Genomic DNA, 57671 nt, shown 5'->3' on the forward strand with positions numbered 1-57671 from the left:
AGCGGTAGCGGTTGTAAGAAAGGAAAAGAATATTAGCGAATCGACTAGGTTTGCACAAGTTGTATTACATGAACCAGTAAAAGAAGTTGCTCTAAATTTTAAAGAGGGAGATCCTTTTGAAAGAGAAGTATCTATTATTCTATTAGAGCCAAATACGAATGAAACATATGAAGCAGTCGTATCTCTTACAAAAAATCAGGTTGTTTCATGGGGGTTTATTCCAGATGTTCGACCGGGATTTATACTTGATGAATTTGAGGCAGTTGAAGAATTAGTTAAAAATGACCCAGACTATCAAGCAGCTCTTTTAAAACGCGGAATTACAGATCCGAGTTTAGTCATGATAGACCCTTGGTCATCGGGTTACTTTAATATCGAAGAAGATGAAGGCAAAAGACTTATTCGTGCATTAGGTTGGGTAAGACCAGATCATGGAGAGAATGGATATGCTTATCCAATTACAGGTCTAATTTCAGTAGTGGATGTAAATAAAATGGAAATCTTGAGAATTGAAGACTATGGTGTAAAACCACTACCACCAACAGATGGTGCTTATATACCTGAAGAAGCGAAAAGTTATCCAATCGAAACAAGACAAGATTTAAAACCATTGGACATTATTCAACCAGAAGGTCCAAGCTTTGAAATCGATGGACATTCAATTAAATGGCAAAAATGGAATATTCGATTTGGTTTTACTCCAAGAGAAGGGCTTGTTATTCATACAGTGGGATACGAGGATAAAGGAAAAGTACGTCCGATTCTATATCGTGCTGCTTTATCTGAGATGGTTGTTCCATACAGTGATACAAATCCTGCTCATAACTGGCAAAATGCTTTTGATGCTGGGGAATATGGGATCGGCCAGCTTGCGAACTCATTGGAGTTAGGTTGTGACTGTGTTGGACATATTCAATACTTTGATGCTGTGATGTCAAATAGTAAAGGTGAACCATTTATGGTGAAAAATGCAGTATGTCTTCATGAAGAGGATTACGGAGTGGCATGGAAACATACAGATTGGAGAACGAACCGAGTGGAAGTACGTCGCTCACGTCGTCTCGTCATCTCATTCTTTGCAACAGTAGCAAACTATGATTATGGATTCTTCTGGTCTTTCTATCCAGATGGAACCATTGAATGTGAAGTGAAATTAACAGGTATCTTAAATGTTGGTGCCCTAGATGAAGGAGAAAAACCTAAGTATGGAACTGAGGTTGCACCACAGGTGAATGCTCCATACCATCAACATTTCTTTAATTTCCGTATCGATCCAATGCTTGATGGGGTGAAAAACTCAGTAGTTGAAACACATACTGTCCCAGAAAAGCCAGGACCAGAAAACCCAAATAATAATGCTTTCTATACAGTATCAAATACGTTTAAAACAGAAAGTGAATCAGTACGTAATATTGATTTAGCTACACAAAGAACATGGAAAATTGTAAATTCTAATTCTAAAAACTTTGTTGATCAACCAGTAGGTTACAAAATTGTCACTGGAGAAAACTGTCTACCATTTGCAAGTGATGATGCAACAGTAATTCAACGTGCAGGATTTATTAAAAATCATCTCCATGTAACGAAATTTGATCGTGATCAAATGTATGCTTCAGGTAAATATCCTAACCAATCTAAAGGCGGAGATAGCTTAGAGCATTATGTAAAAGCAGACCGTCCGATAGAGAATGAAGATATTGTTGTTTGGTATACAATGGGTCATCATCATATTACTCGTCCAGAAGATTGGCCAATAATGCCAACTGCGTATCAAAGTTTCCAATTAAAGCCCGTAGGATTCTTTGATCGTAACCCGGCATTAGATCTTCCACGCCCGCAGGATAAAAACTCTGCTTGCAACATGACTAAAGGCGATTCCTGCCATTAATAAAGGATGAGGGAGTTGGTTTCATTGACCAACTCCCCTATTACAAATTTGGAGGTACAATGATGCTACTATTTATTAGTTCAATATTGATCGTTGCCTACACAATTTACTTTTGTATCCATACTGCGGCAAAAAAACAGTGCATAAGTTCAACAACTGGTATGTGTATTTCGATGTCATTAGGAATGGTAAGTAGTACAATGATTGGTCTCCTTCTTGCCCTTTTATTACCAGGTGAATTGGCTTATTCAACGGTATTATCGATTGGAGTCAGCTGTGTGGTCGCGTATTTTATAGGTGAAATTTTTGGATTATCAGGAATCATTGAGGCCATGGCTACAAGTTTGATGGGAGCCATGATGGGGGCAATGCTTGGAGAAATGATGCCAGAAAACCGTAAAGTTTTTATGATCATTGCAATGGATATCATTTATTTATTTTCTGTTATGTCTTTAATGCTCATGGTGAATAAAGAGGCAGTAAAAGAAAATCGAATGAAAGGAACTAAAGTAGCTCTACTTTTACTTTCATTGGTTTTATCCCTATCAGTTATCGGAATAGTGGCAACGGTAGAAAGTAGTGCTCAGGACGTCAACGAAAGTTCTCAAATAAATCATGAGCACCATCATTAGTATGGAGAAAATAAACCATATATATGGAGGAATCTTTTTCTTCGAAAAAAAGGGAGCTTCTTGCTCACATTACTTGCCTTTTTCTACATTATTCCGATTAGTACTTTAGCTGCTAAAACTACTCCGTCTATTGATTCACAGGAGATAGTAATAGTCTGAATTGAATATTTTTATTATTCTTCAATTTACTTTATTTTTGCATGAGTTTTTTTGCACAACAGTAACATGTGCTATGTGGCAGCCTGAAGGTAAAAACTGCAAAATTGAATGATTTATGCTAGGGCGCTTTATTAAAGTTTTTACTCCCTTTTGATCATAAAGATAATTGGGAACGATATTTAGAAACGGCCTTTACAACACCGTCCATTCTCAAAAATTTTAAAGATATGAAATGGAAACGAGTTGAAATGATTACCCTCTAATTGTGGATAATATTGGCTATGTGTGCACTCATCCATATCACAGCCCTTCTCAGCTTAAGCGTATGTACTCCACATTTTGCTAGAAGGGCTAAATATTTTAACTAGCGGAAACACTGAAAACTGTTCACCGTTACATTCGTTGTATTTCATTCATTTTTTCGTAAGGGGATTTTCCCCGTGCGTTCCAGAATAAAAGCTATGCTATACTGATTTTCACATCATTCATCTACATTCCGCTATTTTTTTATCTTTAATATACAGATATTAGCAACTTGTCGGATAATGACAAAAAAGTCCAGTCAAATGCCTGGATTTTTTTATTTGACTTAATATCCTCTAAAGGTTCGCTTAGGGGATATTCTTATTTTGTGTATTAAAATCAGTATAAATGGCATTGTTGTGAAAGTTTTCACTTAAACTAACGGATGCAGGTTAGTGATTATCTTATTTTCCTCTAAAGATAAATTTTACAACTTTTTTGAAAGAGTTGAAAATATCGATTTTTTCTCTTCTACCTGGCTGATAGAATAAAAGGGAAGGGGGAGAGACAATTGCTGCAGGAACATGTTTTTTTTGAAGACACAGAGAATGAAATAACCATCAGCAGTACCCGGATCGTGGATGGCATCCTCATAACCCGTGAAATGTCCGTGGCCTTTGCATCTGAACCGGTTCTTGCTACGATGCCCTTTAAAACACACTCGAAAGCTGCGTGCTTGTCCCTGCCTACGTTTCTAGTAAGCAACCAATGAATGCATTCCCTTACCGCTAGTGAGGTTGTCGGACTAGTGACGGCATTAATTAACCTTGCGGTAAATCTGCTTAACCTGTAATGGGTTAGGCTTTTTTACGTTGCGGACAAGCATTATATCAAAGCATTTAATAAAAAGTTGGCTATCTTTTGATAGCCAACTTGTCAGGGAGTGGAACTCTACAACAGAATAGGGGAAATACTCCATAACCACAATTACCCCTGTTTCAGTAAAGTTAAACCTAAAAATGCCGTCAGTAAGACAGCTGAATTGAAATTCCCGCGTTATTGTTGCTTTTTTGTCCGAAAACGTTAAGTTGCACGGCATATAAAGTAGAGTGCGCGACAACGCCAGGTCGTTCGTTTTATTTAGTGAGGGCGTCCGAAAACGGTTTGTCTCGCGTCATAGTTATTGTGTGGCTAAACTTTAGGGGGAGGTTTTTTTATGGAATTGGATTTATTGCAAATGTTCTTAGTTATTATTAGTTTTATGGTGGTAACGTCAACAAAGGTAATTGGCAACCTAGCTTTTTACGGGGTAATGATATATCTGCTAATTAGACGGGAAAAAATAAAAAGCCCTTTTTAGGGGCTTGGCTATAATAATCAGCACTTGTCCCATTCAGCTTTATTGGTGGGTGCATATGTTATTATTACCATATCAGCATTCATAAAAATTTACCTCCGAAGAGGCGTTTGCATTTGCATGCAGACGCTTTTTAACTGTAGGGAATTTTGGTAGCATCTCTCCCTTGTTTGGCAAGTAAAAAAGGGATTATCAATTTAGATGATCCCTTTCTTTATCAAAGGACTTGTATTTTTGAATAAGATTGAAATTTTTGTTGTTCACTTCCCCTATAAAACACATCCGGCGATAACATATAAGCCCCAGATTTTTTCTTGAGAAATCCTTTTTCAGCTAACGCTTTGAATATCTCGTTCACCGTTTTAGTACTAACTCCACACGCAGCTGCAATCTCCCTTTGAGTTCCAATTACCAAGTTTTCACCTAAGTTTATATTTCTTATTATGTAACTGACCACTGTTGCTTGCTGCTTACCTTCGATCAACTCTATCAAATTGGCCATGCTTGTCTTATACATCTTCACAAAATTTTGTCCCATTATTGTCCATTTTGAGTATTTAAATTTAGTTTCAAACTAATAACTTTCACTACGTTGTCAATTTTGAATCTAAAAAATTACTGCTAGCGCAGCAAGATATGCATAAAAGCATACCCGGCATAAGCATATCACCGCAAGCGGTGTTCCCTTTTTTGAATAAGAATGAAAGGGAGTAGAATATCATGAAAAAAATGTATACGAATATCATCAGAAATTATCCGAGTTAGAGAAATTAATTGATTCAATCAAATACAGCATGGAATATGTAGACGCGGCATTTACCCATCTTACAGAAGAACACAGCGATATTATTTCAATGGCACTTTCCTTGGCACAAGGAGATTTGAGAAAATCGCTGGAAAAATTCCAACATAGCCATGATACAATCGTTCAAAAATTATCGAATATTTATCCGTAAACTCAATTTGGTTAGGGGGTGTGTCCGCCCCTCCCGTTTTGATTCATCATTTCTTTCCGCGCTAGCGGTCACAAAATTATTACCAGCTAGCGCTGGCGGTAATAGTACATAAAAAGACTGTCCTCATTGGGCAGTTTTTTAAATTTTATAAAGGAGGAATAATTATGGGCATATTTCACAATGGCATTAAGTTTGCAAGCACCTTAGAGAAAAGTTGTTTAGTTTCAAGAATTCATCCGAAAGGAGTGGAACAACCAAAAGATTACTTTAAACTATTGATATAAACAAAGCAGATTCGATCCAAGCAGACGAGGAATTGATGCAACTACTTGGGAAAGATTCACCTACAGAAGAAGACTGGAGAACAGAGCTAGAGCAATCGAAAAAAGGAAAAATTTACAGCAATGCCTTCAATACCATAACAATTTTACAGTACGATGAACGGTTGAAAGGGAAGTTTGCTTTTAATCTTTTAGAACAAGGCCCGAAATCGTGGGAGAAGTACCTTGGCAAAGGTTTGATACTTCCAAAGCGATTACAGACCATGATGATTCCTGCTTACGAAACCATTTATCCATTCATTACGGCATTAAAGCAAAGGATATTATCCATGATGCCTTAAATCAAGTCGTATCAGAAAAGCAATACCATCCAGTGCGGGAATATTTGAATAGCGTTCGTGATAAATGGGACAAGAAACCACGATTGGCCACATTACTAATTGACTTTTTCGGTGCCGATGACACCGAGTTAACCCGACAGCAAACCCGATTGACATTAGTAGGAGCGGTTAAACGTGCCTTTGAGCCAGGCTGTAAATTTGACTATGTATTGAGCTTAAAAGGAGAGCAAGGCGTAGGAAAATCATCATTAATTCAAAAGCTGGCAGTTAAACCAGAATGGTTTTCCGATTCTCTTGATGATATGAGGGGCAAAAATGCCAAGGAACAACTGCTAGGAAATTGGTTTGTTGAACTCGGAGAAATGGCGGCAGTCAGCAAAGGGGATCAGAAGAGAACAAAACAACTTCTCACTTCAACCCACGATGAATATAGACTAGCATACGGAAGAAGATCGGTTAGCCAGCCAAGGCAATGTATTTTCATCGCGACCACAAATGATGAAGAGCCTTTGAAAGACGATACTGGTGGCAGGCTTTGGTGGATCGTTGATGTTAAAGACAAATGGTTCGAAAAAGAGTTCCCGCTTGAATTGGACCAAATATATGCGGAAGCGGTCTATCGATATGATTGCATGAAGAAAGATAATATCCCATTAAAACTACCTGCATGGCTGGAAGACGAAGCGAGAAAGATTCAGACTGAAAATACGGATAGAGGACTTTATGCGGGGGAAATCGAGGATGTGCTTCAAAGGGGATACATCGAAGAAAAAGATTATTCAACAGGAGCCATTACAAGGACACCATTTAATGAAACGTGCGCTTTCCATGTATGGGAAAAAGTATTGGGTCGTCACAGGAACGATATAAACAAAGCACTAGCCAGGGAAAATCAACGCTACATTGAAAAGTCTCGAAGGTTGGGAACTCGTACCTGGAGGAAGAAAAACATTCCATCCATACGGGAAAGCAACCGTCTATAGACGAAGGGACAGTTAAGGGGACATATGTCCTCTTTTATATGTCCGAAAGGGTTGAACCACAGAGCCACAAGGGATTCAATGGTTTTTACTCATAAACAAAGGACATATGATTTTTATATGTCCACAGGGGTTCATCCATAGAGCCACAAGGGGTTCAGCTATAAGAGGACATATAGGACATATGTTTTTCTATAAAACTAGAAATAGGGAGTAAGCAGCAATATATGAACCCATATTTAAGTCTAACTGTTTTTTATATGTCCATATGTCCGCAAAGTGGTTCATCCGTAGAGCCACAAGGGATTGAGCGAGGACATATAACGAGGATATATATATGTCCTCATATAAAGGAGAGAAGAAAAATGACTAACAATACTCTGAATGGGTTATTTGATGAAGTTGAAAATCCAGCAATAAGAGCAGCTTATGAAAGTTTATTGCCTAAATTATTAAACGCTCCATCCCACGAGATACCGAAATATTGGCGTTTACTTAGAAGTTTAGGTGAATGGGAAACAAGTGAAGTTGAACAATTAAAAATTGCACTTGAGCAAAATTGGACAAGAAGCAAAAGGGGGATCACCAATGACCAATGAACGACAGTACCGCATCCAGATGGAACGATGCTTAGTAATATTGACGGCAAAGGAAATCAACACTTTGCTTCAAAAGGATACGGAAATCTTTGCGACAGCTTTAAAGCGTGGGAAGTACCTTTTAAGGGGTCAGAAGCAAATGGAACGGGAACAGACGAAGTTTCAGAAGGAACAGGAATGATTGTGAGAGGGATTGCAATGGCAGCCCTTTTTTAATTCCGGCTACCGCAACAAAAATGGGGGAATTGATTAGTGAAAACTTTTGATAGTCTAACCGACAAGCAGAAAAAATTCGTAGAAATCTATATTGAGATAAGCAATGGCCATAAGGCGGCGGTTATCGCTGGGTACGCGGAAATCGGCGCGTCTCAAGAGGCTTACCGACTGCTTAGAAATCCCCGTGTGAAGGAATACATTGACGAATTGGAAAAGGAACGCCGTGAACGCATACAGAACCGTCTGGCAGCGATGGTAGAGCAAGCGGTTAAAAAGATGTTTGAGCTTGCGACTACTGCTGAATCCGAGTCTGTTCGTTTAGCTGCCATAAAGGATATTCTTGATCGGGCCGGCTACAAAGCGACGAACAAAGTGGAACAGAAGAATGAGCATATCGGGAAAATTACCTTCGGATTTTGTGACCCTGGCGAAGAGTAATTGCGGGCACACTCGCCAGAAGAGTCATCATTAAGGATGGGGCGGCCTGCCCTTTCCTTTCAACTAGAAAAAATCATTGATACTAAAGAGCTTAGCGATAGCAGGATTTTGTAATTGTGGGAGAAGTGGCACAATAAAAGAACAGCTGCCTTTGATGGCAGCACGTTCTTACCCGTATGATCCTGATTATACTGTTTAAATCATTTGCTTAATTAGAATCTGCGTCTTCTTCTTCTTTCTCTTTCGAATTCAAAGGGGAAAAAAGGGAAAAATGGGAAAAAAGGGAAAAATCCTCTTCTTCTAAAGTCATCACGAAAAAATCGATCTCTTCTAAAATCATCACGAAAAAAACCCATGTGTAATCATCTCCTTTCATTTCAGAAGCCTATATGACAAAGGACAGATTAACTTAACCCGCCCTTTGTTCCGTACAATTTAGTAGCCACTCATAAAAGAAGTTCCGACAATGATCAGCAATATGAAGAGTACAACGATTAACGCAAAAGCACTTCCCATTCCATCACCCATGTATAACGCCTCCAACTTTTCTTATTTAAATTTACTTTGCTCAAAAAAATTCCAACTATTTTGTTTATTTAACATTAGCAGACACTGGAAAGTACGATGATTAACAGAATGAACAATACAACGACTAATACAAAAGTACTGCCGCCGCCATAGCCACCGCCGCCATAACCGTAACCGTCGTATCCATAACCGCCGCCACATAAGCCCCACATACAAATCACCACCAATCGGACAAACGTTATTCTCCTTATGTATATTTTCTTAAGACAAGGGTTGATTGGACAAACATCATCGTGTTAGGAAGAAATCAGCGATTTGCTTAAACAATTTCTAAAAATGAAAAGAAGCGTCTGCAATAAATGCAAACGCCTCTTCGGAGGTATTGATGTATGCCTGGTGGCCTTGGATAGTAATAACATATGCACTCAGAATAAAGCTGAATGGGACAAGTGCTGAATAAAAGTAAATAAAATTGACCCTAAATAAATGAACAAATTTGGGTGTTGGAAAACGATGGCGTATAACGGGAATATGAACGCCTGAGGATGATGCTATCAGACTAGAACCCAATTATTCTGAGTTTACCAGTTTTGGACTTCACTAAAGTGGTAAACCAGCATAAATTAGATTATTAACCTGTAAAGGATGTTCTTATATGTCAGCAATCCCTTTTCAAATAATTATTGATGTTGTGAACGGTGGGGTTGTCAATTTTGGCGGTGCTTTGTATGTTAATCCTAAAAACGCTGTGAAGAGTAATCACGGTGCAGGCACTAACAATACAGGTATTCACATCGTAACGATTAATGGAGTTAGTTCCACTAATTCGTTAGATGCTGATGCAGTGGATCAGCCAATCGTTGATGATTAAAAGTAAATTAAGAAGTTTGGCAAATTCGAGGCATGACGGGCCCTGCTATTCCCTTACCTGGAACCGATAGGAAACTTAGTCTCTAGGGCTAGTTTTACCACTATTTCAGGATGCATTCTTGCCTCTGGCTCATCTAATAAAATAATATATTTTTCTTTAGTGGGTGTAAGTAGAGATTTTATTTGAATGTGGATGGGATAATACACCCGATTCTTCAGCTATGTATAAGTTAGAGTGTAGCCAGACCTCCATATCCTTACGCCACATACACCTTAATAAAATGTAGTTTCAAACACAAAAAAAGCCCTTGTAGGCTTTTTTTTGTGTTTTTAAAATATGCGTAATTGTTTTTATTAAAAGCAGATCACTGCCCTAACGATGATTAACAAGATAAACACTTTGAATATCGGAAATGAGTAATTGAAAGTGTACAAGAAAAGTTTAAAAGTGTCAAAGACCTAGGAGATAAGACGATAAGTCAATTATCAGAAGACGATATTCACTGGACTTTAAATGAAGGATCACATAGTGTTGCAGTAATCGTAAAACATTTAAGTGGAAATATGGTATCTAGATGGTCTGATTTTTTATCGTCGGATGGAGAAAAGCCTTATAGAAATCGCGAACAAGAATTCCAAGATAATATACTATCAAAGCAAGAATTGATTGCAATTTGGGAAAAAGGTTGGAATATACTTTTTAACACATTAAGTGATTTAGGAGAACAGGATTTATTAAAGAATATTTTTATTTGTAGTGAAAGCCATACGGTAGTTGATGCGATAGAAAGACAGATGGCTCATTACTCGTATCATATAGGGCAAATTGTTTATATTGGAAAGCAATTAAAAGATAAGGATTGGAAAAGCCTTAGTATCCCAGAAGGAAAATCAGAAGAATACTTAAAATATATGCAGAAAAAACGGAAAAATAAGCTTATTACGTAATTGGGCACTTTTCTTGAATTAGAAAAGCGCCTTTTTAAAGGAAATATTAAAAATAAATGGTAGGTAATCAGTGATGTAGAGTGATATTTTTTTCTGAAGGAGTGAATTTTTAATGAATTTTCGAATAGCTAATGAAGAAGATTTACAAGCAATTGTTCGATTACTTGCCGATGATGAATTAGGGTCTCAACGTGAACATTAGAAGAGCCATTGCCGGCTGATTATTATGAAGCATTTGCGGCAATTGAAGCACAAATTGGAAATCAGATTATTTTAGCTATTGAAGGTCAAACAGTGATTGGCTGCATTCAATTAACAATCATTTCTGGTTTAGCAAGACAAGGGATGAAACGAGCACAAATTGAAGGGGTACGGGTCGATCAGCAGTATCGAGGAAAAGGGTAGGAGAAGCTCTGTTAATAGGAGCGATCGCAATCGCGAAGTCTAAGGAATGTGGTCTTGTGCAATTGACAACCGACAAGCAACGTGACGATGCCCATCGTTTTTATAATCGGCTAGGATTTTTGGTGAGTCATGAAGGTAAGAAGCTAATCTTGTAAATTGAAAACTTTAATAATGGTTACTCCATTAAAGGGCGCTTTTCTTTAATAAGATTGGATCTTCAATAATCGTGCGCGATCATCTAATAAAGAATGTAAGTGTAACGTAAAAAATTGTTAGTATTCAATTATGTTTTTGTTGACGAACGTACGTTCTTAGATATAAAGTATATTTATGGGTAATAATGGTTGGTGGATACTGCCACTTGGAAATTACTTAAGCATTGTAAAAAAAATTAGAACTAAGGAGCTATTGAATGATGTCAATTAGTTTGAACCCGTATTTGTTTTTTGACGGTAACACGAGAGAAGCGGTCCATTTTTACGAGAAAGCGCTTGGCGGGAAAGTGATGGGTATCATGACGTACGGAGATATGCCGGCGGACCCGAATCATCCGTTGACGGATGACATGAAGGATCGCGTTATGCATGCACACTTGAAAGTCGGCGACGCGGATCTCATGTTCAGCGATACGTTCGCAGGCATGCCTTATCAGCCAGGCGATACGATTCAGATTGCCATCCATCCCAAAGAAGAGGCTAGAGCTAGAGAAATCTTCGCCGCTTTGGAAGACGGCGGACAAGTCATTATGCCCCTTCAGAAGACGGATTGGAGCCCCTTGTACGGGCAAGTAAAGGACAAGTTCGGCGTTACTTTCAACGTGAATGTCCCAGGAGAGCAACCGCAGTAATAGCAAACAGACTTCCGCTCCACCAACAAACAAAGCCTCCTGTTCGCGAATGGACAGGAGGCTTACTCAGTTGCAAATACAATGGTTGTGTGGCTAATGAGTAAATCATACGAGGCCAAGCTTCTTCAATAATCGGGCGCATTTCTTGAATAAGGATAGCGCTCTTTTACTTTTAAGGGCAAGATTGTTGAGTAAAGGAAGAAATTATTAGAAGAGGCAATAGATAAGCAGCTTGGAGAACTCCAAGCTGCTTATAAGTGAAATATTTTTTCTTTTTCTTATTTATACGGAGATGAAAACTCTTCTTTTAATATAGAGTACATCTTTAAATCTTGGTGTTTTCCTTTTACGAACATTCCTTTTCTAATTGTACCTTCAAAAGACATTCCTACCTTTTCCATTACTCGTTGTGAACCAATGTTTTCTACAAAGCATCTCGTCTAAATACGAATTAAATCCATTTTTTCAAACCCAAATTTTATGATTTCATTTGCGGCTTCAGTCGTTATACCCTTTCCCCAATATTCTTGAGAAATGACATATCCGATTTCGGCACTTTTATGAATTAGTTGCCACCAAACAAAATCAATAGTCCCGATAAATTTTCCATTTTTTTTATATTCTATCCCCCATGGAGCCACTTTCTTTTTTTCATATTGGCTTAATACAAATTCGACAAACTCTTTTGTGTCTGATAATGTTCGGTGAGTATTCCAAGTTACATATTTTGATACTTCTTGATTCGAACCATATGAATACATATCTTCTACGTCTTCTAAAGTTATTTTTCTAAGAACAAGACGTTCTGTTTCTAAAACAGGTAACTTACCGTATATTTTTTCAATCTCCATAAAACCACCTCTATTTTGGTAATTATTCCTATTATATATGATTTTCAAAATATAAAGAGAAAGTAGCATTCATTTTGGAAATGAACACTACCTTTAAAAAAATTGCTATTTTATTTGTTGTTTAATAGGCGAAGTGACAGGGGTGATAAAATGACCTTAGAAAAGACGTGTGAATTGGCACACTTCTTTTTCTTTATTTTCTAAGGTTTTTCATCATTTTGATTGGTTATTGACATAACAATTTGCCTCATTTTTTTTTAGGACAACATTTGTTGAACTCTTAAAAAAGAATGACAAATTGACTGCCAAATAAAAATCAAGCAATAAATGGTATAATAGATATTCATAAAGGCAGAGGAGGAATTTATTTTGAATCTACTAGAAACCATCCTTATTTCGGTGATTGGAATTATGGCAGCGATTGGAATTAGAGCAAATTTGGAATAAACAGCAAAAGATCTCAGAGTTGCTGTCTTTTGATTGGATAGACAAAGTACGGCAATAGGGAACTTTTATAGGAGTAAATCCTTTTCCTAATTGAGCTAACGGGGCAGTATTGTTGAAAAAGGAAATAGCTAAAAATTTGATGACAGACATGAGTTAAATAAGGTGATAAAAGGTTTCGGAGGAATATTTTGGAGAACTAAGAATCTTGAAGTTATAAAAAAATGGTACAGTGAAGTGTTGAAGATTGAAATAGAAAATTGGAATGGGACTGTGATAAAACCCCAATTAGGAAATGAAACTATCTTTTCTTTCTTTACCGAGAATGACAGTTATTTTCCAACAGAACAACAAGTGATGTTAAATTTCCAAGTACATAATCTAAACGAGACTATTAAGCATCTTGAACATATTGGTGTACCTCTTTGTAAAGAAAAAAGAGATTAGTGAATTTGGAAAGTTTATTTGGATTGAAGATCCAGAAGGTCGACTGGTCGAGCTTTGGGAGAAATAGCGAGTTGTAATTCATTTGTTATTGAGCTACCTTGTGCTTGAGTTTAATAAAGGAGCTGCGGCGGCAGCTGCATAATAAATGGTTTGCCGGCTACTTTTCTTACCATCAACCCAAATATGCACTAGTTACGGTTAATTAGGATGTGACTGGCAACGAAAAAGGGGCTTATCAGTTGTTTTCCGAAAGGGTTAAAATGCTTTATGAAAGGTATCAGTAAATAGATATAAGGTACCAAAATGTGGAATATTGTGATAAAATACTTCAAGTTTTTCACCACACGTGGTAGAATGGTGACATTCTCGGTTTTGGGAGAGTGGTTATTTTGAATAATTTTAAAGGCAATTCACGTGCAACGTCCAGAGCAAAAAGAAAAAAAACCAATTTCATTTTAAACGGATCAATTGTAATCGTACTTATACTTATTGCATTTGTTTCGTATTCGATTTTTTCGTCGGGAGATAACAAGGCAGCATCCCAAAAAAGTGTTCAAGCCTCATCCGAAAAACAATCGGATCACAACATAAAGAAGGATAAGCCAGCTGCGAAAAAGAGTTCAACAAGCAATCAAACAAATGACGACTCATCGTCCCAAGATCAAACTCAAAATGATCAAACGAATAGTGATACAGCATCAGCAGGCAATTCATCCTCATCTTCTTTGGGTAGCTCGCAGTCAAGTTCAACAACATCACCAGCACCGGAAACACCGGCACAAACGGGTCAGCAGCATATTACAAGCTATGATTCAAGTTCTCAAGATTGGCAGGAGATGCTGCAGACAATCTCTTCTGCTGCTGGAATAGATCAAAGCAATATGATTGTATGGTTTTTAGGGAGCGACAAAAGCAACCCAGGCGGCTCAGTCGGGACTGTATCAGCAAAAGCAAAAGGCTCGCAAAAATATCGTGTGTATCTCCAATGGGATGGCTCAGGCTATAAAGCAACAAAAGTTGAACCAGCTTCATAAAAAGGGAAATAGGATGTACCTAAGGGACATCCTCAGGCTGTCGAGAAACACTCGACAGCCTTTTATTTCACTTATTTTCTTTAATAATTTACCGCGTTAATTTGTTATAATATATATATATCAAATGCGGTCCAAAAATAAAGTAAAAGTAGTGACACGTCATGTTTGGGAAGAGCACAAGGAAAAAGTAAGATTAAACCGGTTTTCTAAATCAGGAAGGATGCATAATAAATTCAGAAAAGAAAAAATTGAGCGAAGCTTTGCAGATTCAAAAGTTCTGCATGGGCTTCGCTATTGCCGATTACGGGGATTAAAGAATGCAAGTGCGCAGGACCTTCTAGCTGCCGCTTCTCAGAACATGAAAATGATTGCCACACACCTAGCAAAGCTAGGTTAAGTGTAGGCAATCTTTATTAATACACATTCACAACACAGGATTTTAAGAGAGGATGCAGTACATACTGCACCTTGATTCGGGACGGAGTTGTGTGGAAGAGTCCCATTTGATCTTTGTTCAGCATTCGGCGCTTTAATGGAGTAACGAAAAGGAGCCCAATTTCTCTATTATAATATAGAGGAATTGGGCTTATTAATATTCGATTTTCCTTAACGTTGTAAATCCGCATTTTCCTGACACTACCCCTGGAAGTAAAAATGGAGTAAGTAGATACTTGTCAAAACACAAAAGGGGAGCACATCTTCACGCATATGGTTCATTAAAAACAACAATATGCTTTTGAATATTGTTACAACGAAAGACGATTAGCCTTACTTCTGTAGGAAGTAAGGCTAATCGTCTTTGATTTTAGGTTAATTGAAACCTGTCTTTTTTACAGTGGTTGTACATATAATGCAATAAAAAATGATTAAAGGTGGTTTTATGTGGGGACTAATTTAGGAATAATTATGAGTGCATTATGTACTGCGGTTGGAGCGGTGCCTGCTTTGTTATTAAACAATGTATCGCACCGCGTTAAGGATAATTTATTGGCATATAGTGCAGGGATTATGGTTGCAGCGTCTACCTATGCATTAATTCCTTCTACCTTAAAGCTTTCAAACATGTTCGTATTAACTTTAGGGATTTTACTCGGGACAGCTATGCTTACCATATTAGAAATTATCTTACCACATGAAGAAGTTGACCATTCAACCCATGGTTCTGGACAAGCAAGGCCACTTCTATTAATAGCTGCTATGGCTATACATAATATACCAGAGGGACTGTCAGTAGGAGTCAGCTATGCTAGTAAATATGAGGGTTTAGGATCCCTTGTTTCCTTTTCAATTGGACTTCAAAATATACCGGAAGGATTTCTTGTATGCTTATTTTTAGTTTCTAATCGTATTCCTAAAGTACAAGCTTTTTTATATACTGCTTTTACAGGAGCTATTGAGTTTGTATCAGCTTTTCTTGGAATCAATTTAACTGACCAATTCCTTAATATCGTACCATATGGACTAGCATTTGCAGCCGGAGCCATGCTTTTTGTTGTGTATAAAGAGTTAATTCCTGAAAGCCATGGAGATGGAAACGAACGATCGGCAACCTTTTCTTTTGTCATGGGACTATTAACGATGATTTTTATTATTGAGTTGTCAATCTAAATTTGGGACGGGTCGCCAAACCTTTAGTTGTCTCATTCAATCCTTTTTTATAGTGTTCTAACTTCATATGTGCCTCAGCTTTTCCTGTTAAAAGAGGGTGCTTCGCTATGCACTCAAATTCATCAAATATCTCTAAATGATGATCTAAGGTTTCTTTTATCTTCACTTGTTTATTTGCAAATCTGAATGGTACAGAATACCGTTTCCCTTTGTAAGAGACGAATGAATCTCTGCTAACTTCTCGTATTTCCCAATGTGAAATTGGAAAAGAGGGCTTCATGTTTGAGTTGCCTAAGTATTTCTGTTCTATCTCAAATCTCTTCAATGGTGACTCATTTGTTGTACCGTTTAGTTTTTTATTTGCAGTCTTATCTAGCCATAATCTAACATTCTCATTCAATGAGTGTAGTGTGGGTTGATGTTTGCGTTTCATAAAATTTTTCCTTAAATAACCAACAACGTTCTCAACTTTTCCTTTTGTTTGAGGTCTACTTGGTTTACATGCCTTCGGCACTATTCCATAGTAGGCAAGGAAATCCTCAAACTTTCTATTAAATCGTATCTCAACAGGGGTATGTTTGATTACTGCTGTTTTCATATTGTCATAGAGTATTTGCTCAGGTACTCCATTAAAATATGAGAATGCATTCATATGACATTTCATTAGAGTTTCTAAATCCATACTGATAGTAAACTCGATGTATTTCATCCTTGAATAACCTAGAACCATAACAAAGGCATAAACTTCTTTTATCTCTCCATCAACATCATATTTTCCTACATGAGCCCAATCCATCTGAGCCTGTTTTCCTGGAGGCGTCTCAAACCGTAAGGTTGCTTGTTTCTTTGGACTTTCTCTAAAAGGTCTTACAAAATCCCTTAAAATAGTTAACTTCCCTGTGTAACCAAGAGCTTCAATCTCATCTAGTAAAACCTCACAGTTAGTAGTTCCTTCTTTTACCCTTTGCAAAATATATGGCTTATAAGGATCTAATTTACTGCCTTTCGTGTCCACCTTCTTTTTAGCGGGTTGATTCAGTCGTAGCTTGTGGCCTAGGTGTTTTAGAAGATGAATACATAGGATTATTTGATATTGTAACGCATGAAAAATATAGGAACAAAGGTTATGGAGCCAAATTAATTAGATATTTGATATATTTGATACAGTGGGGTAAAGAAAATGGGGCTAAGAATGCCTATCTTCAAGTTGAATTAAATAATATTCCTGCATTAAACCTTTATTATAAATTGGGATTTAAAGAACAATACAGATATTGGTATAGAGTTAAAAAATAAAGGTGTGATCTTCCGCAATCGGGCGCATTTCTGTAGCAAGAAATGCGCCTTCTTTATGAATTGGGCCAGATTGTTGAATAAAAGAAGTAAATATTAAAAAGCAAAAGAAACTTCTGTCATAATTGGTATGCTCATTTTACTGTTATAACAAGTTCTTGTATGAATTGCGGACAGAACGGGAAGCCTTGTCGCAGATAAACCGCGTTTATCATGAGCGATTAAATAAATGGCTAAAAACCACTTAGTTAAGTCCGTTCTTGTTTTTTCCATCACGGTTCCAACGGTAACAGTGGCTTGATAACGGCATTTTTTGCATTCATAAAGCCTTTTCTTACGCGTTTTCGTCTCAAAATAAGCATCATGACTGCATTTCTCACAACAATAGCCGTTCGACCATTTCAATGAAAATAGATGGTCATGACAAGCCTCCTGAGTTGAAAACTGTTTTTGGAAAGAAATCAAACTCATTTGTTGGTATTTGGTCATTTTAAACACCCTTTCAAGAAACGTTTGTTTTTATCCATTATAAAGATGGAATAGAAATAATATTTCTTCACAATTTAAGATTTTTGTTGGAAAGGTCATAAACCTACTATAAAGTCATGGTTCAAAAGGGAATATTATGTTCTTTGTAAATGACTCTTTTTTCGTTCCCCCCTTTTTTGCCAAAAAATAATTGAAACAATTACAACAACAAAAATCCCTAATGCAAACATATACATACTATATTTGGATACGTACTCGTGAACAATTTTCCATTGTGGACCAAGAAAATTTCCTAGCGTAATAAAAGTAATACACCATAATGCCGCACCTGTAAAAGCAAATAAAGAGAACCTTTTGATTGAATAGCCATTTATGCCAGCAAGATAGGCAGTAATATGACGCACGCCAGGAATAAAGTATCCAATAATAAGCAAATACGGTCCTAACTTAGAATATAATTTTTTTGTTTTAACTATTCTAGGTTCCGTTATATGGATTTTTGGACCGAACTTGCGTAAAAAAGGCAGACCTAATTTCATTCCTAAAAAGTAACTAAGGGAGATTCCTACACACGTTCCTATTAATGCAAACAAAATTGAGGGTAGAAAAGACATTCTACCTTGATAGATATTATAACCGACAAATGTAAGAAGAACTTCGTCCGGTAAAGGCAATCCAATAATCCCGCCAACTAACGCGATAAAGATGCCGAAATATCCGAAATGCTCGATAAGATAATTAAAATGCTGCATGATGATTCCTCTTCTTTCAATGATTACAGGATGTTTTATAAGCCGTTTAATTAACAGACTTCCTCAAGTTGGCTTAGTTTTGTCCCTACTTCTAAAGTTATTCTCACATTAGCCTTTCAAAACACATTTTAATTGTGGTAGCGTCTTCATTGTAGGGAGTAAAGAAAAATGGGAATAATAATAAAGCTATTCCATATTCGTATGAATGGGAGGCTTAAGATGCACGAGATAGAGTTTATTAAACAATTTATCAAGCATCCAAGAACAGTTGGTGCTGTTATACCTAGCTCTAAACAACTTGCTAAACAAATGATTGCACCTATCCAATTTGCTAATGCTAAAAGTATTGTCGAATATGGGCCAGGTACTGGGATTTTTACTGAACAGCTCATTGAACATAAAGAGGATAAGACTGTATTGTTAGTAATTGAATCCAACGAAGGATTTTATGATACATTGAAGGATAGATACTGCGGTTTCCGAAATGTACACATTATCCATGACTCCGCTGAAAGAATAGATCGTTATATCCAAGAATATCAAGTTTCAAAGGTGAATTACATTGTCTCAGGATTGCCTTTTACGAGCTTACCTATCAGTGTTTCTAAAAATATTTTAATGAAAACTAAGGATATATTGGAAAATAAAGGAGAGTTCATTACTTTCCAGTATAGCCAATTTAAGAAAGAGTTCTTCGAATCCTTCTTCACTCATATTGAGGTGAAAAAGGTACATTGGAATGTTCCTCCTGCATATGTATTTATTTGTCGGGCATAACATTGAAAGCCACCAAAATGAGAATTAAGTCGTTAGGTACCTTTATAACTGTTGTTTGAGTAACTTTTTTCAAATTCTTCGATTCCAAGTAACAATATGTTCATTTTCTTTAGCACTTGCGGTTTTATTGAGTCAGCATAAAAGTAGGATTTGGTTTGGTTTAAGTCATCTCAAGTATTCAATCCAGTTATTTTCAATTTGCAGTGTAACTCCAAAAAAAGAGCAAACCATTTGATCTGCTCTTTTCTTTTCACTGATTTATTACAGTAGGATTTACCTTGTTTGGAATCATTTTTTGTTTCATTGCTTTTCTCATTGTCAAATAACGAGCAGCGAAATAAGAACCCAATACATAGATAACTGCTAGTGCTTGGAAAGATAGTGTCTTTACGGTAGGGAATATACAGAACCAGACTCCCGCCCAATTAGGAATATTAATATTGATGGAAGCGGTACTTATCCAACCAGCAAGAAGCAGTTTAATAAGAGTTCCATTTAAAAAGGAACCGCGATAGGCGATTCCTAAGATTATTATTTATTTGCTGCGTTTATGGTACTAAGTGAATTGTTAAGTGCTGTTTTACACTTGTTTACATCAGGATTCGATGAACGAACTGCTGCTAATACAACATCAATTGTTCCATCAATTTTCGTCCATGAAGCGCCATCGATTTTTCGAAGCTTAGGTTCCTGTGTGTCCCATTGATGTTCTAATTCATCTGCCCCTTTTTTTGCTGAAGCAAAGTCATTTTTGTTTACAGCGTTTAGTATATCATTTTCGATTTTTACAAAATCGTTTAACTGTCCAGATAATGTAGTTTGTGAGGCACCAGATTTTGATGTTGATTTATTTGCACCTTTTAAGACACTAAGTGAATTAGTAAGTGCTGTTTTGCTTTGTTTAACATCAGGTTTTGAAGAACGAACTGCTGCTAGCACAGAGTCAATTGTTCCATCAATTTTTGTCCATGTAGTGCTATCAATTTTTCGAAGCTTAGGTTCTTGTGTATCCCACTGATGTTCCAAATTATCAGCGCCTTTTTTTGCTGAAGAAAAGTCGTTTTTATTTACAGCGTTTAGCATATCATTTTCAATTTTAACAAAATCGTTTAATTGACCTGCTAATGTAGCTTGCTCTTCAGCACCTTGTGATGCAATATTATTACTGCGCCAGTTATAACCACCTATACCAACAACTAAGAAAATTACGAGTACAACAATCGTTTGTGTTAGCACATGTTTCTTATTTGCATTTCTTTGGTTTGTTTCCGCTATATCACTTTTAGCATTTGTATCAATTTTTGAAACGGCAAGGAAAACGATGATCGCTAAAATAGCGATAAGAAAAATCACACTCGTAACGGTTGTCCCGAGTCCTAATCCGCCATTTACTTTTGATTGAGATAGGTAATCTCCAATTGACGCTCCAAGCGGACGAGTTAAAATATACGCAATCCAGAAAGCTAATACTCCGTCAAGTTTCAAAAATTTATAAGCTAAGAACACAAGAGCAATAATAATAACAACGCCTATTCCTGTGTTAAGATAACCAAAACCAAGTTGTTCGGAATATAAATCGCCGACCGCTGTTCCAAGTGCAAAGGTGAAAAGGATCGTAAGCCAGTAGAAAACCTCTCTTTTTCTAGTAAAAATCGAGTGGATCGATAGTGTTTTTTCACTAAGATACCATAATAGAAAAGTCAGTCCTAGTAGCACCGAGAAAACAGCTGTGCTAACCTCAAGTGGTACGCCCATATTATCTGTCAAGTTATCCGTTACCAATGTTCCAAATACGCTTATAAGAACAACTGTTACCCAGTAAATCGCTGGTACATATTTGCTTGCTTTAAATTGAAAAAACAATGCAATAAAAAATGCAGCTCCCATAATAATGGTAGTAAGAGTTAAACCAAGTCCAATGTTGAAATTGATGAAATCAGCAAATGTTTCACCAACAGTTGTACACAAAATTTTGATGATCCAAAAGAAAATCGTCACTTGTGGCACTTTGTTAAGTAAAATTTTCATTTTATTTTGGTTTTCTTGCATATATAATCTCCTTTCTTTAAAGTGGTTTCCCACAACTTAATTTTATTTCTCTCTCTAAACAAGGATACCCATCCAAATCCAAGTTTATCATTTAGGAGGTCCGCGCTGTTTCTCCCACAATGGTTGCCATAATCTTGACGATTTCAAAAAATATGGTGACTTGTGTTTCTTTGCTTATCATTTACCGATCTGAAGGTAGGACTATTTCAGTTTGTTCAGAAAATGCTAAGTTTTCTTAAAAAGGAACGCATCTCCTTTTTGGAAGTAGTCATTGTTTCCATCGCTTATTTTCATTTGAGATGATGTTAGTCTCTACTTCTCTACTATAATAGAAATTGGGGGGCTATTTATTAAAAACTGATTAAAATAAACTTAAGTGTCTATTAAGTTTAAGCGGCATTTTCTTCTTGTACTTAAGGGCCAGGAGTGTTGAAGGAGGGAAAGTAATTTTTCATACTGGTAGAAGAAAAGGATGAGAAGGGATTACTTGAAGTTATTTTACCAGAAAGGGGAAATATTAAGGTTTTCAAGTCTATCCCAATTTCATTGTGATGGTATCTCAATCTTTTCCTTATATTATCCATTCATCAGGTTTTACAATATTGTAAAACCTCATTAAATTCCTTTCGAAAAGTTTGTGAAGAAATACACTTAAAGTAAAGGGTGCTTTAACTTAATATAGAAAAACTTTAATAAACCGAAAATATACAGGTTTTTATTCACAAACTGTTTAATTTCGGCTATTTTCTATAAAAAACATACTGCCATAAACTAACATCTGGTTAAAATGACACTTGGTCAAAAAAAGAGCCATTTTCACGGCTCTTTTTGTTTTGGGGAAACCTGTAAATTAAAGGGGGTGGATATAAATAATAGAAATCCGTTCAGAAAAATAAAAGATGTGAAACCGACAATTTCTAGCAATCTTAAAGATTGTATATATCGCTTGTCATCACAAATAAGGGGTAGCGTTAGGAAAAAAATCCGGATTTACAACGGTAGGAAATCCAAATATTAAAAAGCATAATTTCTCAATTACAATACCGAGAAAATATGCTTTTAGTACTTCATAAAAGGCGCGCTGTTGTAATGGTCGGCTTTTCATTTTTTATATCATATTCTGTTAAATTAAAGGAGCATCAGTAAAAAGAAGCTGTTGTTCATTAGGAGTTAGTATGAAATATTCATTTATACGCTTTATCCTAGTAGGTATTGTTAATACTATAGTTGGATTATTGATGTACATTTTTTTCATGCATTTGGTTTTTCCTATTGGCTATCTACTTTTCTTGGTAATACGTTAGGGGCATGTGTTAGCTACTTTTTAAACAGAAACTTTACATTTAATACCGAAAATTCGGTAACTCATAGTGCATTCCGATTTGTAATAGTCATATTGTGCTGCTACTTTATTTCCTTTGATTTAGGGAAAAAGTAGCGGTATGGATTCTACAATCGAATGATCTCTTTAATATAAAGGTAAAATCAGACTTAGCCATCTTGATAAGTACAGGGTTGTATACGGTGTTAAATTATTTGGACAGAGATTATTTGTGTTTCCTATCAATAAAATAAAGGCAGGAAATGTAAATATTCAAAAAAAAGAGGATTATCATTTATGAAATTAAAATCACATCTTGTCATTGCATTTATCATTAGTACCGTTTGTATTTTGGGCTTTAGTTTAATGTCTTTATTAATCAGTGATTATAAGATCCTTCACTTTGACAGCAAGGTCATCGCAGCTATTCAAGGATTGGAATCACCATCCTTGACAAGTGTTATGAAATTTTTTACTTTTATAGGGTCTGCACCCTTTGTGATTGTCCTGAGCCTTATTTTATTGTTTTTTCTCTATAAAGTATTACACCATCGAATGGAATTACTTTTATTTATTGCTTCAATAATAGGCTCATCCGCTTTAAATGGACTTTTAAAACAGTTGTTTCATCGTGTTCGGCCCAACTTACATCGCTTAATTGACGTAGGAGGATACAGTTTCCCCAGTGGCCATGCTAAGAATGCCTTCACCGTTTATGCAATCATCACATTTTTATTATGGCGTCATATTCCAAGAAAATTGGGAAGAAGCATTCTTATCCTTTTTAGTATTTTCATGATTCTTGCAATCGGGATTAGTCGGATTTATTTAGGGGTACATTACCCTAGTGATATTGTTGGGGGTTATTTCGCAAGTGGCTTCTGGTTGGCGACAGCTATTTGGTTTTTCCAATTTTACCAAGAAAAGCGTAATAAGTTAGGGGATAGAACTGATAAATCTTCGGATTGAAAAATTGAAGTGATGCGAGTATACAGGAGGTTGTTCAACAGCCTCTTTTATTATGGAGTTTATTAAAGCAGTTCAGTATAAATAATCCTACACACTGACACGATTCAATCATGATGGAGCCTCCAAATGGCATCACAAATTTAACACAAACCTCTGAACATTCAGTAATTCCTAAATCAAGCAAGCGTCTTTGAACAAGGTGACCAACCTGAGAATGTCAATAATTTTTCTCTTATCCCCTATTTTTAATAAACTAAAAATGTCTATCACCCATCATAATAAATTCAAAATTTTTCCAGATTATCACAGATAGTACGGCTAGCGACTACATTCCATAGGTTCCCGATCGATTTATGGCTTACGCCGCCATACCGTACGAGCAGAAAACCGGAAAATCAAAAGATTGAAAGACCAAAAGAATAAAAGACATCCATAATGTTAAAGAAAATGACATTGACTTTCATTCTCAATTAAAATATAATTTTTTTAGAATTAATTGAAAATGATTTTCATTATTAAACTAATAAAATATAAAAAAATTAATAATGTACATTAGGAGGAAATTATGAGAAGCAAGCTATTTACTGCTTTGTTGATTTTGCTTACAGCTTTTACCATCCTTCCAAGTAACAGTTTTGCTGCTAGTGCTTCGGATGATTTGCAGCGAGCAAATAAAATAATTACTGAAACTATTCAATCAGTGGATAAGGGAGAGATGGATGCGGCCTCCGAGCAATTCAATACTTTTAGAACTATATGGCTTTCAATAGAAGATGGAGTTAAAAAACAATCGCAGCAGGCTTATCATGATATTGAAGATAACATGGGGCAAGTATCATTTGCTTTAGCTCAGCAACCAATAAATCAAGACAAAGTGAAAAATGCGCTTTTAGGATTAAAAAACATAAATCAAAAGTTTATAGATGGTAAGTTTCCCGCAACGTCCGATAAAAGTAGCAACAGCCCTGCTCAAAAGGGAGATGTAGCTGAACTAGTTTCATTGCTAAATCAGTCACTTGCAAAAATTAAGGACAATAATATTCAGGGAGCAAAAGCAGATATAGAAAAATTCCGAAAATCGTGGTTGAATGTCGAGGGTGTAGTGCTTACACAATCCTCAAAAATATACAGTGATGCGGAAAGGGATATGGTTGCATCTTACTCGATGCTTTCCTCCAATGATGTATCAGGAGCTAAAAAGACTATTGAAGGAATGCGAGATTATCTTTCACCACTTGTATCTAAGACAAGTTATAACATGATGGATGCAATTACGATTCTTCTGCGTGAAGGATTAGAGGGATTGCTTGTTGTTGTCGCCTTGCTTGGATTTTTAAGAAAAGCGGGTCATGAAGAGAAAAGTAAATGGATTTGGATAGGGGTAGGATCAGGAATAGGAGTAAGTATTATTCTTGGGACTATTGTTAACCTTTTATTTTCAGCTGGAGCATTTGGAAGTAATAATTTCTTAATTACAGGATGGACAGGGGTATTTGCAGCTGTCATGCTCCTATACATGAGCTATTGGCTTCATAGTAAATCAAGTAATTCGGAATGGCAGAGATACATTCGTACGCAAAGTACAAAAGCCTTGGATACAGGAAGCCTAATATCTTTAGCTCTTTTATCTTTTCTTGCTGTTTTTCGTGAAGGTACAGAAACAGTCTTATTCTTTATTGGCATGGCTTCATCGATAAAAATGACTTCTCTTTTATTAGGTATTGCCATTGGACTCTTCATACTTGTTATTTTATCTTACCTCATCCTTAAGGTAGGGTTGAAAATTCCGATGCGTCCATTCTTTTTGGTATCAAGTATTCTAATGTTTTATTTATGCTTCAAATTTACAGGCATGGGGATTCATGGATTACAGCTTGCAGGGCTATTACCTGCCACCCAAGCACCAATTCCAACGATAGACTTTTTTGCCTTATATTCAACCTGGGAGAGTTTTATCCCACAGATGATCTTGCTAGTTGTTGCGGCATTTGCCGCAATAATAAATAAAAGAAAAGACTATAAAGTAAAGTTACAAATTGGGGGAAACTTAAATGACATCGCGTAAATTTATCGTTCCAATTTTATTAGCATCTTCTTTAACATTGGCTGCATGTGGTGGAGCAAATACAGACAAAAAGACAGAGGAGAAAAAGACAACAGTTTCCATTAGTGACGGTGCGAAGGAAATGAGACAAACAATTTCTGATTTGAAAACACAATTAAATACAAAGGATGCTGCCAAAGTAAAAGCAAGTGGAGAAAATCTAGAAAAATCATGGCAAACATTTGAAGATGAAGTGAAAGATAAGAGTGCTGACTTATACGAAAAGGTTGAAACACCACTTCATACAATTGAGGCGGGGGCAAAATCAGAACCACTTGATGAACAAACCCTTAATAAAGCAGCAGATGAACTTGATACGGTATTATCTGATGTTGAAAAATTAAAATAACAAACACGCGGTAACTCCCTTGGGGGTTATCGCATTTTCTTTTTCATAATGAAAATCTGGCTAATAAATTGAATCCAAAATAGTGAGTTGAAACACTGCAACGGGTACGATGTTGCATCTTCCTCGGGTCTAATTGGCATGCAAATGCAAGGAGCGATGGCGATATTTTCCGCAATCTAAAACGAATAATGAAATTAATGGATTAAAATAAAGTCCATGGCACCAAAGATCCAATAAAAAAGAGGACGTTAAATTCAAATTGAACTATAACCCGAATAATGGACACTATTAAAAAAGTCCGTTATTCGGGTTTTTCTGTGTCCATTTCACAAAAACCCGTTTATAATCATTTCAATGATATGAGCGGAGGACAAAAAATGAGTAAAATTATTTTCAATGAAATTCAAATGAAATTACTTGAACAGAACCCTAATGTACAACATGTATCTGATCAATCTATTTCCTATAAGCCGGAGTTTAAGGTGAAAGCGGTTAAGGAGTATTCAAATGGTAAAGGTCCTGCTCAAATCTTTATTGAAAAGGGATTTGACTTAGAAATAATCGGGGCAGATAAACCAAGGAAATGTTTAGATCGCTGGAGGAAAACTTATGAGCAGTTTGGTGAGGATGGTTTCTTCACAGAACGACGAGGAAAAGGAAGTACAGGGAGACCGTCTTCCATGCCCCTTTCGGTGGAGGATAGCCTAAAAAAAGCTGAAGCACGTATTAAATACTTAGAAGCAGAGCTTGAATTCTTAAAAAAGCTAGACGAACTCGAAAGGCAGGCGAAGAAGAAGAAAAAGTAACGACCTCAGAAAAGTATATGCTTATCGAACAAACTATTCGTAAGTTTAGTCTTAGCCATATGGTGAAATTCCTCTGCGAGAAAGCAGAAGTTGGTCGAAGTGGATATTATGCTTGGTTAAAGGCTGAAAGCAAGCGGTCTGAGCGAGAAGAAAATGATTGGAAGGATTATGAGTTAATTAAGGAAATATTTGATAAGAAAAAGGGTTTCGCTGGGGCTTTAACAATTAAGATGATTTTAGAGAATGATTATTTTGTAGAGATGAACCATAAAAAGATTCGTCGCATTATGAGAAAGTATAATTTAGTAGCGAAACTCCGCCAGATGAATCCTTATAAACAAATGGCCAAAGATACTCAAGAACATAAAACCCTGCCTAACCTATTAAATAGGGAATTTAACCAAGAAGAACCTGGGAAAGTACTATTAACTGATATTACGTATGTGTTTTACGGATCTTCACAACCTTCCTATTTGTCATGTGTAAAAGATACTTCTACTAGGGAAATTGTGGCTTACCATTTGTCCAAAACCTTAAAAATGGATCTGGTGTATACAACATTGGATAAGCTCTCTGTCGCACTTAATGGTCACGTCCATCCAGAAGCATTGATACCTCAGACCAGGGGTTCCATTACACGCACCCAGAGTTTCAAAAAAGAGTGAAAAAGATGGAACTTATTCAGTCGATGTCCCGTAAGGGAAATTGTTGGGATAATGCCCCAATGGAATCATTCTTTGGGCATTTTAAGGATGAAGTTGACTATTCTTCATGCGAAAGCTTTGAAGAATTACAAGAGTTGGTAGGTAACTATATTGAGGAATATAACAATAACCGTTATCAGTGGAGCCTAAATAAAATGACTCCGGCACAATACCGAAGTCATTTATTAGCTGCATAAACGTCATGGTCTTTTTTTTTGACTGTCCATTTTATGGGTCACAGTTCAAATATGAATTTAACGTCCTCTTTTTTTTGAAAGTCATTAAAAAACGTAAGTTTTTCAGTGCCCTCGATAAAAAGTGGCAGCCATTTTTGTAATAAATGAATAAGCCCTCCTTTTAGTACTAAGTTGACAAACTAATGCCATGCGGTCATGATTACGCCGAAAGCAATAAGTGCTACTCCAATTCCATTTACCAAACTGAGCTTTTCCCCGAAAAAGAGAATGGCTAATAGTGTAGCAAGGACAACGCTCAACTTATCAACTGGTGCTACTTGAGACACTTTTCCTACTTTTAAGGCCATAAAATAAAACAACCAAGACGTTGCACCTGCGACGCCACTCAAAACAATGAATAGTAAGGTTCTCTTTTCCCCGATAATCACCGGTATTTTACCTAAATTCCCCTCGAAAATGACCACTCCCATTAAAAAGATTGCCATAATGATTGCTCTAATGGCCGTCGCAGTGTTGGCATCAATATTTTGTAGACCTAATTTTCCAAATATGGACACCAATGCAGCTGATATAGCTGATAGTATGGCAAATACAAGCCACGACATATCCGATCATATCCTTCCTTTTCTATCACTCTACTGTTTCGACTATAAAAACTATAATTCCTTTACTATGGATTTTTTTATTTCGATAGCTATTTGAATCAAATAGAAAAAAAAAATGTCTTTTCCCTCAAAAAATCAATCAAGTAACATAGATATTTTTGTTAATTTATTTATATTTATTAAAAATATAAATATCGTTATAGCTAAATTTAATAAATATTTAAGAATTCATTAATAGAATTTTTAGGCTTAAGGACTATTCTTAACCTGTAATACAAATATGTAATGGAAGGTGAAAAGCATGAAAAAGAAAGTTCTTGCAGCCGTTGGTATAAGCGGGCTGCTAATGGCAGGAGGTGTGTTATCTGCGTCTGCTGAATCATCAGGTTATGATCTTTTTAAAACAGCAGTTAAGAAAACACACAAAGTTTCTAGTTTTACAGCACATGTTCAAGCTTCTTTGGAGGATAACGGAAAAGAGGTTTACACAGCCGATTCTCTAAACCTTGTAAATTTAAAGGATGACGCAAGTAGAAGTACAATTAGTATTAATAATGGAGGAGGATCTACAAACGTCGATTTTTACTCCAAAGACCATCAGAGTGTTGTCAAAAGCAGCAAGGATGACAACTATTATGTAAAGCAGGAGAAAGAAAGTAAATCTGAATCCAAGGATGAAGAACAAAATGATGAGCTTTCTCCAGCTATGCAAAAAGACGTGGAGGCAATATTCGATGCGCTAACAAAAAATTATCAAAATAGTATTACCACTAATGACTTAGGAAATGGAAAAACAGAGCTACAGTTAGACCTAAGTAAAAATCAAATACCAGCAGTCGGTCAAGCGGTAGTTTCCTTCTTCTTAAAAAATATTGATCAGCAAAAGGAACACATGGATAAACAAGAATTTGGTTCACTTCAGTTTTCTGACTTGAAACCACAACTTCCACTATTAAAAAATAACATTTCTGTTTCAAGTGTATCTCTTAAAGGACAAGTGGATAATGATCAATATTTAGTAGGTCAGGAAGCGATTATTTCTGTTGCTGGTGATGATGTAAATGGAGTGCACCATGATTTAGTTCTTAATCTCACAAGCTCACTAGATAAATTGAATAATTCAGAAGTTACGAACCTTGATTTAAATGGTAAAGCGGTTGTAAATGTTAAAGATGTTCATGAGGGTAATGAAGATTAATAAGGTAAGGCTCATATGATCCCCAAAATGCTAGTTGCATATAACACATGGTTCAAGAAAGATGCTATTTAATACTTAATGAAGAACTAAAGGCAGGTTTTCTAGCTGTCTTTAGTTCTAAAAAATGAAATAATACTTATCAGAACGAATCAAGATTAATATTTTTGGCGTAGAGGAGTGAAAAATGTGCATGTTGTCAATCTACAAAACGTAACAAAGCAATTTAAAAATGGTCGTGGTGTTGATAATGTTAGCTTCTCTGTTAACCAAGGTGAGATTTTTGGCTTATTAGGTCCTAATGGGGCTGGAAAAACTACGTTAATGAAATGTATTGTGTCATTATGCCGTCCAGACAAAGGAACGATCCTTATCAACGGATATAATGTCATGGAAAAATTTGAACTAGCCATGAAATCTGTTGGAACACTAATAAGTGGAGTTGAAGCGTTTGATTATTTAACAGCATATGAGAACCTTCTACTTGCCGCACGATTGTATCCTGATCTAGAAAAAACAAGAGTGGACGAAGTGCTTCGTTGGGTTGGAATGGAAGCTCATAAGCAAGAAAAAGTAAAATCCTTCTCAACAGGAATGAAGCAGAGACTTTATTTGGCTGCTGCACTCCTATCAAAACCTTCTTTTGTTATTTTAGATGAGCCAACAAACGGCCTTGATATTGAAGGGAAGCTTGACTTTCAGCAGCTCATTAGTCGCTTGGCGAAGGAGGAGGGTGTTACATTTATACTATCTACTCATTTGATAGATGAGGTAGAGCGATTATGTGATCGAATCGCCATTCTTTCAAAAGGCAAAATCATTGGAGAAATAACAAGAAATGAATTAGCTGAAAATCAATCATTCGAATCTTATTATATAGACTGTATTCGAAGCGGGAAGGAAGTGAAGAACTTTGCAGAACTTAAGAAATGAATTGATAAAATTAATTCGTAAAAGGTCAACTATTGTACTCCTTGGCTTGACTGCATTAATTCCGTTACTAACTGGTCCTTTAGTTCAAATGCTACAAAACAGGTTCGGCTTCACTGCGTTTGATGGGGAGAGTTTTCCTCTCGCGATTTTAAGCTTAGCGTTGACATTTTATTTGCCGTTATTGCTCGCTTTAGGTATAAGTGATATGTTCGCAGGAGAACAAGAGCAAAAAAATCTTTCTTTTCTTCTAGTTCGTCCAATCTCAAGATTCACTATTTTCGGCTCGAAAATTCTTTGCACAGGCATTTATTTATTCGTCCTATTGATGATTATCTGTATTACATCCCTTATCACTGGAGCGATATGGTTAGAAAACTTTACAATTCAAGGTCTGATGCTTGGGATAGCTGCTTTTATCTTGTCCTGGTTCCCTTTAATGGCAATTGGAGTTTTGTTCGTTTTCCTTAATCAATGGTTCGGCTCAAGTAGTAAGGCTTTAACATTCTCTATTCTTCTTTATTTAGTAATGGTTGTTTTAACTTATCTCTTTCCAACCGTTGCTCAATGGCTGCCGGCATATGATAATAACTGGTATCAAAGATGGATGAATAGTGGGTTTAATTTGGTGAGCATGGGGAGGAGCATCTACTTACTATCATGGTGTGCCATGTTCTTTACACTTGGATTTTATAAGTTCAATCAGAAAGAATTTTAATATAGAAAGCAGTGGATTAGATGTCAATTCGGTTTAGACTCTTATTATCTTATCTAGCAATGGTCCTTGTTCCTATAATATTTGTGGTTTTATCCACTTTACTAGTGGCCTTGCTATTTCGGGGAGATATTAAAGAGCTAAAAAACATCTATCTTCCACCTGAGCACCAACATCGGCTATCTGAAAAAGATCAGTTATTTATTGATTTACACAGGGAATCTTTAAAAAATTCAGGCCATTTCATGAATAATACTTATTTAGAAAAGATTAACAATCAATTATCAAAATTTGATGGAACAGCGTTACTGGTTAGAAAAGAGAATAAAATCATTTACCGATCGCCCACTATAAAGGGTTTGGAAAAAGATGATCTTCCTTCTTTTGGAATTAATGGTGATGTGGATCCTGTCGAAGAGTTTGATCATCAATTTGTAACGATTAAAAAATTGGACTTTTTCTTTCCAGACAATTCTGAGGGCTCGTTATTTCTCATATCGGATGCCAACAGTATCGCAAAGTTTGTTCGTTCATCATTTCCCATCATATTTTTCGGATTAATCATGATTTTAATTGTAACCAACGGTTTGTTAACTTTTTATGTTTCTAGGAGTATCATCCGTCCGATTAGAGAGTTACAGAAGGCGGCAAAACAAATGAAAGAAGGCGATCTCAATAATCCGATCGAGGTCCATTCAAAGGATGAATTGGGACAGCTTGCACAAGGGTTTGAGGAAATGCGGATACGCTTGAAGGAATCAATCGAAAGGCAACTAGCTTATGAAGAGAATCGTAAAGAATTAATAGCAAATATTTCACATGATCTTAAAACACCCATCACCACAATAAAAGGCTATGTCGAAGGAATACGGGACGGGGTAGCAAATAGTCCAGAAAGAATGGAACGGTATGTTCAGACTATTTATGCGAAATCAATTGATCTAGATCACATGATTGATGAACTGTTCTTATATTCTAAATTAGACTTACAGCGGCTTCCATTTAATTTTGAGAGGATTACTTTTGATGATTATTTAGTGGACTTTGTTGATGAAATGCGGTTTGATTTAGAGAAAAAGATGGTAAAAATTCATCTGGATATTGAAAAAGACGGGAATTATCTTGTCATGGTTGACCGTGAGCATCTGAAACGAGTGATTACTAATATTGTTGATAATTCCTTGAAATATATTGATAAAGATCACAAGATTCTCAGCTTTCATCTTTCAACAGTTGACTCACAAATTCTTTTCAGTATGAACGATAACGGACCTGGAATTGAAGAAAAAAATCTTCCATTAATCTTTGAACGGTTTTATCGTGCTGATTTAGCAAGAGGAACAGAAAAAGGTGGAAGTGGTCTTGGTCTCTCGATTGCAAAAAGAATCATCGAAGAACACCATGGAGCCATTTGGGCAGAAAGCTTAAAAGGGCAAGGAACAACGATATTCATTAAATTGAAAAAAATAGGTGATCATAGTGAAGAAGATTCTAATTATTGAAGATGATAAGAGTATTGCAGAATTAGAACGTGATTATTTAGAAATAGAAGGATTTTCAGTAGAAATTGCCTTAACAGGGGACGATGGTCTAACTAAAGCTTTAGATGAAGAAACTGAATTAGTCTTACTTGATTTAATGCTGCCAGGTATGAATGGTTTTCAAATTTGCAAAGCGATTCGGATCGAAAAGGATATTCCAGTTCTGATGGTTTCAGCCAAGAAAGAGGATATTGACAAAATCCGTGGGCTCGGCTTGGGTGCAGATGATTATATTGTAAAGCCCTTTAGCCCAAGTGAGTTAGTTGCCAGAGTTAAGGCCCATCTTGCCCGTTATGATCGGTTAATTGGCAAAGAAGTTCAAAATGATGGAATTGTGATTCGCGGTCTTCGAATTGATAAGGCTTCGAGAAGGGTATTTGTCAATAATCACGAAGTGATTTTTACGGCAAAGGAGTTTGATTTATTAACTTTTTTGTCGCTCCATCCTAATCATGTCTTTAAAAAAGAAGAGTTATTTGAACGTCTATGGGGCTTTGATTCATTAGGTGACATCTCGACCGTCACCGTTCACATCCGAAAAATTCGTGAGAAAATGGAAGTCGATCCTTCAAATCCTCAATATATTGAAACTGTTTGGGGCGCCGGGTACCGATTCAAAGAATGATTGGAAATGTAGATTAAAATTAATTAAAAAGAAATTCATCAATGGTTTAACAAATATTTTCTAAGGCAGGGATTATATGTCACATTTTGTTCAGTCCGTATTTGATATCCTTTCAAGCTTGGGGTATTTAGGGATTGCCCTTGGCTTAATGGTCGAAGTAATCCCAAGTGAAATTGTATTAGCATATGGAGGCTACTTGATTTCGATAGGGGATATTTCGTTCCCAGGAGCAGTGATTGCAGGTACTATTGGTGGAATTATTGCCCAATGGTTTTTGTATTGGTTAGGTCGTTACGGGGGCAGACCATTTTTGAATAAATACGGAAAATATATATTAATTCGCCCGCATCATGTTGATGTTGCAGAGCAATGGTTTAGGAAGTACGGTACAGGTGTTATTTTTACCGCACGGTTCATTCCTGTTGTAAGGCATGCCATTTCCATTCCTGCTGGTATCGCAAAGATGTCCTTTGTGAAATTTACCACCTATACGATTCTTGCCATTATTCCTTGGTCCATCCTATTTCTTTATTTAGGAATGACTTTAGGTACGAAATGGGAACTTATTAACCAGGCAGCAAAACCATTTTTAACACCAGCAATTATTATCGCTGTTGTTGTTACTCTCGGTTATCTATTTTTTAAATGGAAAAATAAGAAGAATGAAGTTATTAGAAGTAAATAATAAGGGAATATTTTAGGGATATCATCTTTTTAATAGAGTTTTATGAAAGAGCTAAAAGTAATCTATGGCAGAAAACGAATTTTGGGCAAAAGCGAATTGTGTTTCCAGAAAAGGATACCACCTTATTGTACACTGAATCAAAATAAAAAGGAAAATAAGGAGAATTCATAAATAGGATATTCAGGGAATAAACAAAATAATAATGGGCAAAGCCTATCCAAAGTCCGGCAGATGTTGAACAAGGTTCCAGAAGTCACAATCTTCTTCTGGATCATCAAAATTTTGGCAACCACGGTGGGCGAGACGGCAGCAGATTTTCTGAAGGATAACTTGAACTTGGGATTTGACCAACACCACCTATGTCATGGCTGGCCTCTTACTCATCACGCTGTTCTCCCAGTTTAGGTTGAGGAAGTACGTGCCAAGGATCTACTGACTCGCGGTCGTGCTGATCAGTGTTGTCGGCACGCTAGTCACTGATAACCTAGTGGACAATTTCGGGGTAGCTTTAGAAACAACCACCATCATCTTCACCCTTGCCATGCTGGCGACCTTTGCGGCTTGGTACGCGAGTGAAAAGACCTTATCCATTCACTCGATTTATACAACCAAGCGGGAGTCCTTCTACTGGTTGGCCATCCTGTTCACCTTCGCCTTGGGCACTGCTGCCGGTGATCTTATTGCAGAGGGTCTTAACATGGGTTACTGGAAGTCAGCGCTAATGTTTGCTATAGTGATTGGATTGGTGGCCCTTGCGCACTACCAATTCAAGCTGAATACAGTGCTGTCCTTCTGGATTGCATATATCTTGACCCGTCCATTCGGCGCCTCTCTTGGCGACTTCCTGTCACAGCCTCGAAATAACGGTGGTCTCGGTCTGGGGACGGTGGGAACCAGCGCAATTTTCCTCATAACAATTTTTGTCTTGGTTATCTACCTAACCAAGACAACAATAGACTCCCCAAGCACAACAGTTGAGGTGTAGAACCTGGATACGCGTTATAAAATAGGGTCAGACCCTTTGCTCAATCAAAATATACAGTTAATCAGAACTATTACTGTACATGTTTGATTAAGAGGTCTGGCCTCTTTTTGTGGCTTTCATTGTAAGGGATACATCACCATAAACGATTAGCTCTAAGTATTTTTTTGTTTTACCTAGGTACTTTATGATAAGTTTTTATAGGAAAAGAAAATATAATTAGGAAAGGTTCGTGAAATGAATCTGAAATTTCATTTATTTATCGCTTTCACCATAAGTTTAGTCTGCGTCCTCGGGTTCAGTTTTGTAACATTGTTAATAAGTGACCATAAAATTATCGATTTTGATAGCGATGTAATAGCAGTTATTCAAGGACTTGAATCTCCATTTTTAACCAAAGTGATGAAATTTTTCACCTTTATTGGTTCTTCGCTAGTTGTGATCATTCTTAGTCTTTTGCTAATGTTTTTCCTCTATAAAGTATTACATCATCGATTAGAATTAATATTGTTCATTTCTGCGATTATCGGCTCAGCAGTTTTAAACCAAATTTTGAAACAGATTTTTCACCGTGTTCGTCCAAATTTCCATCGACTAATCGATATTGGAGGGTACAGTTACCCAAGTGGACACGCAATGAATGCCTTTACAGTTTACGTCATAATTTCGTTCTTACTTTGGCGACACATTGACAAAAAGTGGGGAAGAAGTCTGTTGATTTTCTTTAGTGTCATCATGATTTTAGCAATTGGAATAAGTCGTATTTATTTAGGTGTACATTATCCTAGTGATATAATTGCAGAATATTTAGCGAGCGGATTCTGGTTAACGGTTGCCATTTGGTTTTTCCAATTTTATAAAGAAAAAAGTTATAATAAGAAATACAAACAAGAACAATAATGGTAAATATATATTTGAACTTGTAAAATAAAAAGGCGAAAACCTCTGTAAAATGGTTTTGGCCTTTTTTTTTAATTAAAACTAAAGGAGCTATCTCAATTTGAACCGTTGAACAATTTGATATTTGTACGATTATTTAAGAATCGAAAAATAGGAGGCAATATGGTAATAATGCTAATTAATCTAAATGATTGAACGGTAACAACAAAAGTAGTGTTGGCATGGAGGGCAATAGCCGTTGTTGCCATCTCAGCTACCCCTCCTGGAGCAAAGGCAAGCATGCAGGTTACAAGAGAAATATGTGTCATTTCAGATATTAGAAAAGAGAAAAGCAACATAGAAACAATTAGGCAAAGAGAAGTAATCAGACTAACAATAATTGTTTGTCCTAATCCTTTGAACATAGCAAAATTCACACGCGAACCAATATTAGTGCCAATTAGAACTTGGGCGCAGATAATGATTTCTTGTGGCCAGTAAGAGGAGCCAACAAGGTCACCAATAAAAAGAGGGCAAATTAAATGAACAATTCCTGAACCAAGCATGCTACCGACAAGCCAGGGGGCAGGCATTTTAATTCTTTTTCCTACCTTAGCACCAACGCATGCTCCTATAATTAGAATTCCTGTATAAATCAAGGCATTAGAAGAAAGAGGATCTTGGGTACTTTTTATGGCAATCATGACAGAGGGGGAATTAATTACTCCAGATAAAAGGGGTATGAAACTTACGACAAGTAACACCCGTATTGTTTGAATAATACTCACGATAAAGGCATTGGCACCAACTTCATCAGCAATTGTTGGCATAGCGGAAATGCCGCCCGGGGTCGTACCAAAAAGACTGGTCATCATATTTACGCTACTAAACCGCCATAACATGATCCCTGAGAGTATTGCCATGGCAATGGAAGCAATTAGCATGATAATAATAATTAAGAAATAATCTTCCATTGTATCCATTATTGATAAATTGAAGTTTTGGCCTAATTGAATACCTAAAATCAATTGGCCGATTTGGGGCCAAATTGGGTTTAATCCATTTTTCACACTTTGGAATTTTAACTCTTTCAAACGCAAACTGGATAGGACGCTTGCTAGAAATAAACTTCCCAACATCCAAGCCATGGGAATACCAGAATAAGATAGAGCAATGCCACCCAGCGCACTGAGCAGAATAAAGAGAAAGTTTTGTTTTAATGTTTGTAGTTTTTGCATGATGGATTATCTCATCCTTTTGTTGTATTCACTAATTGTTTAATATTGCCAAAATAATGTTATGTTAGTCAAAATAAATGAAAGTAAAAAAAGCCAGTCCCCAAAAATATTGGGGACTGGCTTACCTCGTACACCGAGTTTGCTATTCGAATGGATTCCTACCTCATGTGGTTAAGAGCAATCAACATTCCTAAAGAATTACAAATACATAGAATAGGGCGGCCAACACTATTCGGTAATAGGCAAAAATTGTTAGGCCGATTTTTTCTATTAATTTCAGGAACACGACTGCTACAAACATTGCTACAACAAATGCAGTGATAAAACCGATAGCGAACAAGGGTATGTCGCTTGTATGTAAAAAATGCAAACTCTTAATAAAATCCAAACCTGTTGCACCAACCATAATAGGAAGTGCAATTAAAAAGGAAAATTCGGCTGCCGTTTTATGATTTGCTCCAGCTAGTAATCCACCTGATATTGTGGATCCTGCACGAGAAAAACCAGGGATTACAGCTAAACATTGAAATAGTCCAATGGTTAAAGCTTGTTTGTAGCTCAATTCATCAACAGTGTTAGAAGTGAAATTTCCATGTTTTTTTTCTGCAAAAATCATCAAAATTGCTCCCGCAACAAGGCTGATAACTACAACCTTGGGTGAAAAAAGTTGAGTTTTAATAAAGTCATGTAACAATAGCCCTGCAAATGCAGCAGGTATTACCCCTAATATAATATGTATGGCATCTAATTTCTTTTCTGGTTTTCGAATCGTTCTGAAATTTAATAGAGAAAGGTATCTTTTCCAATATAACACTAAAATAGCAAGCATAGAACCAAGTTGTATAATTACCTCAAAGGTATTCGCCTTTTGCCCTTTAAAACCTAACAAACTACCCACTAAAATCAAGTGACCTGTAGATGATACAGGTAAAAATTCTGTTAATCCCTCTACGATTCCCAATATAAAGGCGATGATATGATCGTTCATGTTTTTCCTTCTTCCCTTCATTTGTTTCTTGGTTTGCTTTCAAGAAGATACTGCTCCTTTTCTAAAGAGAATACAAAAAATTCGTTTCTCTGTATAAGGAAGTATAGTATCAATAGTTTTTTTATTTCAAGTTCCAACAAAAAAAATTACACAAGTTTAACATTCCTTGGATTAAATCGCAGCACCACTGTATTTGATATGTAGAAGATCTTGAAGTGACGAGAATATTATTGGAAGCAGGTAAGATTCTAGAAATCGAGGTCCTTGATCATCAAATTGTGAATGCTGATACGGAATACTACAGCATGAGAACAGAAGGGATTGTAAGATCCGAAGAGGAGGGTTGGATTAACCCTCCTCTTTATTATTTTCGTTTTTTTGTGGTAGTTCGTCTTGTTTAGGGGCATCGAGCCCCAACAAGACGGATTCATCCATGCTGCGCAATGAAGAGGTATAAAAAAACAATTTAAAGACTGTTAGTATGTTGATTTGGTCAACTTTTTGTTTTATTATTATGTTGACTAAGTCAACGGGAGGGAATAAGATGAAACGCTCAACCCAACGAATCATAGAAGTGTTCCCAAAATTTAAAGGGAAATTAAAGGCGTATGAGAACATTTTATTAGTGGAAGAAGCATTGAAGGGATTAACAGAAGTTGAAGCTGTGTTCTTACGATTAGCTTGGTTTTTTGAAGCTCCCGAAAATGAAAGTTTTAATATCGGATTATTGTATCACCAATTAGATAATGAATGGCTGGAATTCGCGTTACAATTAATGACTCAGTTCTTTCAAGAAGATACGTTTTTAATTCAAAAACCTACCTTTTCCATTCTTCGAGAAACAAAGGATCATTATTTCAATCAAAAACAGTTTGCTGATTTCTTATCGGAACATGGCTTGAAGTATGATAAACGAAAATTAAATGTGTATTACAGTCGAGGAAAAATACCGAAAGCGGATGTTGAACTTGCAGGGACCCCCTATTGGAGTAAATCTACAGTCGAAGAGTTTTGCGAACAGGAGAAAGAACGATTGAAAAGGGATTAAGGTTGGAGCTGTTTAAAGGATAATATGGTTGATGTAATTGATATTCTTTGGGAATTTGTAAACTAATCGTTCCGGTTGAGAATGAAAAGTGTAAAGAACCATTGAGAAAAGAAGAGGATGACACAATTCTCAAAAATTGGTAATAATGATATAATAGAATAAACTATTCTAAATGTGAGGGATGAAATATGCCACTCCAACAAAAAAGGAATAATTACAAAATAACTCGCAACTACTTTGAAGAAGTAAGAAAAATTCTTCGTTCTAATAGAAAACCTGGTGTTGTTTTTGAAATGGAACCAGCTGTTACAGTTATAGAGGAAGAGGATGAGGTTGTATTGAAACCTGAAAAGGAACGCATACCAAAAGAAGAAAAATTGGCTTTGTCAAAAAAACTCGCTGGTAAGTGCTGATCGTTTCAGCCTCGAAGGTGTAGAGGAAAGCATTCGGATTGCAAATTGTGAATATGACCAGGAGGATGAAGCGTGAGCCGGAAGTTGATAGATAACAATATCTGGGTAGCTCATGAGATGAATTACCCGGATGCTGTTTCTTACATAAACTATATATTTTCCATACAAGCAACAATACGATTGAAGTAGAAGAAGGCTTTATTGGAATACGAGGTAGATTATGAGGCTGCAAATGCTAAATGGACTATCTATCGTTACACTAACCATGACTTTTGGAGAAAAAACAATCGAGGTAAATAATGTTCTGTTAGATACCGGTTGTGCAGCTATCATCTTTACACAGATATTTTAAATTCTATAGACATAAATATTGATTACAAAAATGGAAAGGCTAGGAGAATGTATGGGGAAGATGAAGAAATCGAAAAGCTTAAATCTAAAATTGAAACGAATGCTTGGGAATACGGGAGACCCTTGGTCCCTGAACAACTGTTACAGTCCTATGATAATGTACGTGAATTAGATAAAGCTCTAATAAAGGGCTAATTAACGAATATTTAATCATCATTTTTACCTTATGGGGTTGCGTCAGGAAAACCTCATCTTCGATGTTAATGAACTATCTTAGCAGTTTAATATAAAAAACTCGTGAGGTGGAAAAAATTGAAGGCAGATGCTGTTTTTGAAGGTGGGGGTGCTAGGAGAATTGCTTTTATTGGAGCGATTCAAACAATGGAAGAGGAAAAAGTAGAATGGAAAATATTGGCTGGAATATCAGCGGGAGCCGTAATAGCTGCTCTTTTGGTAAGCGGCTACAAAAGCTATGAAATAGGCCGGAAATTGGATCATTGATTGTATATAGTTATAAAAGGCGCAGGAACCCTATTGAATTGGTTCCTGCGTTTCAATTATTGGAATCAAAAAATCAATCTGTTAACAAATCAATAATTCTTTATCTACTTGAATGGATTTAGTAGTCATGTTCCTGTTCATGGTCTTTTTTGATCATTTATTAGCGAAGTTTTACTTAAGATTTTCTAATTTTTGTTCGGCATCATCATCAATCCCCACTTTTACAATCTTCCCTGTATTAGCGTTTAATGTGACTTCCTTAACCGTTTTCCCATCATATATAACCACATCGTAAACCAAACTACCAGCGTTTTTATCCAGGTCTGTTTCTAACACTCTTCCTTGGACTTCTTTTTGCGCGAGTGCTTGTGCTTCTTGAGTGGCTAATTTAGCCTCTTTAGTCCAATCCTTTTGATTTATCGCATCTTGTTCGTCTTCTCTAATTTGCTCAAGCTTCTGCTTTGCATCATCGTCAACGGCAACTTTAACAATTTCACCAGTTTTTGCATTTAATGTCACCTCTTTAACCGTTGTTCCGTCATAGATTACAACATCATACATAACAGCACCATCATTCTTATCCAGGTCGGTTTCTAGTACTCTTCCTGAGGCTTCTTTTTGAGCTTCCTTAGTTGATAGTTTAGCCTCTTTAGCCCATTCCTTTTGATTCGCTGCATCCTGGTCTTGAACTGCGGCAAAAGCATGACCCAGGTTGGAATGTGAAGAAAGGACAAATCCCCCTCCGATAAGGGTTAATGCTAATCCTGATGCAATAAGTGATATTTTCAATTTACAGTACCTCCTTTGAATATGATTCATCTTACATTGTTAATTATAAGCATTAAATAATAAAAGAATAAGTCGAAGAAAATGAGAAATCTATGAGAAACTTCTAGCAATATTCTCATTTAACTTTTTTCAAAGTACGTATTGGAAATGATAAAATGAATATAAGAATCTACTTTTCAATGAGGTGAATAGATTGGTGAATGATACCATATTGCTAGTGGAAGATGAATACAATGTTTCTCAGTTTATTCAATTGGAATTAGAACATGAGGGTTATAAAGTGAAGATAGCACAGGACGGTCAAGAGGCATTAGCTTTCTTCGAGGAAAGTGAATGGAGCTTAATCCTCCTTGATTGGATGCTGCCGAAACTGGATGGCTTGGAGGTTTGCCGGCGCATAAGAAAACAGAGCAATGTCCCTATTATACTGTTAACAGCAAGGGATTATATTGGAGATAAAATTGCGGGACTGGATACAGGAGCCGATGACTATATTACCAAGCCATTTGAAATTGAAGAATTATTAGCACGGATTCGTGCCGTGATGCGCAGGTATAAAAGTGAATCAGAAGAAAAATCAACTGATATTTTTGAAGTAGAGGATCTCGTCGTTGATTTGAAAAGCAGGCAGGTTGCTCGAAGCGGCACCTCCATTGAATTAACCGTTCGTGAATTTGATTTATTAGTATTCTTAATACAAAACGAGGGAGTAGTAATTAACCGCGATGCACTACTTTCAGCTGTCTGGGGATATGATTTTATGGGAGAAACCAATGTGGTAGATGTGTATATACGATATCTGCGCAATAAACTTGATCGAAGCTTTGAACCTAAATTAATCCATACTGTTCGAGGAGTAGGGTATGTTGTACGATCATCCTAATAATATGTAATAGCAGGAGTGGACTTTTTTGAAATTGTTTGAAAGGATAATTAAGCATTTAACAAAAATGAATACATCTCTCTTATTTCAATTCACTTCCTGGTACGTTTTGTATTTTTTTGCAGCTATAATGTTTATCAGTTTTGCGGTATGGGGAACTGTAAGTTACTTTCTTATCCAGAATACAAAAAGTGAGCTTCAGGCAATAGAGGAGAAATTAATTTATCTAATTAATGAAGATTATGACGAATTGCAAGTCTCCCTTGATGAATTTCTTTATCCTGATCACGCAAATTATTTTGTAGAAATTAAATCTCAAAAAAATAAATTATTAGCTCGTTCTAGAGGCTGGAACAAGACACGTAATGGTGAAGAAGTGAACTTGAACTGGTTAGAGGCCTTTTTCTGGGATACGCATGAAGGACTGTATTATAAAACACACATACCATGGCTGCAGCCCAATCATCAAAACGGTACAATTTTCATAAAAATTCAGTTGAACAACATTGCCAATTTTCAGAGATTGATACAACAAATACTCTTTTTCGCAGGTATAATAAGCCTTACAGCAGGTTCTGTACTAATCTATCATCTAACAAAGCGTAAATTAAAACCTTTATTAATGATTACCCATTCTGTAGAACAGATAAGAGGCTTTGAAGACCTTAAAAAGCGGATACCTGTTCCTAAAACTTCGTATGAATTAATTGAACTTTCAAGTACTTTTAATGATTTATTGGAAAGGATAGACAACCAGTTTAATCGCGAAACAAATTTTGTATCAAATGCATCTCATGAATTAAGGACACCCTTAACAGCTTTTCGCGGGCATCTAAAGCTTATAAAAAGATGGGGAAAAGAGGACCCAAAAATATTAAATAATTCTATTCAAGTTTTAGACGATGAAAGTAAACGTATGGAAAGAATTATGATTCAATTACTCGAATTAGCCAGAAATGAACATTTAGTGATTCATAAACAACATGTCAATTTTTCAAGTGTCATTGAAGGAGTCATTAATCAATTAGGTAAACAGAGTTTGGTGGAGATTGTTCAATATGTTGAGCCGAATATTATTGTTGAGGGCGACGAAGAACAACTTCGGCGAATTGGGGTAATTTTGATTGAGAATGCGATTCGGTATACTAACGAAAAGGGAAAAGTGACGATTAAATTGCAAAAGGATAAGGGACAGATTATTTTTATTGTTTCGGATACTGGGATTGGAATTCCTCCGGAAGAACAAAATAAAATTTTTGACCGTTTTTATAGAGTGGACAAACATCGATCTCGACTGTCTGGGGGAACTGGATTAGGTTTATCTATAGCAACAGAAATAGTGAAAAAATATAATGGCCGAATCACTTTAGAGAGTCAACTAGGCTATGGAAGTACATTTACTGTTCAAATACCTGCAGAAAGGTAATTTAAACTAGTATTTCAAAAAAGACTCCATTTATTGAACTCAGAAATTGTTAAAGGGCAAAAAGCAGGCCCGTTACCTATGCCTGACTGGCAAGTTCGCTTCTTCGTAGGCGAACCCTTCACACGGTTTGCGCCTATCATTGCTTCCTTCTCAAACAAAGAAAGGAAGTTCTACATATGGAAAAAGTTTACGAAATTCAACGTATTAAACAAGTGATTCAGGAGGTAGAAGGAGGAGAACACTACATCGTTCGCTCCCCTGAAGATGGCGCGAAGATTGCTGCTCAATTTATTGGAGATGACGATTGTGAAGCTGTCCATCGTTGTCATGTTGGAAGTTTGAATGCAAGTATCGTTTCGCCAAGAGAGGTGTTCAAGTCAGCCATCCTGAATAACTGCGCATCGATCATTGTCAGTTACGCATCCTTCCCAAAATGTTCTTCCCTCGAATGAAGATATTGAAGTCATCAGAAGATTGGTGGAAGCAGGTAAAATTCTAGGAATCGAGGTACTGGATCACCTGATTGTGAATGCTGGTGCTAAATATTACAACTTGAAAGAAAAAGGTAGAATGTAAGATTCGAGGGAGAGGGAGTTTCTCCCTCTTCTTTTCTTTTCCTTTTTTTTTCTGTGAGTTCGTCTTGTTTGTGGGCATCGAGCCTCAACAAGACGGCTGCATGTATGCTGCGCATGGATGCAGCATGCATAACAATAAAAAGTTTGTTTTAATGGTACTGTTCAAGAATCTCATTTCAATTAATTTTAAAGGAGACTTTAAAATCGAAAAATATTCCGGATCAATTTTCTAACACTCATGAAGATAAAATATTGTTGAATTATTAGTGAATTTTCAATTAAACCGACAAACATTTTACAAATGCTTATATATAATGGGGTTAAGGTGATGTTTTTTGTCCAAAAAGGTTTTCCTATATTTATTAATAGGGGAGATGTTAATAATGGATTTTTATGAAAAGTTACCTACTGGTTTTTTAATTGCTTTTTATGATGAAATCATGAAAAACATTGAAAAAGGATTATTAACGAAAAATATGTATTTTGAATTAGGTTTACTGATTACAGTTGCTAGTCAAAGGGGTATTACATTAGAGCAACCATGCGATTTTGAACAAATTGTTGATCTAAAGGTTCTGGATGATTTCATTCAATTAACGCAAAATGCCACGTAATTAAGGACGTAACCATCTTGTGACTTTAACTACCATCAAAGAAAAATAAAAAAAATTCCCATATTCATCATGTGACAATACAGGAGTTTTAATCAAATATTTTTATATTGTGTATTTTTACTTACTTGATACATCGTGATGAGATCGTCTAATTTCTGACTGCATCGAAGGGTTTCATTGCTTTTTAAGCCGGTTGCTTTTGCAATTTGGATCAATTCTTCTCTTAATTGATTGATTCGATCTTCTAATTTCTCGATCTCGCTAACCATCATCCATTCCCCTATTTTTCTTTAACTGTTTAATTCGATAAAATCGATTTTCTACGCAATTATTATTATGCGAAAAATTTCACACAATTGGAATACATATGACAAAACAACCTAAAAAGTTACAAAAAATGAAGAACTAAGGACTAAAAAGAAGGAAACGAGAGCCCTTTTTAGTTGGTACTTGTCGGTTTCTAGCGGTTTCCACCTGCGAAAATACTGCCTGTAAGTCTAGTTGCTGTTTAGCGATTTATGTCATTCTATTTCGTGCTTTCAAGTGATTATGCAATGCCAATGCTGAATATTTCAGCATGAAATCAGAAGGTAAAATGTAGATTCAAAGGGGAGGGAACCCTCTTCTTTGTTTTTTTTATATTTTGTATGGTTTCCTCTTATTTAGGGCATCGATATCCCAATAAGACGGCTGCATCTATGCTGCGCATGAATACAGCTTAAAAAACTGTTTCAATGTTGACTATGGAAAGCAACTAAAATGGAAGAAAAGACTGATGACACTTTTACCTTTAATTAAGAAAAAATTACAAATCAACATACATCAATCGAAGAAAGAAAAGAGTTCATAAGGAAATCATGTAGGAAAGAAAAAGTAATAGGCTAACTGTACTTTTCTGTGGAGGGGAAAAATGATATTCAAGGCAAAAGAAATAGCAGAAGTGGGAAATCATATTCTTTTTAAGAAAGCAATCAAAGGGATTGTTGAGAAGGTAAATGAAAATTCAGTCATTGTGAATATAACCGAAAATAAGACGGAATTGAAATTTGAAGGAAATAGAACCGTTGTGGCACATAAAAATTACAAGATTTTGGTTGTGCATGATGTGAATGAAAACGTCATATATACTCAATTTTAAATGAATGGATTCCTTTTTTGGACAATAATGCGGTTTTTCCAGAGAAGATAAAGGGAGGATTTTGCCCATTTAAATTAACAGTAAATATATAACTATAAGAAAATTTTTCTGAAAATTCAATTTAAATTTGAAAATGTAAGCGTTTTCTATTATAATAAATAGTGGGTTGGATGGCATGCGTGGCCGTCAGCGTATCTGGCGTAGGTGGGGCCGATACTAGGGACAGATGTAGATTGTCCTTATAATAAAATACTTAAATGTTCGTTAAATATGTGGAAAATGGGTGAAGGAGAATAATAAGAAAAACTTCAAATCAATAATACGTACTGGATCGATTAAATCGCTATCCAGTTTTTTATTGGGAATTAATACTTCGATATTTCGAAACGACTTTTACGACACCGTTCATTCTTCTAAAATTTTAAGATATGATTGGGCAACGCTTGAAATGCTTACCCTCTAATTGTCGATCATAATTGTTACGTTTGCACTCGTCCATATAACAGCCCTTCTCAGCTTAAGCGCAGCTGGAAGGGCTAAATGTTTTAACTAGCGGAAACACTGAAAACTGTTCACCGTTACATTCGTGGTATTTCATTCATTTTTTCGTTTTGTTCCATTTGATTTAATTCACTCCTTGTGTATCTATTGGAGAAAAATAACACTAGGATGAAAAAAATCAAGCAACCACCCATTACCAACAAGAAATATTGCAACCCTAAAACGAGAACTGAAAACTCCATTCAAATCCCCCTCGTATAATGACTTGTCTTCTATGTATTTCTATGAATCTGAAAAAATCCCTTCTATTAAAGCGCAATAATGTAAAGGTTTGACCTTTTTATGGTAAGTATTTATTTGACCATTACATTGGTTAAGGAAAAGAAATCAAGATTGATGGTGGAGCTCAGTTCATCCTGAATTTGAATTTTTTTCTTTAGAGGATCAATTTTTGTTACAAATCCAAAGCGTGAAGTAAAAAAGCCGTTTGTCCATGTGGTAATTTCTAATAGCTTTTTGGTGGCCATGCCTTCAAATAATAGCCGTTCCATCTCTTCAATTTTTGTTTCATCGAGATGTGGCCTAGGAGTTTTATGATCATCCTCCCAAAGATCCTTCAACATTTTTATGGTTTCAGGCATGAAAAAGCCATTCCATTTCTTCATACCACGATCTTTATGATCTTTATTCATTAAAAATTACCCTCTCTATATATTGTAGGAACATTCGTTCCTGTTATTCAAGGAGTATGTTACAAAATTTTAGATATTCCTACATCCCCCTACAGATTTTTACCAGTCAGGCAGCCTTAAGGCTGCGATTTTTCTTCAGAAATAAGGACTTTATCATCTTAAGGTTAAAAGCATACAGAACGACTTGGGCGTCAGCACTACGGACTGATCAGAAAGGAAAGAGCATCATTCTATCATTCCGTACGTGTCGCTTCGGCATTAAATGGACCGATAACCACGGTCTGTACGGCTAACGCCTACATTCCTGTTCGCTTTACGGCTTACGCCGCCATACCGAACGAGCCGAAAACCGGAAAATCAAAAGATTGAAAGATCAAAAGAATAAAAGACAAAAGGAAAGTAGCCGAAACGGCTGCTTTTATTGTTTATTTTTCCCATTTGCCTTCCGAATCGTACCACGCAAGCATTCTAACCTTCCAGCCGGTAGGACACCTGAACCTTTCCTGCTAGAAGCTAAGAAGGCTAGTCAATCAGTCAAGGGGTAAAAAACTTTTATGCTAAGGGCGCTTTCGCAACAGCAAAAAACTTTTTTTGCTAAGAGCACATTGCAAAAGAGAAAAATCATCCACTAAATTTCGACATTGAGAGTTTTTTACAAATAATTCGCAAAATCATGAAAAAGATTGTCTTCCCTTTTGGAATAAATCCTGCGGGCTAGAGCAGCAACAATGTTCTTAGCCTAAGAGAGGAGATCCCTCACCTGCAACCAGCACATTTTTAACCGAAATTAACCAGCAACCAACATTTACACTAATTTACATTTAATAAACACCCTGATTAACCTTTTATTTACGCTCAAAAGTCCTCATTTTGAACTTTTGTTATTATCAAGCACAAAATCAAGTAGAAAACCGGCGTAATCCGAGGATATTCAAAGATCGTCCGTTAATTAATTCGAATAAAAAACGCTGAATATGACCCTTTTTGTCGTGTGAAATATATATCCAATAAATGGTATACAGAAGGTTTTTATTCATACCATGTTGAATTATTATCACGAATTAAAAAACTGAGGGGGAGAATTGGAGAATGAGAATACCAAAGAAGATAATAGGCGTATGCGGGGCTTTAGGGTTATTGTTTGGGGGAACAACAACATTTGCCCAGATTTCCGAGAATGCACTAGCAGCTGTCAAGAATGAAAAAAAAGTGACAGGCCATATGCAGGAACCTGTATTGCAAATTGACAGCAGCGCAGTCAAAAAAAGGAAAATTATTTCATATTTTGAAAGTGCTACACCTAAAAGGTATAAAGAGAATGAGGTTATTGTAAAATTTAAAAATAATTACTCTAAGAATAATTTAGGGGCCTTGAGCACTACTTTAGGTTTAACAAATGCCAAAGTATTGAATAAAGAAGGAACACATGTAATAAAATTCTCCAAAAATAAGAAAATGGCAGAGGTATTACAGCAATTGAATGCTTCTCCTAATGTTGAATATGCAGAGCCAAACTATGTATATAAACCGACTGCGGTTACAGATCCTCTGTATAGCGAACTATGGGGACTTAAGAATACTGGACAGGAAATATTGGGACAAGTTGGTAAAAAGGGGATTGATATAAATGTAGAAGCTGCATGGGCTAAAACAAAAGGCAGTTCCTCTGTAGTGATTGGTGTGATTGATACAGGAATTGATATTAATCACCCGGATTTAAAAGATAACATTTGGGTTAACACTAGTGAAATTCCTAACGATGGGATCGATAATGATAAAAATGGATACGTTGACGACGTAAACGGCTGGAATTTCTATGATAAAAATAATAAATTGTTCATTCGAGGAGAGGAAGACTTCCACGGCACTCATGTTGCCGGAACCATTGCGGCAAAAGCAAATGACATTGGAGTGATCGGGATTGCTCCAAATGTAAAAATTATGCCTCTCAAATTTATTGGTCCATGGGGAGGGTACGAAGCGGATGCGATCGCTGCTATTGAATATGCAAAATCAAAAGGGGTAAAGATTTTGAATAACTCATGGGGCGGAGGAGAAAACGCACAAGCATTAAAGGATGCTATTAAAAACTCAGGCGCCTTATTTATAGCTGCAGCAGGCAATGATGGAATGAACGCTGACACATCTCCAATGTATCCGGCTGCTTATGATCTGCCTAATATTCTTTCTGTTGCTGCTCTTAACAATACAGGAAATCTATCATTTTTCTCTAACTTTGGAGCGAAAAGTGTAGATGTAGCCGCTCCAGGTGAAGGTATACTAAGTACATTCCCTATTCTGGACAGTGACTATTCTAATGCTTATGAATATCTTGATGGAACATCCATGGCCACCCCTCATGCAACGGGAGTAGCAGCATTAGTAAAAAGCGTAAACTCAACCTACACTCCTGCTCAAATAAAGGATGCCATTATGAGAACGACTACAAAGCTGTCTTCCTTAACAGGAAAAGTCGCTACTGGAGGACTGGTGAATGCAGGGAAAGCAATTAATTTCGAGGCGGATTCTGATATTCCTGGCATTGCTTGGAAAGGGGAAAGTATCAGTACCACACTTGATGCAAGTAAAGATAAAAATGATGTGTATTCTATTAAACTATTAAAAGGTGAAAAGTTAAAGGCTGTACTAACGGGTGATGCCGGTACGGACTTTGATTTATATTTGTATAATGACACTGCAACGACTGTAAATTCCAGCAACGGCATTGCAGCACATTCAGAAACGGCAAATACATCCAATGAATCCTTTACTTTTATAGCTCCTAAAACAGGCACATATTATTTAAATGCCTACGCCTATAGCGGAGCAGGAAAATACACTCTTTCTGTGACAGAAGGCATCGGAGCCGGAACGTATGAAAACACGAGTCCGTATTTCGGATATGAAGGAACATGGAATAAAATATCCGATGGAAGTGCATCAGCAAGCTCCTACACAAGTACTAACCAAACCAGCTCTGTGAAAATTGTGTTTAACGGTACAGGAGTATCCTACAAAGCTATTAAAAATGACAAACAAGGAATTGTAAAAGTGACATTGGACGGAAAATCAGCCAATTATAGCTTGTATGCAGCTACTCCTAAGTATAAGCAAGAAATCCTCAATAAAACTGGACTACCTGCAGGTAAGCATGTATTAACGATCCAATGGACTGGTCAGGCAGATCCTGTTGCCCGTAAAACTTCTACGGAAGTAAATGTTGATTCTATCTCCGTTCTAAAATAGTTGTTTTATATACGCCCTTAGCTTCATCCATAATAAAGGATAAAGCTAAGGGTTTCTATCATAAATTGTTTTTTCATTAATCTTCGACAATGGGGCGCTTTAATGAAGTTAAGTATATGTTTAAAATATATTGCCATAAACGACATTTTTTAACTGCCAAAAACAAAAATAAGTCAATATAAATCAGCCCACTATCTCTGTAGAAATAATGGGCCTACTCATTTACATATATTAGATTTCTTAAGCGGAAAGGATGTTTTTCTTATGTCTTAATTGAAGGACAAAAAATAATAGAGTACCAGCATTTAACACAAATCCAAACATGGCTAACATTAGTGCATGGCTCCATACATCATGCAGATCATTTCCAATCGAGATAAGATCCCTAAATCCTTTTATCGCGTACGTCATTGGAAGGAATGCATGTATATGTTGATAAAATGGGGGTGCTAAAGCTATAGGGAATGTACCTGAGCTGCCGCCAATTTGCAATAAGAGTAAAATGAATCCAAGAATCTGTCCTATTTTTCCGAAAATGGTACAGAGCATTTGTACCAAAGATAGGAAAGTAAGACTCGTCAAAATGGTAAATAGATATAAGCCCCATGCATGTTTAACTTCTAGGCCCATGCCTTGGATAAGTATAGTTACTGCTAGAATTGATTGAACCAACCCAACCACAATCACTACACTGTGCTTACTGAGGAACCAAGAAGCCCCGGATGTTGGTTCTAACGGTGTTTCTCTAAGTTGATAACTAGAAGAAAAAATTAATGCACTAGCCATTAAGCCTATAGCCAAAATATAAGGAATGAAGCCAGCTCCATAATCATTTACCTCACTGATTTTGTGAGATTCCAACTTTGTTGGATTAGAAAACATGTCGTAATTTTTATCATTCAATTTCAGTTCATTCGTTTTTGTAGTACCGGATTGTAATGAAGAAAGTAATTGACCTGTTCCGTCAGATAGATGAGAAGCACCCTTATATATTGATGAGGAACCATCTGCAAGTTTTTGAGAGTTATCACTTAATTGATTGGCACCAGAGTTAAGTTTTTCAATCCCTTTTGCAAATTGATTGCTTGCATTGTCCATTTTTAAAATACTGTCGGAAACAGCGCTGGTTCCATCCGTTAATTTGTTAGCACCACTATGTGCTTCGGCTAACATTTTGTTAAATGTCCCTAGATTTGAACTAAAGGTATGTTGCCCTTCAGCCAAGTTTTTAGCGCCTTCATACATCGATAGTTGTCCTTTTGCAAACTGATCAAGTTGACTCTGCACTTGCTGTGAACCTTGTAAAACGGTTGACAGCATAGACTCGAATTCAGTGATTCCTTGTTCTAAATCAACCGGCGCTCCTGCAGTGGTAGGAGACATGAAATGACCCAAATTCGAAAGCAACTGTTGTTTCTCTTGCTCAGAAAGACTTTTGCTTTTAATAATAAGCTCTTTTTGTTCTTTAACTAGTCGGTTCTGCTCTTGAAGGATTTGTTGTAAGGAGTTTAGTTGACTAATTATTTCAGGCTGTTTTTCATTTACATCCTCCAACGCAATCAATAGTGGATCGATTTTTCCTTGAAATCCAATAGTACCCTGGTATGCCTGCTGTAAGTTTCTTTTAAGATCGTTTGATCCTTGTTCTAATTCTTTAGAACCTTTGACAAGATTTTCTCCATTTTTGTTAAGGTCACCTAAGCCATTCTCTAAATGATCCATACCACTAGTAAGTGTTTGAACCCCGTTAGACAGTTTACCAATTTCCGTTTGAAATTGTTGAGTTCCATTGTATATCCTTTGTGTGCCGTCTTTAAATAAGACGGTACCAGCAGCAAAACTCTGCAAATAGTCTTGTAGGGTTTTGGAGGCATTTGTAATTTTGTTGGCAGCCTGGTCTATTTTATTCGCTCCATCAGTTGCTTTTTGTAAATTTTCGTCTATTTTATTTATACGTTTAAATAATGTGACTGCATATTGTTTTGTGATAGAATTTGATATTTTCTCATTGATTTTACTAATTCCAGAGGTTGCTATCTTTGATGCAGTATAGTTTTTCCCTGGATTTGTGTAATATCTCAACCCCATTTTACTAGGATGTTGTTCTAACAAGGTAGATCCATTTTTAGAGAAATCATTTGGAATTTCGACTACCATGTAAAAATCTTCATTTTTTAATCCTTTAAACGCTTCTTTACTATTAGTAAATTTCCATTTAAACGAGTGGTTCTGTTTCAAATCATGGACCAAATCTTTTCCCAACTGCAAATTCTGCCCAGCAAATGTTGATCCCAGATCTTTATTTACTACGGCAATTGGAAGGTCCCCAGTTTTAGAATAAGGATTTCTAAAAGCGGAAAGAAAAATACTGCTATAGAGCAACGGTACAAAAAGAATGGCTATCAATGTTAATCCAGTTTTGCGATGGCTGAAAATATTTCTCCACTCGCCCTTTATCATATTCAACTATATTATCCCCCATTGTTTCCAGGTACCAATTGTTTTTTGTAGGACCCTTATTTCATAGGCTAATTTTACTATAAAAAGTCCTTGGGTGTTAGATACTTCATTTTTCCATTTTGAATACTTTTTATATTGACCCAATTCACCTTCTGGAAACGATTAGCACACGTTTTTTAAAATCTAGGTTGAAAACATACAGAACGACTTTAGGCGGCCGCACTACGGACTGATCAGAAAGGAAAACGCATCCTTTCTGTCATTCCGTACGTGTCGCTTCGGCATTAAATGGACCGATAACTACGGTCTGTACGGCTCATGCCTACATTCCGTAGGTTCCTGTTCCCTTTACGGCTTACACCGCCATACCGAACGAGCCGAAAACCGGAAAATCAAAAGATTGAAAGATCAAAAGAATAAAAGATAAAAGGAAAGCAGCCGAAACGGCTGCTTCAGATTGTAGACAAAAGGCATTCGAATGAGCCCATTCGGATGCCTTTTTATTGGATTTTTGCTCATAAGAGCAAAATTTAGACCTACCTTTGACTATTATTACGCCAATTCTGGACCTTTCCACGTCCAGCTGGCCATCTTTTTCAAGTTCATGGCAGCAAAAGTAAGCATCGCTTGCATGGACAATTTTTTTAAGCCTCTTAAGGTTGTCCAACGCATACCATGCTTTTCCTTAGCATCCGCAAAGACCCGTTCAATCGTTTCTTTACGTCTTGCGTAAATGCTTTTATTTTCTTGTGTGTGACGAAGATGATCGGCTTCTTCTATGTAATGTTCCCAAACATGTCGCTCAATCAATTTTTTATGTTCTTTACTCTGCGTGCATTCTGAAAGTAAAGGACAATTTTGGCACTCAAACGGATTAGAGAAGTATTGACGCTTTCCATTCTTCGTCGTCGTTGCATATTTCAGTATTTGTCCTTGCGGACAGATATAACAATCGTAGTATTCATCATAAATATACTCATGTTTTTTCATATAACCGTCCTTCGTACGAGGTCGTGTATATGGTAATGCAGGAGTCATATCATTTTCAATTACGAATTGAGCAATAGCAGGTGTTTTGTATCCAGCATCAGCAGCAACAGCTTCAGGTTTCCCGTGTTTTTCAATGACCTTCTCAAGTAGTGGCTCGAAAATGACGCTATCATGGATATTCCCCGGGGTTACAATTGCACCCAAAACAAAACCATTTCGATCCGAAGCCGCATGAAATGAATATGCGAACTGTTTCGTTCGCTCATCCTTTACGTAATAACCACTTTCTGGGTCAGTGGTACTTTCTTTAATTTCCTTTAATTCTTCTTTTTCAAATTTATCTGGAGGAAATGGCTTTTTTCCGTGATCATCCCGGTCTTTATTAATCTCTTCTTGTAGACGTGTTTCATAAACCTTCGATTCCTTTCGAACTACTTTCTTTTCAAATTTACGCTTATTTGCACTAGCTTTAACATGTGTAGAATCAATAAATACGTGCTCGCTACTAATCAATTTCTTTTCTGAGGCTTCCTTTAAAATACGATAGAATATCTGTTCAAATAAATCAGTATCCTTAAAGCGTCGCTCGTAGTTTTTACCAAACGTTGAAAAGTGAGGTACCTTATCATAAAAACCAAAGCCGAGAAACCAACGATATGCCATATTCGTTTCGATTTCTGCAATGGTTTGACGCATAGAGCGAATACCGAAGGTATATTGAATGAAAGCCATCTTTATCAATACCACAGGGTCAATACTCGGACGTCCCCGTTCAGATGAGTACATATCTTGAACAAGTGAATAGATAAATGAAAAATCAATAGCAGCTTCTATCTTACGAACCAAGTGGTTCGCGGGTACAACTTGTTCTAAAGCTATCATTTCTATTTGATCACGATTCATCTGTGTATTTTTAGTTAGCATTTCATCCACCTCATCTATATGTCTGTATCTTAATTATACAAAGGACTGATTTAAAGGTCATTATTGATTTTAAAACTTGTTGATTGGAGCGGAAGGCGCGAAGACTCCTGCGGGAGTACGGAGCAGGGGAGACCCCGCAGGCGCTTAAGCGCCGAGGAGGCTCCCCGCTACGCCCGCGGAAAGCGAAGCGCCTGGAGCGCAAATCAACAAACAATTTAACAAAGACATAAAAAAGACTGCCGGCAAACCCAAGTTTTTCGGATTTGTCGACAGTCTGAAGCAGCCGAAACGGCTGCTTTTCTTGTTTATTTTTCCCTTTTGCCTTCCGAATCGTAAAACAGCGCAAGCTTTCTAACCTTCCAGCCGGCAGGACACCCGAACCTTACCGGCTAGAAGCTAAGAAACCTAGTCAATCGGTCAAGGGGCAAAAAACTTTTTTGCTTAAGGGCGCTTTCGCAACAGCAAAAAACTTTTTGTGCGAAGAGCACCCTTGACCCATTGTCTATGCGTGTTTTTCGTTCTACTTGCAAAAGGGGAAAAATCATCCCCCTTTGGGGAACTTACTCGCTTCGCAAGTCAAAAGGGAAAGAATTCATTAGGCAAACATCAAAAGTCTAAAAATCATTAGCAAATCAAAGGAGGAAAAACAAGATGGCAAAAAGCGTGTATGAAATCATTACAGAAAAAATCATCGGAAAATTAGAAAAGGGCGTTGTACCGTGGCGCCAACCATGGACCAATTCAAATGCGGTCAATTGGAAAACACAAAAGCCATACCGGGGAATCAATATTTTCCTAGTGGAACCAGGGGAATATGCTTCCAAAAAACAGATTTTAGATGCGGGTGGACGAATTAAAAAAGAGGAACTAAAAAATTCCCATATTATTGTCTATTGGCTTTGGAAAGAGAAGGAGGACGAAGAAACAAAGAAGAAAAAGACGTTTGCCAAACCTTTCTATTATCGAGTTTGGGAAATTAATAAACAGTGTACCGGCTTAGAAAGTAAAAGAAGGATTGAAACCTTTGATCATGACCCCATCGAAAAAGCGGAGGAAATTTTTAAAGGATATATCAACGCACCAGACTACACGTTTCAATCGGGTAAGGCAGTCTATTACCCGAAATGGGATAGAATTAATTGCCCACCGATCAAAGATTATAAGGTTCCGGAGGAATTTTATTGCACTTTATTTCACGAAATGGCACACAGCACCGGACATCAAAGCCGTTTAGCGCGCCCAGGTATTATGACTGAAGGTGTTGCATTCGGAGATGAGATTTATTCGAAAGAGGAATTAGTCGCTGAAATGGGTGCGGCGATGTTGTGCGGAATGGCTGGAATTGATAACAGCACTTTAGAAAATAGCGCTAGTTATATCGACTCATGGCTAAGAGCTTTGAAAAAAGAAAGCCGTTTAGTTTTACAAGCAGCTGCTCAAGCACAGAAAGCAGCCGATTATATTTTAGGAGAAACAAAGGCACATTCGATAGACGAAAACTAAAAGGAAATAGTCACTCATTAAATCACAAGCACAAATTTCACCGGCTGACAGTTCAGCCGGTGAAAGGATAAAACGAACAGGTTGAACTAAATCCATAGTATGCTAATAAAAGGAGTGAAACCAATATGAAGGTTTTTCGAGTAATTTATTTTGCAAAAGGCTTACAAAGAGTATCAATTGTAGTGGCTAAAAGCAAAGAACAAGCAAAAAAACTGGTTTCTAAAGACTTTAATAGGAAAGATCATTACGAATTAAATCGTATCCAAGAATGTGAACTGACTACGGAAAATATTATTCATACCGAAGTGATAGAAATTGTTTGATACAAATTACTAATAACCCAGATGCCCTAGATTCCTTATCATTTTAACCATATAAGAGAACAATATCCGGCTATATTCTAGCCGGTGAAGCTCACGGATGGAGGAAAAAAACAATGGTTTTTTCCTTGATGAAAGCAGGCACCGGGCCTGCTTGACGGTTGCTATAGCAACCTTAAACCTTTGAAAGTTTATTCTAGGAAAAGAAGATGTTTGACAGCAGGCTGAGCTTAATAACCTTTAAAATTAAGAGACGAATGTATTCACCCTGGTGCACCTGTTCATAAACCGTTTGGAACAATGGATTTCTCATGGGTGGAAAGTTTAAATACAGGCTTAAAAGGAGAGATCAGAAATGAAAACTTGTCCATATTGCGGTAGCAAAATCGAAAAAATAAATCATGAGTATTACTATTGTGATTTTTGTTGTATGCAGCTTGATGCAAGGATTGTTAAAGAAAATCATGAACGCCTAGACGTTCGATTTCGTGATTTTGCTTTTGCTTCCTATATTGATAAGACCACACCGGAAATTATGACATTATCAACCTTTGAGCTCCTGTATTTACTTAAAATGATCCGGAAAGAGCGTAATGACATGTATCATCATATGCATGTATTTCGCAGGGCTAGTGAGGCTGGAAGTAACAATTACAAAGAAGCTGAAAAAGATTCAGGCCGCGATTATCTATATTTCACGAAAAAGACATTTGTTGTGGAAAATATCATTCGGACCCGTTTAGGGTATGTACCGCAACGAATCTCGGAAAGTTATCTGGTAAAGTATTTGCAAAACATCAAAAACGATAAAAAAACCGGTCCTATGATTATTCGGACACAGCGGAAGGAGTTAAATAAAGAAGCCTTAATTGAGAACAAATCTAAATAAAAATAATGTAGGAAAAGTATCTTATAAAACTTTGTTATAACTTCCTAATAGGGAGTTTTTTTATGAGCATTATGTCAATTTTGTAGCGAAATTTAAATAAATTAACAAATTGCAATTGCATGGCCGAATCTATTGTAGATGAC

General features: G+C 36.5%; 54 protein-coding genes and 10 pseudogenes (1 of these 64 running past the window's edge). 46 read left to right on the top strand and 18 right to left on the bottom strand.

Going from position 1 to position 57671, the window contains the following annotated elements:
- The 3 genes from CCK98_RS33175 to CCK98_RS35870 form a co-directional block, all read left to right on the top strand.
- Positions 1-1888 carry the 3' portion of a primary-amine oxidase gene (locus CCK98_RS33175; RefSeq protein ID WP_088090841.1) on the top strand. 74 nt of this gene lie to the left of the window's left edge, so the window shows 1888 of its 1962 coding nt (coding positions 75-1962); its start codon lies off the left edge, out of view; its stop codon occupies positions 1886-1888.
- A gap of 59 nt (positions 1889-1947) precedes the next feature.
- Positions 1948-2520 (top strand): hypothetical protein, encoded by a 573-nt coding sequence (locus CCK98_RS33180; protein WP_142292255.1) that lies wholly within the window; start codon positions 1948-1950, stop codon positions 2518-2520.
- 1618 nt (positions 2521-4138) lie between these two features.
- On the top strand, positions 4139-4282 hold the full coding sequence (locus CCK98_RS35870; protein WP_179196064.1) for a hypothetical protein: 144 nt from the start codon (positions 4139-4141) through the stop codon (positions 4280-4282).
- A 214-nt stretch (positions 4283-4496) separates the two neighbouring features.
- On the opposite strand, the gene CCK98_RS33190 is transcribed toward CCK98_RS35870, so the two are convergent.
- The gene (locus CCK98_RS33190) at positions 4497-4817 is read right to left on the bottom strand and encodes a replication/maintenance protein RepL (protein WP_088090844.1); all 321 of its coding nucleotides are present in this window, start codon (positions 4815-4817) and stop codon (positions 4497-4499) included.
- A gap of 734 nt (positions 4818-5551) precedes the next feature.
- Here CCK98_RS33190 and CCK98_RS35875 point away from each other — a divergent pair.
- The 5 genes from CCK98_RS35875 to CCK98_RS33210 all read left to right on the top strand — a co-directional run bounded on the left by CCK98_RS35875 (position 5552) and on the right by CCK98_RS33210 (position 8090).
- Positions 5552-5857, top strand: coding sequence for a hypothetical protein (locus tag CCK98_RS35875; RefSeq protein WP_179196065.1), 306 nt, complete (start codon positions 5552-5554; stop codon positions 5855-5857).
- 44 nt (positions 5858-5901) lie between these two features.
- A complete protein-coding gene (locus tag CCK98_RS33195; RefSeq protein WP_179196066.1) occupies positions 5902-6840 on the top strand; it encodes a virulence-associated E family protein in 939 nt (312 codons plus the stop codon).
- Between the two features lie 362 nt (positions 6841-7202).
- Positions 7203-7436: a hypothetical protein gene (locus CCK98_RS33200; protein WP_088090846.1), complete on the top strand. Its 234-nt coding sequence runs from the start codon at positions 7203-7205 to the stop codon at positions 7434-7436.
- Between the two features lie 27 nt (positions 7437-7463).
- Positions 7464-7652, top strand: coding sequence for a hypothetical protein (locus CCK98_RS33205; RefSeq protein ID WP_142292256.1), 189 nt, complete (start codon positions 7464-7466; stop codon positions 7650-7652).
- Between the two features lie 36 nt (positions 7653-7688).
- On the top strand, positions 7689-8090 hold the full coding sequence (locus CCK98_RS33210; protein WP_088090848.1) for a terminase small subunit: 402 nt from the start codon (positions 7689-7691) through the stop codon (positions 8088-8090).
- Positions 8091-8525: 435 nt separating this feature from the next.
- On the opposite strand, the gene CCK98_RS33215 is transcribed toward CCK98_RS33210, so the two are convergent.
- Both CCK98_RS33215 and yjcZ read right to left on the bottom strand, forming a co-directional pair.
- Entirely contained in the window at positions 8526-8606 is an 81-nt protein-coding gene (locus CCK98_RS33215) for a YjcZ family sporulation protein (RefSeq protein ID WP_269320614.1), read from the bottom strand.
- 86 nt (positions 8607-8692) lie between these two features.
- Positions 8693-8830, bottom strand: coding sequence for a sporulation protein YjcZ (yjcZ, locus tag CCK98_RS33220; protein WP_088090849.1), 138 nt, complete (start codon positions 8828-8830; stop codon positions 8693-8695).
- Between the two features lie 443 nt (positions 8831-9273).
- On the opposite strand from yjcZ, the gene CCK98_RS33225 reads away from it, so the two are divergent.
- The 4 genes and pseudogenes from CCK98_RS33225 to CCK98_RS33240 all read left to right on the top strand — a co-directional run bounded on the left by CCK98_RS33225 (position 9274) and on the right by CCK98_RS33240 (position 11688).
- A complete protein-coding gene (locus CCK98_RS33225; protein WP_088090850.1) occupies positions 9274-9489 on the top strand; it encodes a spore germination protein in 216 nt (71 codons plus the stop codon).
- A gap of 378 nt (positions 9490-9867) precedes the next feature.
- Positions 9868-10436 (top strand): annotated as a pseudogene (locus CCK98_RS33230) (DUF1572 domain-containing protein).
- Between the two features lie 112 nt (positions 10437-10548).
- Positions 10549-10996 (top strand): annotated as a pseudogene (locus CCK98_RS33235) (GNAT family N-acetyltransferase).
- Between the two features lie 260 nt (positions 10997-11256).
- Positions 11257-11688 (top strand): VOC family protein, encoded by a 432-nt coding sequence (locus CCK98_RS33240; RefSeq protein ID WP_088091083.1) that lies wholly within the window; start codon positions 11257-11259, stop codon positions 11686-11688.
- A 278-nt stretch (positions 11689-11966) separates the two neighbouring features.
- On the opposite strand, the pseudogene CCK98_RS33245 reads toward CCK98_RS33240, so the two are convergent.
- Positions 11967-12539, bottom strand: a pseudogene (locus CCK98_RS33245) (GNAT family N-acetyltransferase).
- 609 nt (positions 12540-13148) lie between these two features.
- Here CCK98_RS33245 and CCK98_RS33250 point away from each other — a divergent pair.
- From CCK98_RS33250 to CCK98_RS33265, 4 genes and pseudogenes are all read left to right on the top strand, one after another.
- A pseudogene (locus CCK98_RS33250) lies at positions 13149-13497 on the top strand (VOC family protein).
- A gap of 322 nt (positions 13498-13819) precedes the next feature.
- A complete protein-coding gene (locus CCK98_RS33255; RefSeq protein WP_179196067.1) occupies positions 13820-14464 on the top strand; it encodes a YrrS family protein in 645 nt (214 codons plus the stop codon).
- Positions 14465-14591: 127 nt separating this feature from the next.
- A pseudogene (locus CCK98_RS33260) lies at positions 14592-14861 on the top strand (transposase); the annotation flags it as partial.
- 509 nt (positions 14862-15370) lie between these two features.
- Positions 15371-16072 carry a ZIP family metal transporter gene (locus CCK98_RS33265; protein ID WP_088091084.1) on the top strand — a complete coding sequence of 234 codons (702 nt, stop codon included), beginning with the start codon at positions 15371-15373 and terminating at the stop codon, positions 16070-16072.
- 7 nt (positions 16073-16079) lie between these two features.
- Here the strand turns inward: CCK98_RS33265 and istA are convergent.
- A pseudogene (gene istA, locus CCK98_RS33270) lies at positions 16080-17117 on the bottom strand (IS21 family transposase); the annotation flags it as partial.
- A gap of 32 nt (positions 17118-17149) precedes the next feature.
- Here istA and CCK98_RS33275 point away from each other — a divergent pair.
- Positions 17150-17368, top strand: a complete 219-nt coding sequence (locus CCK98_RS33275) for a GNAT family N-acetyltransferase (protein ID WP_088090854.1) — start codon at positions 17150-17152, stop codon at positions 17366-17368.
- A 93-nt stretch (positions 17369-17461) separates the two neighbouring features.
- On the opposite strand, the gene CCK98_RS33280 is transcribed toward CCK98_RS33275, so the two are convergent.
- Entirely contained in the window at positions 17462-17854 is a 393-nt protein-coding gene (locus CCK98_RS33280; protein ID WP_088090855.1) for a transposase, read from the bottom strand.
- A gap of 134 nt (positions 17855-17988) precedes the next feature.
- Positions 17989-18606, bottom strand: coding sequence for a DedA family protein (locus CCK98_RS33285; protein ID WP_179196068.1), 618 nt, complete (start codon positions 18604-18606; stop codon positions 17989-17991).
- Positions 18607-18825: 219 nt separating this feature from the next.
- Here CCK98_RS33285 and CCK98_RS33290 point away from each other — a divergent pair, with 219 nt between their 5' ends.
- Positions 18826-19383 (top strand): class I SAM-dependent methyltransferase, encoded by a 558-nt coding sequence (locus tag CCK98_RS33290; protein ID WP_088091085.1) that lies wholly within the window; start codon positions 18826-18828, stop codon positions 19381-19383.
- A gap of 531 nt (positions 19384-19914) precedes the next feature.
- On the opposite strand, the gene CCK98_RS37160 is transcribed toward CCK98_RS33290, so the two are convergent.
- Positions 19915-21432, bottom strand: coding sequence for a hypothetical protein (locus CCK98_RS37160; protein ID WP_088090857.1), 1518 nt, complete (start codon positions 21430-21432; stop codon positions 19915-19917).
- A gap of 1234 nt (positions 21433-22666) precedes the next feature.
- Between CCK98_RS37160 and CCK98_RS36705 the strand changes: the two genes are divergently transcribed.
- Both CCK98_RS36705 and CCK98_RS33310 read left to right on the top strand, forming a co-directional pair.
- Positions 22667-22870 (top strand): GtrA family protein, encoded by a 204-nt coding sequence (locus CCK98_RS36705; protein ID WP_256942646.1) that lies wholly within the window; start codon positions 22667-22669, stop codon positions 22868-22870.
- Positions 22871-23050: 180 nt separating this feature from the next.
- Positions 23051-23722 (top strand): phosphatase PAP2 family protein, encoded by a 672-nt coding sequence (locus CCK98_RS33310; protein WP_088090858.1) that lies wholly within the window; start codon positions 23051-23053, stop codon positions 23720-23722.
- Positions 23723-23756: 34 nt separating this feature from the next.
- On the opposite strand, the pseudogene CCK98_RS36710 reads toward CCK98_RS33310, so the two are convergent.
- Positions 23757-23983: pseudogene (locus CCK98_RS36710) on the bottom strand (ferrous iron transport protein A).
- A 304-nt stretch (positions 23984-24287) separates the two neighbouring features.
- Between CCK98_RS36710 and CCK98_RS33320 the strand changes: the two are divergent.
- The 3 genes and pseudogenes from CCK98_RS33320 (at position 24288) to CCK98_RS33330 (ending at position 27882) form a co-directional block, all read left to right on the top strand.
- The gene (locus CCK98_RS33320; RefSeq protein WP_088090859.1) at positions 24288-25787 is read left to right on the top strand and encodes an FTR1 family protein; all 1500 of its coding nucleotides are present in this window, start codon (positions 24288-24290) and stop codon (positions 25785-25787) included.
- A complete protein-coding gene (locus CCK98_RS33325) occupies positions 25774-26175 on the top strand; it encodes a hypothetical protein (RefSeq protein WP_088090860.1) in 402 nt (133 codons plus the stop codon). The genes CCK98_RS33320 and CCK98_RS33325 overlap by 14 nt, the downstream gene beginning before the upstream one ends.
- Positions 26176-26552: 377 nt before the next feature.
- A pseudogene (locus CCK98_RS33330) lies at positions 26553-27882 on the top strand (IS3 family transposase).
- A 179-nt stretch (positions 27883-28061) separates the two neighbouring features.
- Here the strand turns inward: CCK98_RS33330 and CCK98_RS33335 are convergent.
- Positions 28062-28487, bottom strand: a complete 426-nt coding sequence (locus CCK98_RS33335; protein ID WP_088090861.1) for an EamA family transporter — start codon at positions 28485-28487, stop codon at positions 28062-28064.
- A 301-nt stretch (positions 28488-28788) separates the two neighbouring features.
- Here CCK98_RS33335 and CCK98_RS33340 point away from each other — a divergent pair, with 301 nt between their 5' ends.
- From CCK98_RS33340 to CCK98_RS33375, 8 genes and pseudogenes are all read left to right on the top strand, one after another.
- Entirely contained in the window at positions 28789-29685 is an 897-nt protein-coding gene (locus CCK98_RS33340; protein ID WP_088090862.1) for a hypothetical protein, read from the top strand.
- A 186-nt stretch (positions 29686-29871) separates the two neighbouring features.
- Positions 29872-30615 carry an ABC transporter ATP-binding protein gene (locus CCK98_RS33345; protein ID WP_088090863.1) on the top strand — a complete coding sequence of 248 codons (744 nt, stop codon included), beginning with the start codon at positions 29872-29874 and terminating at the stop codon, positions 30613-30615.
- Positions 30596-31330 carry an ABC transporter permease gene (locus CCK98_RS33350; RefSeq protein WP_088090864.1) on the top strand — a complete coding sequence of 245 codons (735 nt, stop codon included), beginning with the start codon at positions 30596-30598 and terminating at the stop codon, positions 31328-31330. The genes CCK98_RS33345 and CCK98_RS33350 overlap by 20 nt, the downstream gene beginning before the upstream one ends.
- Positions 31331-31350: 20 nt before the next feature.
- Positions 31351-32829, top strand: a complete 1479-nt coding sequence (locus CCK98_RS33355) for a cell wall metabolism sensor histidine kinase WalK (RefSeq protein ID WP_088090865.1) — start codon at positions 31351-31353, stop codon at positions 32827-32829.
- Complete coding sequence (locus CCK98_RS33360) at positions 32807-33493, top strand: response regulator transcription factor (RefSeq protein WP_088090866.1); 687 nt, start codon at positions 32807-32809, stop codon at positions 33491-33493. The genes CCK98_RS33355 and CCK98_RS33360 overlap by 23 nt, the downstream gene beginning before the upstream one ends.
- 76 nt (positions 33494-33569) lie before the next feature.
- Complete coding sequence (locus tag CCK98_RS33365; protein WP_088090867.1) at positions 33570-34178, top strand: DedA family protein; 609 nt, start codon at positions 33570-33572, stop codon at positions 34176-34178.
- A 231-nt stretch (positions 34179-34409) separates the two neighbouring features.
- A pseudogene (locus CCK98_RS33370) lies at positions 34410-35163 on the top strand (hypothetical protein).
- A gap of 234 nt (positions 35164-35397) precedes the next feature.
- A complete protein-coding gene (locus CCK98_RS33375; protein WP_088090868.1) occupies positions 35398-36060 on the top strand; it encodes a phosphatase PAP2 family protein in 663 nt (220 codons plus the stop codon).
- 95 nt (positions 36061-36155) lie between these two features.
- Here the strand turns inward: CCK98_RS33375 and CCK98_RS33380 are convergent, their stop codons facing one another.
- Together CCK98_RS33380 and bacA are read right to left on the bottom strand one after the other, a co-directional pair.
- Positions 36156-37277 carry an AbrB family transcriptional regulator gene (locus CCK98_RS33380; protein ID WP_088090869.1) on the bottom strand — a complete coding sequence of 374 codons (1122 nt, stop codon included), beginning with the start codon at positions 37275-37277 and terminating at the stop codon, positions 36156-36158.
- A gap of 190 nt (positions 37278-37467) precedes the next feature.
- Positions 37468-38265, bottom strand: a complete 798-nt coding sequence (gene bacA, locus CCK98_RS33385; RefSeq protein ID WP_088090870.1) for an undecaprenyl-diphosphate phosphatase — start codon at positions 38263-38265, stop codon at positions 37468-37470.
- Between the two features lie 215 nt (positions 38266-38480).
- On the opposite strand from bacA, the gene CCK98_RS33390 reads away from it, so the two are divergent.
- From CCK98_RS33390 to CCK98_RS33405, 5 genes and pseudogenes are all read left to right on the top strand, one after another.
- Entirely contained in the window at positions 38481-38666 is a 186-nt protein-coding gene (locus CCK98_RS33390) for a JAB domain-containing protein (protein ID WP_088090871.1), read from the top strand.
- Positions 38667-38809: 143 nt separating this feature from the next.
- Positions 38810-39313 (top strand): hypothetical protein, encoded by a 504-nt coding sequence (locus tag CCK98_RS33395; protein ID WP_088090872.1) that lies wholly within the window; start codon positions 38810-38812, stop codon positions 39311-39313.
- Positions 39314-39501: 188 nt separating this feature from the next.
- Positions 39502-39726, top strand: coding sequence for a hypothetical protein (locus CCK98_RS33400; protein ID WP_088090873.1), 225 nt, complete (start codon positions 39502-39504; stop codon positions 39724-39726).
- A gap of 399 nt (positions 39727-40125) precedes the next feature.
- Positions 40126-40272, top strand: a complete 147-nt coding sequence (locus CCK98_RS35880) for a hypothetical protein (RefSeq protein ID WP_256942622.1) — start codon at positions 40126-40128, stop codon at positions 40270-40272.
- A gap of 117 nt (positions 40273-40389) precedes the next feature.
- Positions 40390-40575 (top strand): annotated as a pseudogene (locus CCK98_RS33405) (patatin-like phospholipase family protein); the annotation flags it as partial.
- Positions 40576-40749: 174 nt separating this feature from the next.
- Here the strand turns inward: CCK98_RS33405 and CCK98_RS33410 are convergent.
- Positions 40750-41367 carry a PepSY domain-containing protein gene (locus CCK98_RS33410; protein ID WP_179196069.1) on the bottom strand — a complete coding sequence of 206 codons (618 nt, stop codon included), beginning with the start codon at positions 41365-41367 and terminating at the stop codon, positions 40750-40752.
- A gap of 193 nt (positions 41368-41560) precedes the next feature.
- On the opposite strand from CCK98_RS33410, the gene CCK98_RS33415 reads away from it, so the two are divergent.
- The 5 genes from CCK98_RS33415 (at position 41561) to CCK98_RS33430 (ending at position 44865) form a co-directional block, all read left to right on the top strand.
- Positions 41561-42250, top strand: coding sequence for a response regulator transcription factor (locus CCK98_RS33415; RefSeq protein WP_306299005.1), 690 nt, complete (start codon positions 41561-41563; stop codon positions 42248-42250).
- Between the two features lie 28 nt (positions 42251-42278).
- Positions 42279-43676 (top strand): cell wall metabolism sensor histidine kinase WalK, encoded by a 1398-nt coding sequence (locus tag CCK98_RS33420; RefSeq protein ID WP_256942623.1) that lies wholly within the window; start codon positions 42279-42281, stop codon positions 43674-43676.
- A 176-nt stretch (positions 43677-43852) separates the two neighbouring features.
- Complete coding sequence (locus CCK98_RS33425) at positions 43853-44128, top strand: JAB domain-containing protein (RefSeq protein ID WP_179196070.1); 276 nt, start codon at positions 43853-43855, stop codon at positions 44126-44128.
- 25 nt (positions 44129-44153) lie between these two features.
- Positions 44154-44252 carry a JAB domain-containing protein gene (locus CCK98_RS37165; RefSeq protein ID WP_373408559.1) on the top strand — a complete coding sequence of 33 codons (99 nt, stop codon included), beginning with the start codon at positions 44154-44156 and terminating at the stop codon, positions 44250-44252.
- Between the two features lie 382 nt (positions 44253-44634).
- Positions 44635-44865, top strand: a complete 231-nt coding sequence (locus CCK98_RS33430; protein ID WP_088090877.1) for a hypothetical protein — start codon at positions 44635-44637, stop codon at positions 44863-44865.
- Between the two features lie 92 nt (positions 44866-44957).
- Here CCK98_RS33430 and CCK98_RS33435 read toward each other — a convergent pair whose 3' ends face one another.
- Complete coding sequence (locus tag CCK98_RS33435; protein WP_088090878.1) at positions 44958-45137, bottom strand: aspartyl-phosphate phosphatase Spo0E family protein; 180 nt, start codon at positions 45135-45137, stop codon at positions 44958-44960.
- A gap of 638 nt (positions 45138-45775) precedes the next feature.
- On the opposite strand from CCK98_RS33435, the gene CCK98_RS33440 reads away from it, so the two are divergent.
- Entirely contained in the window at positions 45776-46003 is a 228-nt protein-coding gene (locus CCK98_RS33440) for a DUF2187 family protein (protein ID WP_088090879.1), read from the top strand.
- Between the two features lie 578 nt (positions 46004-46581).
- Here CCK98_RS33440 and CCK98_RS35890 read toward each other — a convergent pair.
- Positions 46582-46746 (bottom strand): hypothetical protein, encoded by a 165-nt coding sequence (locus tag CCK98_RS35890; RefSeq protein WP_179196072.1) that lies wholly within the window; start codon positions 46744-46746, stop codon positions 46582-46584.
- 111 nt (positions 46747-46857) lie between these two features.
- Positions 46858-47196 (bottom strand): YolD-like family protein, encoded by a 339-nt coding sequence (locus CCK98_RS33445; RefSeq protein WP_088090880.1) that lies wholly within the window; start codon positions 47194-47196, stop codon positions 46858-46860.
- Between the two features lie 1089 nt (positions 47197-48285).
- On the opposite strand from CCK98_RS33445, the gene CCK98_RS33450 reads away from it, so the two are divergent.
- On the top strand, positions 48286-50442 hold the full coding sequence (locus tag CCK98_RS33450) for a S8 family serine peptidase (protein WP_088090881.1): 2157 nt from the start codon (positions 48286-48288) through the stop codon (positions 50440-50442).
- Positions 50443-50682: 240 nt separating this feature from the next.
- Here CCK98_RS33450 and CCK98_RS33455 read toward each other — a convergent pair whose 3' ends face one another.
- Positions 50683-52902: a YhgE/Pip domain-containing protein gene (locus CCK98_RS33455; RefSeq protein WP_256942647.1), complete on the bottom strand. Its 2220-nt coding sequence runs from the start codon at positions 52900-52902 to the stop codon at positions 50683-50685.
- Positions 52903-53454: 552 nt separating this feature from the next.
- Positions 53455-54816 carry an IS1182 family transposase gene (locus tag CCK98_RS33460; protein ID WP_088085959.1) on the bottom strand — a complete coding sequence of 454 codons (1362 nt, stop codon included), beginning with the start codon at positions 54814-54816 and terminating at the stop codon, positions 53455-53457.
- A 651-nt stretch (positions 54817-55467) separates the two neighbouring features.
- Between CCK98_RS33460 and CCK98_RS33465 the strand changes: the two genes are divergently transcribed.
- The 3 genes from CCK98_RS33465 (at position 55468) to CCK98_RS33475 (ending at position 57528) form a co-directional block, all read left to right on the top strand.
- On the top strand, positions 55468-56319 hold the full coding sequence (locus CCK98_RS33465; RefSeq protein WP_088090883.1) for an ArdC family protein: 852 nt from the start codon (positions 55468-55470) through the stop codon (positions 56317-56319).
- Between the two features lie 125 nt (positions 56320-56444).
- Positions 56445-56642 (top strand): hypothetical protein, encoded by a 198-nt coding sequence (locus CCK98_RS33470; RefSeq protein ID WP_088090884.1) that lies wholly within the window; start codon positions 56445-56447, stop codon positions 56640-56642.
- A gap of 352 nt (positions 56643-56994) precedes the next feature.
- Entirely contained in the window at positions 56995-57528 is a 534-nt protein-coding gene (locus CCK98_RS33475; protein WP_088090885.1) for a hypothetical protein, read from the top strand.
- Positions 57529-57671 lie beyond the last annotated feature (143 nt).

Source organism: Bacillus sp. OV166, assembly GCF_900177675.1.
GTDB lineage: Bacteria > Bacillota > Bacilli > Bacillales > Cytobacillaceae > Neobacillus.

What these genes read in the sequence shown, in the direction of transcription:
- CCK98_RS33180 (WP_142292255.1), top strand. Translation starts at nt 1,948, where the DNA reads ATGATGCTACTATTTATTAGTTCAATATTGATCGTTGCCTACACAATT.
- CCK98_RS35870 (WP_179196064.1), top strand. Translation starts at nt 4,139, where the DNA reads ATGGAATTGGATTTATTGCAAATGTTCTTAGTTATTATTAGTTTTATG.
- CCK98_RS33190 (WP_088090844.1), bottom strand. Translation starts at nt 4,817, where the DNA reads ATGGGACAAAATTTTGTGAAGATGTATAAGACAAGCATGGCCAATTTG.
- CCK98_RS33200 (WP_088090846.1), top strand. Translation starts at nt 7,203, where the DNA reads ATGACTAACAATACTCTGAATGGGTTATTTGATGAAGTTGAAAATCCA.
- CCK98_RS33205 (WP_142292256.1), top strand. Translation starts at nt 7,464, where the DNA reads ATGCTTAGTAATATTGACGGCAAAGGAAATCAACACTTTGCTTCAAAA.
- CCK98_RS33215 (WP_269320614.1), bottom strand. Translation starts at nt 8,606, where the DNA reads ATGGGAAGTGCTTTTGCGTTAATCGTTGTACTCTTCATATTGCTGATC.
- yjcZ (WP_088090849.1), bottom strand. Translation starts at nt 8,830, where the DNA reads ATGTGGGGCTTATGTGGCGGCGGTTATGGATACGACGGTTACGGTTAT.
- CCK98_RS33225 (WP_088090850.1), top strand. Translation starts at nt 9,274, where the DNA reads ATGTCAGCAATCCCTTTTCAAATAATTATTGATGTTGTGAACGGTGGG.
- CCK98_RS33240 (WP_088091083.1), top strand. Translation starts at nt 11,257, where the DNA reads ATGTCAATTAGTTTGAACCCGTATTTGTTTTTTGACGGTAACACGAGA.
- CCK98_RS33265 (WP_088091084.1), top strand. Translation starts at nt 15,371, where the DNA reads ATGAGTGCATTATGTACTGCGGTTGGAGCGGTGCCTGCTTTGTTATTA.
- CCK98_RS33280 (WP_088090855.1), bottom strand. Translation starts at nt 17,854, where the DNA reads ATGACCAAATACCAACAAATGAGTTTGATTTCTTTCCAAAAACAGTTT.
- CCK98_RS33285 (WP_179196068.1), bottom strand. Translation starts at nt 18,606, where the DNA reads ATGCAGCATTTTAATTATCTTATCGAGCATTTCGGATATTTCGGCATC.
- CCK98_RS33290 (WP_088091085.1), top strand. Translation starts at nt 18,826, where the DNA reads ATGCACGAGATAGAGTTTATTAAACAATTTATCAAGCATCCAAGAACA.
- CCK98_RS37160 (WP_088090857.1), bottom strand. Translation starts at nt 21,432, where the DNA reads ATGCAAGAAAACCAAAATAAAATGAAAATTTTACTTAACAAAGTGCCA.
- CCK98_RS33310 (WP_088090858.1), top strand. Translation starts at nt 23,051, where the DNA reads ATGAAATTAAAATCACATCTTGTCATTGCATTTATCATTAGTACCGTT.
- CCK98_RS33320 (WP_088090859.1), top strand. Translation starts at nt 24,288, where the DNA reads ATGAGAAGCAAGCTATTTACTGCTTTGTTGATTTTGCTTACAGCTTTT.
- CCK98_RS33325 (WP_088090860.1), top strand. Translation starts at nt 25,774, where the DNA reads ATGACATCGCGTAAATTTATCGTTCCAATTTTATTAGCATCTTCTTTA.
- CCK98_RS33335 (WP_088090861.1), bottom strand. Translation starts at nt 28,487, where the DNA reads ATGTCGTGGCTTGTATTTGCCATACTATCAGCTATATCAGCTGCATTG.
- CCK98_RS33340 (WP_088090862.1), top strand. Translation starts at nt 28,789, where the DNA reads ATGAAAAAGAAAGTTCTTGCAGCCGTTGGTATAAGCGGGCTGCTAATG.
- CCK98_RS33355 (WP_088090865.1), top strand. Translation starts at nt 31,351, where the DNA reads ATGTCAATTCGGTTTAGACTCTTATTATCTTATCTAGCAATGGTCCTT.
- CCK98_RS33365 (WP_088090867.1), top strand. Translation starts at nt 33,570, where the DNA reads ATGTCACATTTTGTTCAGTCCGTATTTGATATCCTTTCAAGCTTGGGG.
- CCK98_RS33375 (WP_088090868.1), top strand. Translation starts at nt 35,398, where the DNA reads ATGAATCTGAAATTTCATTTATTTATCGCTTTCACCATAAGTTTAGTC.
- CCK98_RS33380 (WP_088090869.1), bottom strand. Translation starts at nt 37,277, where the DNA reads ATGCAAAAACTACAAACATTAAAACAAAACTTTCTCTTTATTCTGCTC.
- bacA (WP_088090870.1), bottom strand. Translation starts at nt 38,265, where the DNA reads ATGAACGATCATATCATCGCCTTTATATTGGGAATCGTAGAGGGATTA.
- CCK98_RS33395 (WP_088090872.1), top strand. Translation starts at nt 38,810, where the DNA reads ATGAAACGCTCAACCCAACGAATCATAGAAGTGTTCCCAAAATTTAAA.
- CCK98_RS33400 (WP_088090873.1), top strand. Translation starts at nt 39,502, where the DNA reads ATGCCACTCCAACAAAAAAGGAATAATTACAAAATAACTCGCAACTAC.
- CCK98_RS35880 (WP_256942622.1), top strand. Translation starts at nt 40,126, where the DNA reads ATGTATGGGGAAGATGAAGAAATCGAAAAGCTTAAATCTAAAATTGAA.
- CCK98_RS33425 (WP_179196070.1), top strand. Translation starts at nt 43,853, where the DNA reads ATGGAAAAAGTTTACGAAATTCAACGTATTAAACAAGTGATTCAGGAG.
- CCK98_RS33430 (WP_088090877.1), top strand. Translation starts at nt 44,635, where the DNA reads ATGGATTTTTATGAAAAGTTACCTACTGGTTTTTTAATTGCTTTTTAT.
- CCK98_RS33435 (WP_088090878.1), bottom strand. Translation starts at nt 45,137, where the DNA reads ATGATGGTTAGCGAGATCGAGAAATTAGAAGATCGAATCAATCAATTA.
- CCK98_RS33440 (WP_088090879.1), top strand. Translation starts at nt 45,776, where the DNA reads ATGATATTCAAGGCAAAAGAAATAGCAGAAGTGGGAAATCATATTCTT.
- CCK98_RS35890 (WP_179196072.1), bottom strand. Translation starts at nt 46,746, where the DNA reads ATGGAGTTTTCAGTTCTCGTTTTAGGGTTGCAATATTTCTTGTTGGTA.
- CCK98_RS33445 (WP_088090880.1), bottom strand. Translation starts at nt 47,196, where the DNA reads ATGAATAAAGATCATAAAGATCGTGGTATGAAGAAATGGAATGGCTTT.
- CCK98_RS33450 (WP_088090881.1), top strand. Translation starts at nt 48,286, where the DNA reads ATGAGAATACCAAAGAAGATAATAGGCGTATGCGGGGCTTTAGGGTTA.
- CCK98_RS33455 (WP_256942647.1), bottom strand. Translation starts at nt 52,902, where the DNA reads ATGATAAAGGGCGAGTGGAGAAATATTTTCAGCCATCGCAAAACTGGA.
- CCK98_RS33460 (WP_088085959.1), bottom strand. Translation starts at nt 54,816, where the DNA reads ATGCTAACTAAAAATACACAGATGAATCGTGATCAAATAGAAATGATA.
- CCK98_RS33465 (WP_088090883.1), top strand. Translation starts at nt 55,468, where the DNA reads ATGGCAAAAAGCGTGTATGAAATCATTACAGAAAAAATCATCGGAAAA.
- CCK98_RS33470 (WP_088090884.1), top strand. Translation starts at nt 56,445, where the DNA reads ATGAAGGTTTTTCGAGTAATTTATTTTGCAAAAGGCTTACAAAGAGTA.
- CCK98_RS33475 (WP_088090885.1), top strand. Translation starts at nt 56,995, where the DNA reads ATGAAAACTTGTCCATATTGCGGTAGCAAAATCGAAAAAATAAATCAT.